Annotated in this window: 45 protein-coding genes and 1 pseudogene (1 of these 46 only partly in view); 27 read left to right on the forward strand and 19 right to left on the reverse strand. The window is 72.6% G+C overall.

Going from position 1 to position 47,654, the window contains the following annotated elements; all coding sequences use genetic code 11:
• Both BC793_RS16735 and BC793_RS16740 read right to left on the reverse strand, forming a co-directional pair.
• Positions 1–786 carry the start of a putative bifunctional diguanylate cyclase/phosphodiesterase gene (locus BC793_RS16735; protein ID WP_158319280.1) on the reverse strand. 1,089 nt of this gene lie to the left of the window's left edge, so 786 of the gene's 1,875 nt are visible here — the first part of the coding sequence; it begins with the start codon at positions 784–786; its stop codon lies off the left edge, out of view.
• A gap of 197 nt (positions 787–983) precedes the next feature.
• Entirely contained in the window at positions 984–1,475 is a 492-nt protein-coding gene (locus BC793_RS16740; protein ID WP_109593516.1) for a cupin domain-containing protein, read from the reverse strand.
• Between the two features lie 112 nt (positions 1,476–1,587).
• Here BC793_RS16740 and BC793_RS51310 point away from each other — a divergent pair, with 112 nt between their 5' ends.
• Positions 1,588–2,421 carry a glycosyltransferase family 2 protein gene (locus BC793_RS51310; protein ID WP_158319281.1) on the forward strand — a complete coding sequence of 278 codons (834 nt, stop codon included), beginning with the start codon at positions 1,588–1,590 and terminating at the stop codon, positions 2,419–2,421.
• A gap of 52 nt (positions 2,422–2,473) precedes the next feature.
• On the opposite strand, the pseudogene BC793_RS51315 reads toward BC793_RS51310, so the two are convergent.
• Positions 2,474–2,992: pseudogene (locus BC793_RS51315) on the reverse strand (DUF998 domain-containing protein); the annotation flags it as partial.
• A 68-nt stretch (positions 2,993–3,060) separates the two neighbouring features.
• On the opposite strand from BC793_RS51315, the gene BC793_RS16755 reads away from it, so the two are divergent.
• Both BC793_RS16755 and BC793_RS16760 read left to right on the forward strand, forming a co-directional pair.
• Positions 3,061–3,780 (forward strand): lysophospholipid acyltransferase family protein, encoded by a 720-nt coding sequence (locus tag BC793_RS16755; protein WP_109593431.1) that lies wholly within the window; start codon positions 3,061–3,063, stop codon positions 3,778–3,780.
• Positions 3,777–4,922, forward strand: coding sequence for a glycosyltransferase (locus BC793_RS16760; RefSeq protein WP_109593432.1), 1,146 nt, complete (start codon positions 3,777–3,779; stop codon positions 4,920–4,922). The genes BC793_RS16755 and BC793_RS16760 overlap by 4 nt, the downstream gene beginning before the upstream one ends.
• Before the next feature lie 15 nt (positions 4,923–4,937).
• Here BC793_RS16760 and BC793_RS16765 read toward each other — a convergent pair whose 3' ends face one another.
• Positions 4,938–5,834, reverse strand: coding sequence for a MerR family transcriptional regulator (locus BC793_RS16765; protein ID WP_109593433.1), 897 nt, complete (start codon positions 5,832–5,834; stop codon positions 4,938–4,940).
• A gap of 119 nt (positions 5,835–5,953) precedes the next feature.
• On the opposite strand from BC793_RS16765, the gene eno reads away from it, so the two are divergent.
• From eno to BC793_RS16780, 3 genes are read left to right on the forward strand one after another with little or no spacing between them, the layout of a single operon-like run.
• Positions 5,954–7,219, forward strand: a complete 1,266-nt coding sequence (eno, locus tag BC793_RS16770) for a phosphopyruvate hydratase (RefSeq protein WP_109593434.1) — start codon at positions 5,954–5,956, stop codon at positions 7,217–7,219.
• A 58-nt stretch (positions 7,220–7,277) separates the two neighbouring features.
• Positions 7,278–7,922 carry a class I SAM-dependent methyltransferase gene (locus BC793_RS16775; RefSeq protein ID WP_239170014.1) on the forward strand — a complete coding sequence of 215 codons (645 nt, stop codon included), beginning with the start codon at positions 7,278–7,280 and terminating at the stop codon, positions 7,920–7,922.
• Positions 7,919–8,632 (forward strand): SDR family NAD(P)-dependent oxidoreductase, encoded by a 714-nt coding sequence (locus BC793_RS16780; RefSeq protein ID WP_109593436.1) that lies wholly within the window; start codon positions 7,919–7,921, stop codon positions 8,630–8,632. Before BC793_RS16775 ends, BC793_RS16780 begins: the two co-directional genes overlap by 4 nt.
• Before the next feature lie 7 nt (positions 8,633–8,639).
• Here the strand turns inward: BC793_RS16780 and BC793_RS16785 are convergent, their stop codons facing one another.
• Positions 8,640–9,125, reverse strand: a complete 486-nt coding sequence (locus BC793_RS16785) for a carboxymuconolactone decarboxylase family protein (protein WP_109593517.1) — start codon at positions 9,123–9,125, stop codon at positions 8,640–8,642.
• 137 nt (positions 9,126–9,262) lie between these two features.
• Between BC793_RS16785 and BC793_RS16790 the strand changes: the two genes are divergently transcribed.
• The gene (locus BC793_RS16790) at positions 9,263–10,078 is read left to right on the forward strand and encodes an SAM-dependent methyltransferase (RefSeq protein ID WP_275416180.1); all 816 of its coding nucleotides are present in this window, start codon (positions 9,263–9,265) and stop codon (positions 10,076–10,078) included.
• 1 nt (position 10,079) lies between these two features.
• On the opposite strand, the gene BC793_RS16795 is transcribed toward BC793_RS16790, so the two are convergent.
• Positions 10,080–10,628 carry a MauE/DoxX family redox-associated membrane protein gene (locus tag BC793_RS16795; protein WP_109593438.1) on the reverse strand — a complete coding sequence of 183 codons (549 nt, stop codon included), beginning with the start codon at positions 10,626–10,628 and terminating at the stop codon, positions 10,080–10,082.
• Between the two features lie 151 nt (positions 10,629–10,779).
• On the opposite strand from BC793_RS16795, the gene BC793_RS16800 reads away from it, so the two are divergent.
• From BC793_RS16800 to BC793_RS16825, 6 genes are all read left to right on the forward strand, one after another.
• Positions 10,780–10,986 carry a hypothetical protein gene (locus BC793_RS16800; protein WP_109593439.1) on the forward strand — a complete coding sequence of 69 codons (207 nt, stop codon included), beginning with the start codon at positions 10,780–10,782 and terminating at the stop codon, positions 10,984–10,986.
• Positions 10,987–11,059: 73 nt separating this feature from the next.
• Entirely contained in the window at positions 11,060–11,590 is a 531-nt protein-coding gene (locus BC793_RS16805) for a TlpA family protein disulfide reductase (protein WP_109593440.1), read from the forward strand.
• Positions 11,587–13,428, forward strand: coding sequence for an ABC transporter ATP-binding protein (locus BC793_RS16810; RefSeq protein ID WP_109593441.1), 1,842 nt, complete (start codon positions 11,587–11,589; stop codon positions 13,426–13,428). Before BC793_RS16805 ends, BC793_RS16810 begins: the two co-directional genes overlap by 4 nt.
• 61 nt (positions 13,429–13,489) lie before the next feature.
• Entirely contained in the window at positions 13,490–13,909 is a 420-nt protein-coding gene (locus BC793_RS16815) for a S26 family signal peptidase (RefSeq protein WP_109593442.1), read from the forward strand.
• 218 nt (positions 13,910–14,127) lie between these two features.
• Entirely contained in the window at positions 14,128–14,787 is a 660-nt protein-coding gene (locus BC793_RS16820; RefSeq protein ID WP_109593443.1) for a lytic polysaccharide monooxygenase auxiliary activity family 9 protein, read from the forward strand.
• A 74-nt stretch (positions 14,788–14,861) separates the two neighbouring features.
• Entirely contained in the window at positions 14,862–15,380 is a 519-nt protein-coding gene (locus BC793_RS16825; protein WP_109593444.1) for a hypothetical protein, read from the forward strand.
• Here the strand turns inward: BC793_RS16825 and BC793_RS16830 are convergent.
• On the reverse strand, positions 15,356–15,901 hold the full coding sequence (locus tag BC793_RS16830) for a VanZ family protein (RefSeq protein ID WP_109593445.1): 546 nt from the start codon (positions 15,899–15,901) through the stop codon (positions 15,356–15,358). The two genes, BC793_RS16825 and BC793_RS16830, sit on opposite strands and share 25 nt — an antisense overlap.
• Positions 15,902–15,989: 88 nt before the next feature.
• On the opposite strand from BC793_RS16830, the gene BC793_RS16835 reads away from it, so the two are divergent.
• A complete protein-coding gene (locus tag BC793_RS16835; protein ID WP_109593446.1) occupies positions 15,990–16,226 on the forward strand; it encodes a DUF4229 domain-containing protein in 237 nt (78 codons plus the stop codon).
• On the opposite strand, the gene BC793_RS16840 is transcribed toward BC793_RS16835, so the two are convergent.
• Positions 16,208–16,636 carry a hypothetical protein gene (locus BC793_RS16840; RefSeq protein WP_146246314.1) on the reverse strand — a complete coding sequence of 143 codons (429 nt, stop codon included), beginning with the start codon at positions 16,634–16,636 and terminating at the stop codon, positions 16,208–16,210. The two genes, BC793_RS16835 and BC793_RS16840, sit on opposite strands and share 19 nt — an antisense overlap.
• 100 nt (positions 16,637–16,736) lie before the next feature.
• Here BC793_RS16840 and BC793_RS16845 point away from each other — a divergent pair, with 100 nt between their 5' ends.
• Positions 16,737–17,732, forward strand: a complete 996-nt coding sequence (locus BC793_RS16845) for a hypothetical protein (RefSeq protein WP_146246315.1) — start codon at positions 16,737–16,739, stop codon at positions 17,730–17,732.
• Here the strand turns inward: BC793_RS16845 and BC793_RS16850 are convergent.
• Together BC793_RS16850 and BC793_RS16855 are read right to left on the reverse strand one after the other, a co-directional pair.
• Positions 17,685–22,511 carry a DUF4011 domain-containing protein gene (locus BC793_RS16850; protein WP_109593449.1) on the reverse strand — a complete coding sequence of 1,609 codons (4,827 nt, stop codon included), beginning with the start codon at positions 22,509–22,511 and terminating at the stop codon, positions 17,685–17,687. The two genes, BC793_RS16845 and BC793_RS16850, sit on opposite strands and share 48 nt — an antisense overlap.
• A 42-nt stretch (positions 22,512–22,553) precedes the next feature.
• Complete coding sequence (locus BC793_RS16855) at positions 22,554–24,371, reverse strand: polysaccharide biosynthesis protein (protein WP_109593450.1); 1,818 nt, start codon at positions 24,369–24,371, stop codon at positions 22,554–22,556.
• Positions 24,372–24,483: 112 nt separating this feature from the next.
• On the opposite strand from BC793_RS16855, the gene BC793_RS16860 reads away from it, so the two are divergent.
• From BC793_RS16860 to BC793_RS16870, 3 genes are read left to right on the forward strand one after another with little or no spacing between them, the layout of a single operon-like run.
• Positions 24,484–25,863 (forward strand): tyrosine-protein kinase domain-containing protein, encoded by a 1,380-nt coding sequence (locus tag BC793_RS16860; RefSeq protein ID WP_109593518.1) that lies wholly within the window; start codon positions 24,484–24,486, stop codon positions 25,861–25,863.
• 3 nt (positions 25,864–25,866) lie between these two features.
• Positions 25,867–27,156, forward strand: a complete 1,290-nt coding sequence (locus tag BC793_RS16865; RefSeq protein ID WP_109593451.1) for a lipopolysaccharide biosynthesis protein — start codon at positions 25,867–25,869, stop codon at positions 27,154–27,156.
• Entirely contained in the window at positions 27,153–28,346 is a 1,194-nt protein-coding gene (locus BC793_RS16870) for an O-antigen ligase family protein (protein WP_109593452.1), read from the forward strand. The genes BC793_RS16865 and BC793_RS16870 overlap by 4 nt, the downstream gene beginning before the upstream one ends.
• Here the strand turns inward: BC793_RS16870 and BC793_RS16875 are convergent.
• The 5 genes from BC793_RS16875 to BC793_RS16895 all read right to left on the reverse strand — a co-directional run bounded on the left by BC793_RS16875 (position 28,265) and on the right by BC793_RS16895 (position 33,001).
• Positions 28,265–29,533, reverse strand: coding sequence for a glycosyltransferase family 4 protein (locus tag BC793_RS16875; RefSeq protein ID WP_170167243.1), 1,269 nt, complete (start codon positions 29,531–29,533; stop codon positions 28,265–28,267). The genes BC793_RS16870 and BC793_RS16875 overlap by 82 nt on opposite strands.
• 13 nt (positions 29,534–29,546) lie before the next feature.
• On the reverse strand, positions 29,547–30,182 hold the full coding sequence (locus tag BC793_RS16880) for a NeuD/PglB/VioB family sugar acetyltransferase (RefSeq protein ID WP_109593453.1): 636 nt from the start codon (positions 30,180–30,182) through the stop codon (positions 29,547–29,549).
• Positions 30,175–30,819 (reverse strand): sugar transferase, encoded by a 645-nt coding sequence (locus BC793_RS16885; protein ID WP_275416179.1) that lies wholly within the window; start codon positions 30,817–30,819, stop codon positions 30,175–30,177. Before BC793_RS16885 ends, BC793_RS16880 begins: the two co-directional genes overlap by 8 nt.
• The gene (locus tag BC793_RS16890) at positions 30,816–31,970 is read right to left on the reverse strand and encodes a DegT/DnrJ/EryC1/StrS family aminotransferase (protein WP_109593454.1); all 1,155 of its coding nucleotides are present in this window, start codon (positions 31,968–31,970) and stop codon (positions 30,816–30,818) included. Before BC793_RS16890 ends, BC793_RS16885 begins: the two co-directional genes overlap by 4 nt.
• A gap of 98 nt (positions 31,971–32,068) precedes the next feature.
• Complete coding sequence (locus BC793_RS16895; RefSeq protein WP_109593455.1) at positions 32,069–33,001, reverse strand: aminoglycoside phosphotransferase; 933 nt, start codon at positions 32,999–33,001, stop codon at positions 32,069–32,071.
• A gap of 63 nt (positions 33,002–33,064) precedes the next feature.
• Between BC793_RS16895 and BC793_RS16900 the strand changes: the two genes are divergently transcribed.
• Complete coding sequence (locus tag BC793_RS16900) at positions 33,065–33,907, forward strand: TolB-like translocation protein (RefSeq protein ID WP_109593456.1); 843 nt, start codon at positions 33,065–33,067, stop codon at positions 33,905–33,907.
• Here BC793_RS16900 and BC793_RS16905 read toward each other — a convergent pair.
• A complete protein-coding gene (locus BC793_RS16905) occupies positions 33,858–34,250 on the reverse strand; it encodes a VOC family protein (protein WP_109593521.1) in 393 nt (130 codons plus the stop codon). The two genes, BC793_RS16900 and BC793_RS16905, sit on opposite strands and share 50 nt — an antisense overlap.
• A gap of 32 nt (positions 34,251–34,282) precedes the next feature.
• On the opposite strand from BC793_RS16905, the gene pepN reads away from it, so the two are divergent.
• The 5 genes from pepN to BC793_RS16930 all read left to right on the forward strand — a co-directional run bounded on the left by pepN (position 34,283) and on the right by BC793_RS16930 (position 42,398).
• Positions 34,283–36,646, forward strand: a complete 2,364-nt coding sequence (gene pepN / locus BC793_RS16910; protein WP_109593457.1) for an aminopeptidase N — start codon at positions 34,283–34,285, stop codon at positions 36,644–36,646.
• Between the two features lie 97 nt (positions 36,647–36,743).
• Entirely contained in the window at positions 36,744–38,108 is a 1,365-nt protein-coding gene (locus BC793_RS16915) for a BNR repeat-containing protein (RefSeq protein ID WP_109593458.1), read from the forward strand.
• Positions 38,109–38,323: 215 nt separating this feature from the next.
• Positions 38,324–40,555, forward strand: coding sequence for a beta-L-arabinofuranosidase domain-containing protein (locus BC793_RS16920; protein WP_109593459.1), 2,232 nt, complete (start codon positions 38,324–38,326; stop codon positions 40,553–40,555).
• 134 nt (positions 40,556–40,689) lie between these two features.
• Positions 40,690–41,352: a response regulator transcription factor gene (locus BC793_RS16925; RefSeq protein WP_109593460.1), complete on the forward strand. Its 663-nt coding sequence runs from the start codon at positions 40,690–40,692 to the stop codon at positions 41,350–41,352.
• On the forward strand, positions 41,349–42,398 hold the full coding sequence (locus BC793_RS16930; RefSeq protein ID WP_109593461.1) for a sensor histidine kinase: 1,050 nt from the start codon (positions 41,349–41,351) through the stop codon (positions 42,396–42,398). The genes BC793_RS16925 and BC793_RS16930 overlap by 4 nt, the downstream gene beginning before the upstream one ends.
• A gap of 6 nt (positions 42,399–42,404) precedes the next feature.
• Here BC793_RS16930 and BC793_RS16935 read toward each other — a convergent pair whose 3' ends face one another.
• The 3 genes from BC793_RS16935 to BC793_RS16945 are packed head-to-tail and all read right to left on the reverse strand — an operon-like array spanning position 42,405 to position 45,528.
• Complete coding sequence (locus BC793_RS16935; protein ID WP_109593462.1) at positions 42,405–43,127, reverse strand: ABC transporter permease; 723 nt, start codon at positions 43,125–43,127, stop codon at positions 42,405–42,407.
• Positions 43,124–44,608 (reverse strand): ABC transporter permease subunit, encoded by a 1,485-nt coding sequence (locus BC793_RS16940; protein WP_109593463.1) that lies wholly within the window; start codon positions 44,606–44,608, stop codon positions 43,124–43,126. Before BC793_RS16940 ends, BC793_RS16935 begins: the two co-directional genes overlap by 4 nt.
• Complete coding sequence (locus BC793_RS16945; protein ID WP_109593464.1) at positions 44,605–45,528, reverse strand: ABC transporter ATP-binding protein; 924 nt, start codon at positions 45,526–45,528, stop codon at positions 44,605–44,607. Before BC793_RS16945 ends, BC793_RS16940 begins: the two co-directional genes overlap by 4 nt.
• A gap of 329 nt (positions 45,529–45,857) precedes the next feature.
• Here BC793_RS16945 and BC793_RS16950 point away from each other — a divergent pair, with 329 nt between their 5' ends.
• From BC793_RS16950 to BC793_RS50605, 3 genes are all read left to right on the forward strand, one after another.
• Positions 45,858–46,484, forward strand: a complete 627-nt coding sequence (locus tag BC793_RS16950; protein WP_109593465.1) for a DUF4360 domain-containing protein — start codon at positions 45,858–45,860, stop codon at positions 46,482–46,484.
• A 99-nt stretch (positions 46,485–46,583) separates the two neighbouring features.
• Complete coding sequence (locus BC793_RS49615) at positions 46,584–46,754, forward strand: hypothetical protein (RefSeq protein WP_158319282.1); 171 nt, start codon at positions 46,584–46,586, stop codon at positions 46,752–46,754.
• Positions 46,751–47,158 (forward strand): hypothetical protein, encoded by a 408-nt coding sequence (locus tag BC793_RS50605; protein ID WP_158319283.1) that lies wholly within the window; start codon positions 46,751–46,753, stop codon positions 47,156–47,158. Before BC793_RS49615 ends, BC793_RS50605 begins: the two co-directional genes overlap by 4 nt.
• Positions 47,159–47,654: the final 496 nt, after the last annotated feature.

Genomic DNA, 47,654 nt, shown 5'->3' on the forward strand with positions numbered 1-47,654 from the left:
CAGGCGCCGGCCGACGTGAATGAGCAGCAGGTCACCGATGCGGTGGCCGAGCTGGTCGTTGACGTCGCGGAAGCCGTCCAGGTTGACCACCAGCACGGTGGCCCGCCCGGGCCGCGGCCGGTGCGGCCGCCGCCGGTGACTGGCGTCCTCGGCCAGCGCGCGGCCGGTCCGGGCGGCGAACGCGGTGCGGTTGGGCAGGCCGGTCAACGGGTCGGTGGCGGCCATCGTCTCCACCTGGCGCCGGTGTGCGCGCGACGACCGGATGAGCCCGACCAGCACGATCAGGCTGACCGCGAACGCCAGCCCGTTGCCCCACAGCTGCCGCTGCGACTCGTCCTGGCCGTCGGACTGCTTCTCGGTGTGGTCGGTCAGGTGGTGCCGCTGTTCGGCGAGCACCGTCGCCATGATCCGGGTGGTGACCGGCTCGATCGCGTCCTCCAGACGCGATTCCGCACCGGCGAGGTCGCGCTCGTCGAGCAGATCCAGGTATGCGGTGATGTGCGGCTTCAGGTCGCGGTGCGCCTGAACGATCCCCGCGGTGAGTTCGCGGTCCTCGGTGTCGACACTCGCCATGTGTTCCATGGCCACCTGGGCCTGCCGGTGCACGCCCGGCAACTGGTGGCGTTCCTCGCCGTCGGGTTCGCGCATGGTGGCCTGGATCAGCGCCAGTTCCCAGCTGACCAGGTAGGCGGTCTGCTGGTAGGCGTCGGTGTTGGCGCTGTCCTCCGCCAGTTCCGAGACGATCACCGCCTGCCGCCAGCTACCGAACACCGCGTAGCCGGACATACCTGCCAATACCACGGCAAGTAGGCCCACCAGCCATCGCGAAGCCCCACGCGCCGCAGCCATCATCACCTTCCGGAGTCCACCGTTGCCTACTCATCGGCGGGCTCCGCAACCGCATGACACCTCGCAGGTTGCACCCCGGGTGCGGCTCGGCGCGCCCGTCGGCGAGGCGATCGGGACCCTGGTGACGAAGGGGCCTACGAGGCGCTGAGCCCGAACCGGCGGACGACGTCGGCCAGCCACGGCCGGTCGACGAACTCCAGCCCGTGCTCGGCGGCCAGGGCGGCGCCGCGCTCCGCGTCGGTGTCGCCGGCCTCCACCATGTCGACGACCGCTCGGAAGAACAACTCGAACCCGGCCGGGCTGATCACCTCGATCATCCGGGCCGGCCCGCTGCCGGCGTTCCACATCGCGTGCGCCTCGCCGCGTGGCTTGGTGATGTAGCCGCCCGGACCGAGGACGGCCTCCCGGTCCTCGGAGCGGAACCCGATCAGGCCGCTGATCACGATCGAGTGCTCGTCCTCCCGGGTGTGGACGTGCGGCGGCACCAGGGCGCCCGGCCGGAACTCGTGCTCGACGATCGCGAATGCGCCGCCGGTGTCCTCGCCCCAGACCTTGAAGTCCACGGTGATGTCGCCGAGGTCACCCGAACGGCCCTCACCGGGACCGACGACGCGCAGTCGGCTCACGACCGACCACCTCCTGATCTTCACTGAACGGCCCGGGCGGCCGGGTCAGTCTGGAATTCGCCGGACATCCGGTCAACCGCAATACCGGACGTCGACAGGCGACGATGGAAGCATGCTGATCTCCGTCGTCGTGCCCGTCTACAACGAGGAACACTTCCTGCGGCCGTGCCTCGACGCGATTCTCCGCCAGCACGAGCCGTTCCATCAGGTGATCGTCGTCGACAACGGGTCCGGCGACGGCACGCTGCGGATCCTCGACGAGTACCGGGGCCGGGTGACCGTCCTGCACGAACCGCGCCGGGGTGTCCAGCACGCCCGCAACCGGGGCCTCGACACCGCGACCGGTGACGTGATCGGGCGCATCGACGCCGACACCCGGCTCGCCCCCGGCTGGTCCCGGGCGGTCCGCCGGACCTTCCAGGACCCGGCCGTGCAGGCCGCGACCGGCCCGGTCACCTACTACGACACGGCGCTGGCCCGCCTGATCGACGGCGGTGACGCCCTCTTCCGCCGGGCCTGGGGCCGCGGCCCGCTCGACTGGCTGCTCGGCGCCAACATGGCGATCAGATCAACGGCATGGCATCGGGTACGTCCGCAGCTGTGCGCCGACGAGAACGTCCACGAGGACATCGACCTCGGCATCCACCTGCACGGCTCCGGGGCGGCGCCGGTGTTCGCGGCCGGGATGCGCGCCGGCACCTCGGCCCGCCGCATCGCCAACCGGTTCGCCGACTACAGCGCGTACACCCTGATGACCGAGCGGACCTACCGGCGGCACCCCGGCCTGCCGAAGCCGCACGCCTACGCCCGTGCCTGGCTCACCACCCGGGTTCAGCTTCTGCTGTTTCCCGCGCTGCGCCTGGCGTACGCGCTGGGCCAGCCCCACCCGTGGGCGACGCTGCACGGCGACGGCGGCCGGAAGAACCCGATGCGGCCCGGACGCTGAACACGCCGATCCAGCCGAGCCCGGCGAACAGGGCGATCCGTTCCAGCAGCCCGCTCGGGGTGCCCGGCACGACGCCGGCGGCGTCCAGCAGCACCAGCACGGTCGCCGCGGCGAACAGCACCGTCACGGCTCCCGCGACCAGCCGTGCCGGCCGGCGCGGGCCGAGCCTGGCGACCGCCGCGATCCCGGCGACGGCCAGGGTGACCGAGATCATCTGATGGATCAGCCCGCGGACCGTCTGCTCCACCGGAACGCCCGGCGGAAAACCCAGCCCGGCATCGGTACGCACCACCGCCAGCGCCACCAGGCAGAGCCCACACCACAGCACCATCCCGGCGGCCCACCGGTCGGCCCGCCGATACAGCCCGACCGCAGCCAGGACCAGCCAGAGTCCGCAGGTCGCGAGGTTGACCGTGCCGATCCAGCCGTGCTCGCCGAGGGACAGCTGACTGATCCAGTTGCGCATCGGGTCGTAGCCCGGCCGGAGCAGACCGTCCACTGTGCTGACCACGAGCATCTGCACGGCGGCGAGCGCGCCGAAGGCCGGCAGCACCCGCGTCAGCCCCTCCATGCACCGGACACTACGACGACGCCTCAGGTGGGCTGGCGACGCGTACGGCGTACCGGAAGGATGTCGGCATGTTCTGGGTCTTCTCGGTGTCGTTCTGGGCCTTCATCGTGCTCACCTGCCCGCTCTTCTTCGCCGGCGCGCTGCTGGTGTGGCTGGTGACGCTGCCGTTCGACCGGCGCCGGGTCGCGCTGCACCTGTACTCGTCGGCGTGGGCGTCGTTCTACGTCTACATCTGCCCGCTGTGGCGGCTGCGGGTGCTGCATCGCGACCGGCTGCCCTGGCGCGGCCCGGCGGTGCTGGTCGCCAACCATGCCTCGCTGATCGACATCCTGGTGCTGTTCGCGCTGTTCCGGCCGTTCAAGTTCGTCTCCAAGCAGGAGATCTTCCGGGTGCCGGTGCTCGGCTGGAACATGCGCCTCAACGGGTACGTGCCGCTGGTCCGCGGCAGTGGCGCGTCGGTGCGCCGGATGATGGAACTCTGCGACGCGCACCTGGCGGCCGGCTCCCCGTTGATGATCTTCCCGGAGGGCCGGCGCACCTCCGACGGGTCCCTCCAGGCGTTCAAGAACGGCGCGTTCGACCTGGCGGTGCGCCACGGCGTGCCGGTCTACCCGATCGTCGTGCACGGCACCCGGCGGGCCCTCCCGCGGGAGGGGTTCGTGCTGCGCGAGCACATCAGGGCCCGCGTCGAGGTCCTGCCACCCCTGCTGCCCGCCGACTTCGCCGACGTCGGCGCCCTGCGGGAGGCTACCCGCGAGGCGATCGCCGCCGGGCTCGCCGCACCGTGAGGATCGCCCACTTCTGCGACAGCCACCCCGGCCGCCCGGACGGCGTCACCCGGTCCACCGAGATGACGGTCCGGCTGCTGCGCGAGGCCGGCCACGAGGTCGACCTCTACCGTCCCGGGCCGCTGCTGCGCCCCGGCGTCCGGTCGGTGCCGGTGCCGTGGCGCGAGCTCCGGGTCGGGCTGCCGTTCACACCCCGGCCCGCCGACATCGTCCACGCCCAGACCACCGGCCCGATCGGGATGACCGGGTTCCGCGCCGCCGCCGACTGGCGGGTGCCCCTGGTCGTCACCTGGCACACCGACCTGCTGGCGTACGCCGACGTGTTCCCCGAGATCCCGCTCGGCGCCGCCTGGTGCGCCCTGCGCCTGCGGCTGGGCTGGTCTCCGCGGGAGTTCCTGGAACTGACGCGGCCCGGCCGTGTCCGCCGCCGGCGGCTGGAAGCCCTCGGCACGGCCATGTTCGCGCGGATGTCGGTGGCTATCGCCCCGTCGGACAAGACGGCCGCCGGGTTCGCCGCCTTCGGGCCGGCCGCCGAGATCCGCGTGCTGCCGACGCCGGTCGCCCCGGTCGCGCCCCGCCCGGCCCGCGACTGCGGTGCCGTCGTGCTCTCGGTCGGCCGGGGCACCGCCGAGAAGAACCCAGAACTGCTGCTACAGGCGTTCGCCAGGGTGCACGCCGTTCGCCCGGAGGCCCGGCTGGTACTGGTCGGTGTCCGGCAGCGGCGCCGGCACCTGCACCGCCGGATCGCCGCCCTGGGCCTCGACGGCAGCGTCCGGATCCATCCGCCGGTGCCGCACCCCGAGGTCGCCGGGTTCTACCGGTCCGCCGACGTGCTCGCGTTCACCTCCACCACCGACACCCAGAGCCTGGTCCTGGCCGAGGCGGAAGCGGCCGGGCTGCCGGTGGTGGCCGCCGACCACGGCCTCGCGATCCGGCCCGGCGACACCCGGGCCGGGCGCTTCACCTGCGACCCGGCACCGGACGCGCTCGCCGCGGCCCTGCTGCGGATGCTCGACGACGACACGTTGCGGGCCACCACGATCCGCGACGGCATGGCGGCCGCGGCGGCGTACACCCCGGAGGTCTTCCTCCACCGCCTGCTGGCGATCTACGACCTCGCCTCGTCGATCCGGACCGGGTGAGGGCGCCGGCCCGGTCTAGGACAACGAGCCCACGGTGCGCCGCTGGGTGAGCCACCGCATCACGTCGAGGGCGTGGGAGACCGGGTCGGGGATCGGGTGGAAGACGTGCTCCACCACGTCGTCGGTGACGATCAGGGTCAGGCGCTCGTAGACGGTCAGGCCACCACCGGCGTGGGCGGGCAGCCCGGCGGCGGCGGCCAGGGTCAGCTTCGGGTCCGGGATCAGCGGGTACGGCAGCCGCAGCCGGTACGCCAGTTCGCGCTGGTAGCCGGTCGACTGGGCGGACAGGCCGTACACCCGGGCGGCGCCCGCGGCCAGGATCTCCGCATGATGGTCACGCAGCCAGTTGTCCCGCCCGGTACCCCGCGCGCCGTGGATCTCCAGCAGACCGCGGGGCAGGTCGACGCCGGGCCGCCCGGTCAGCGGGTAGACGAAGATGACGCTGCGTCCCGGGCCCAGCGCGTGCAGGCGGATCGGCCGCCCGTCGGTGCCGTAGAACTCCAGTTCCGGCAGCGGGCCACCGACGAGATCAGCCGGCCGGCCACCGGTGGCGGGTGCACCGGTGACGAGCCGGCGGGCGGCCGTGTCGATGCGGGCGTCCAGGGCCTCCCGCTGGGCGGTGAGTTCACCGATGCGGGCCTGAAGACTGCTGACCGTGCTGCGGAACGTCGCCACCGCTGCCGCGCACACGTCGTCGTCGTCGGCCAGCGACTCCACGAACGGGCGGGTCTCCTCGACGCTCAGCCCCAGCGCCGTCAGCTCACGGATCCGGGCGACCTGCCGCTCGGCGATCGGGTCGTAGTCGCGGTAACCGTTGCCGAGCCGCCGCGGCACGACCAGCCCGGTCTCCTCGTAGTACCGCAACGCCCGGATCGTCGTCCCGGTCCGTCGAGCCAGTTCCCCCACGCGCATGCGCCGACCCTAAACCCGTACCCCGGGGTACAGGTCAACGCGATTCTCCTCGCGATGACAACCCGGCGGCCCGGAGGCCAGTCTGGTCCGGCAGTGACCACGTGAGCAGGGAGTGTGTGATGACGACCATCAGCCGGGTGATCGGGCGGCAGATCCTCGACAGCCGAGGCGAGCCGAGCGTCGAGGTCGACGTGGTGCTCGCCGACGGCTCGTCCGGCCGGGCCGCCGTGCCGTCCGGGGCGTCGACCGGCGCCAACGAGGCGGTCGAGTTACGCGACGGCGACCCGCACCGGTTCCACGGCCGGGGCGTCAGCCGCGCCGTCGCCGCGGTCAACCGCGAGATCGCCGAGGCGGTGACCGGCCTGCACGCCGAGGACCAGGCGCTGATCGACACCACGATGATCGACCTGGACGGCACGAAGGACAAGGGCCGCCTCGGCGCCAACGCGATCCTCGGCGTGTCGCTGGCGACGGCCAAGGCGGCCGCCCAGGCGCACCGGCAACCGCTCTACCGCTACCTCGGCGGCGCCGGTGCCCGGCTGCTGCCGATGCCGATGATGAACATCGTCAACGGCGGCGCGCACGCCGACAACCCGCTCGACTTCCAGGAGTTCATGATCGCCCCGGTCGGGGCGCCGACCTTCTTCGAGGCGGTACGGATGGGCGCCGAGGTGTTCCACACCCTGCGCCGGCAACTGGCCGCGGCCGGGCACAGCACCAACGTCGGCGACGAGGGCGGGTTCGCGCCGGCCTTCACCGACGCCGACGAGGCCCTGCGGTTCGTGGTGCGCGCCATCGAGGACACCGGTTACCGGCCCGGTACCGACGTCACCGTCTGCCTGGACCCGGCCAGTTCCGAGTTCTTCCACGACGGCGCCTACGTCTACGCCGGTGAGAAACTCACCCGGACCGTCGACGAGCACATCGCCTACCTGCTGGACCTGGCCGGCCGCTACCCGGTCACCTCGATCGAGGACCCGATGGCCGAGGACGACTTCGCCGGCTGGAAGAAGCTCACCGCACAGGCCGGCGACCGGCTCCAGCTCGTCGGCGACGACGTGTTCTGCACCGACGCGGACCGCCTGGCGAGCGGCATCGAGGGCGGCTACGCCAACGCCGTCCTGGTGAAGGTCAACCAGATCGGCACCCTCACCGAGACCCTGCGTACGGTCGACACCGCCCACCGCGCCGGCTACCGGGTGGTGATGTCGCACCGCTCCGGCGAGACCGAGGACACCACCATCGCCGACCTGGCCGTCGCCACCGGCTGCGGGCAGATCAAGACCGGTTCGCTGTCGCGCAGCGACCGCACCGCCAAGTACAACCAGCTGATCCGCATCGAGGAGGAACTGGGCCGGTCGGCCCGCTACGCCGGCGTCCGGTAGGGGCGACGGGCCGCCGGCGGTGCGCACGGTTCGTAGGATCGGTGGCAGGGAGGCGACGGTGGAGGCATCCGAAGGCGCCATGAAGGCTCGTCAGGTCTGGGACCGGGCCGCACCGGACTACGACCGGCAGATCGCGTTCCTGGAGAGGTTCTGGTTCAGCGGCGGGCGCGAGTGGCTCGGCACCCGTGCGGAGGGCCGTGTGCTCGACGTCGGCGTCGGCACCGGCCGGAACCTGCCGTACCTTGCGGCGGCGCCGGTGGTCTCCGGTGTCGACGTCAGCCCGGCCATGCTGGCGATCGCCCGGCAGCGGGCCGCCGATCTGGGCCGCCCCGCCGACCTGCGCGAAGCCGACGCGGCCCGGTTGCCGTTCGCCGACGGTTCGTTCGACACCGTGGTCAGCGCACTGTCGTTGTGCGCGATCGCCGACCCGCGCGCGGCGATCGCCGAGATGTGGCGGGTGCTGGCGCCGGGCGGCAGGCTGCTGCTGTTCGATCACGTCGCCAGCACCTGGCCGCCGGTCTACGCGGTGCAGTGGCTGATCGAGCGCTTCTCCATCCCGGGCGCCGGCGAACACTTCACCCGCCGCCAGCTGCCCCTGGTCCGGGCGGCCGGCTTCGAGGTCGTCACGACCGTGCGCCGCAAGGCCGGCACCATCGAACTGGTGCATGCGATCCGGCCGCCACAGGGCATGCTGGGGGCATGACCAGGATATTCATCACCGGCTCGGCGGACGGGCTCGGACGGGCCGCCGCCGAGACGCTGCTCGGCGAGGGACACGACGTCGTCGTCCACGCCCGCGACGAGAACCGGCTGGCCGCGGCCAAGGACCTGGTCGGCCGCGGGGCGTCCGCGGTCGCCGGCGACCTGTCCGATCCGGCGGAGACCCGGGAGGTGGCCGCGCAGGTCAACCGGATCGGTGACGTGGACGTGGTGATCCACAACGCGGGCGTCTACACCGGGTCGGCGATCATGCCGGTCAACGTCGTCGCGCCGTACCTGCTGACCGCCCTCATCGAGGGCCCGCGCCGCCTGGTGTATCTGAGCAGCGGCATGCACCGCAGCGGCCGCCCCGACGCGAGCCGGCTGAGGTCGGGCACCTATGCCGACAGCAAACTGTTCGTCACCACCCTCGCCGTCGCGGTCTCCCGGATCCGGCCCGGGGTGGCCGGCAACGCCGTCGACCCCGGCTGGGTGCCCACCCGGATGGGCGGGCCGGGTGCCCCCGACGATCTCCGTCTGGGGCACCTCACCCAGGAGTGGCTGGCCACCAGTGACGACCCGGAGGCGCTGACCGGCGGCGGGTACTGGCACCACCGGCAGCGCCGGGACCCGCACCCGGCCACCCGCGAGCGTCACTTCCAGGACACCCTGCTGGCCGCCCTGGCCGACCTCACCGGCACCCCGCTGTCCTGATCCGCGCCTACCGCAGATATCCCTTCTCGGCGAGGACGTGGGCGTGCCGGTCGTAGTCGGCCGGATCGGCCGGCGTCAGGGTGCCGAGCCCGTCGACATAGCGGTTGAACATGCTGAACGCCGCCGCGATGAGCACGGTGTCGTGGATGATCCGGTCGTCGGCGCCGGCCGCGCGGGCCAGGTCGACGTCGCCGGCGGTCACCGAGCGGCCGTCGGTGCGGACCCGGTCGGCGATGGCCAGCAACGCGTCCATCAGCGGATCGGGGTCGGGTGTGCCGAGCCGGCGGGCCACGGCGCCGTGGGTCTCGGCGCAGAAGGTGCATTCGTTACGGCGTGACACGTACGCCGCTATGGTCTCGCGTTGTGCGGGGGAGAGCGGTGACGGGCCCCGCAGCAGGGTCTCGGCGAGGTGGTTGAGCGGTTCGGCGGTCTGCGGGTAGCCGGCCAGCAGACCGGCGATCCCGGGCAGCGGCGGCAGATCGATGTGCGGCACACCACACGTCATCACGTGCCGCAGCCGGCGTCCTCCTACGAACGGCCGTCTCCCGCCGCCGTTTGTCCGGAATGGATCTCGGCGGGTGGATCTCGTACAATCGGCCGCCTCGTGACACGGAAGACGGGGAGACCTCGGTGAACGCCGACAGATCGGACCTCGCGTCCCGCATCGACATGACCAAGCCGCATCCCGCGCGCCGCTACGACTACTGGCTCGGTGGCAAGGACAACTTCCAGGCCGACCGGGACGCGGCCGAGGCGATCGCCGCGGTGTTCCCGCACATCCGGACCGCGGCCCGGGAGAACCGGGCCTTCATGCAGCGTGCGGTGCGGTTCCTGGCCGCCGAGGCGGGCATCCGGCAGTTCCTGGACATCGGCACCGGGCTGCCGACCGCCGACAACGTGCACGACGTCGCGCAGCGGATCGCCCCCGAATCGCGGATCGTCTACGTCGACAACGATCCGCTGGTGCTCGTGCACGCCCGTGCGCTGCTGGCGAGTTCTCCGGAGGGCGCCACCGCCTACATCGACGCCGACGCCCGGACCCCGGAGAAGGTCCTCGCCGATCCGGCGCTGCGCGAGACCCTCGACTTCACGAAGCCGATCGCGTTGCTGATGGTGGCGCTCCTGCACTTCATCGAGGAGCACGAGGACCCGTATGCCGTGGTCCGGCAGCTGGTCGCCGCGCTGCCGCCCGGCAGCTACCTGGTGCTGTCCCATGCGACGTTCGACCCGCTCGACGCCGAGACGATCGCCGCCATGGACGCGGTGAACAAGAACATCAAGCCGGTGTTCAGCCCCCGTCCGCTGGCCGACGTCACCCGTTTCTTCGAGGGGCTCGACCTGCTGGAGCCGGGGATCGTCTCGGTCTCCGACTGGCGCCCGCAGGCCGGCCCCCGCCCCACCCCGGCCGAGGCCACCGGCTACGGGGCGGTCGCCCGGATCGGCTGACTCACCGCCGCGGACCGGCCGCCGGCTGTTCCGCCCGGAACAGGTCGACGATGTCGTCGAGCATGATCACGACCAGGGCGGCGACCGCCGCGGCCCCGGCCGTGATCGCCGCGGCGCCCGGGTCGGTGCCGATGCCCGGTGCCCGGATCGCGGCGGTCAGGCCGGCCGCCGCGATCACCGCGAGCACACCGTTGCGGTAGAGGTGATGCCGGCCGAACGGCGCCGCCGACACCCCGAAACACCGGCAGGACGCGGCGGTGCCGGCGGCGAGCACCCGTGCGATCCCGGCCGAGAAGACGGCCAGCAGCAGCACGGCGACCACGAACCCGGCCGCCGTCGCGCCCGGCACCAGCAGCAGCACCGGAATCGCCAGCTCGGCGGCGACCACCGCGGCCGCGACCGGTCCGGCCAGCGACTCCGGCAGCAGGCGCATGTCGGTGACCGAGGACCGGAACGCGGCGAAGGCGCCGCGGCTGCGCAGCTTCGTGAACACCGAGACCGCGAACACCAGGCCGATCAGCACCCGCGCGCCGACCAACGTATGACTCACCTTCGAACCTCCCCGTAGACCCCCGTGGGACCCACCGTACCCGGCACCGGAAGGCCAGGTTCATCGATGAACGGGGCGGCGCGGACCGGTCCACTGTGGGTAGTCTCGGCCCGCCGAGATCATCTCGGGACCGTGAACGAAGGAGTAACACATGCGACAGAAGCTGGGCGCGATCGCCGACCGCATGCTGGCCACGTTCCTTCCGCAGGAGCGTGCCGGTGCCTGCCCGTGCCGGCCAGGCGAGGGCTACTACCAGTACCGGTGTGTCAGCCACCTGCAGCAGCGCCGCTGGTGTGTCGACAAGTGCAACTGCTCCGCGACCTGCGGCTCCTGGTCGAACACCTTCACCACCTGCTGATACGCCGCTCCTGCCGTGGGCGGTGCGGGGTCCGCCAGGGCCGCGTACCGCCCCGGGCCCGGAAAGGAACCACATGTTCTACCTGACCGCCGCCGTCACCGTGGCCCTCGCCGCCACCGCGCTGAACCTTCTGCTCACCTTCGGGGTGATCCGCAAACTGCGGGTGCACGACGCCAAGCTGGCCGGGCGCGGCGCCGTCGTCCAGGACGCGACCCTTGCGGCCGGCACCGCGGTCCCGCCGGTGACCGCGACGACCCTCGAGGGCGGCACCGTGTCGAGCGTGCGCTCCGGCGCCTCCCAGCTCGTCGGCTTCTTCTCGGTCGGCTGCGGCGCCTGCGACGAGCGGATCCCCGAGTTCATCGCCTACCAGCAGCGCACCGGCGTGGCCGCGTTCGCCGTGGTGGTCACCGACGCCGACGACAGCGGGCCGTACGTGGCGCGCCTGTCCACCCACGTCGACGTCGTCGTCGAGCGGGAGCGGGGGCCGCTGGCCACCGCGTTCGGGGTGACCAGCTTCCCGGCGCTGTGCCTGGTCGACAGCGCCGGCGTGGTCGTCGCCGGTGGCAACGCCTTCCCGGAACTTCCCGAGTTCGTTCCGGCGTGACCGGCCCGACTGCGGTTCCGGCCCGCCGGATCCCCGGGCACCTGTGGGCGGCGGTCCGTATCGGCGCGCACGCCGCACCCGGTGTCCTGGCCGGATATGTCGTGGTCACGGTCGCGGCCGGGGTCGGCCCGGTGGTGGCGGCCACGCTGCTGCGTACCGTGATCGACGGGTTGGCCGGCGGCCGGGAAGCCGCCGCGCTGCTCGCGCCCGCCCTGCTGCTCGCCTGCCTGGGGTTGATGCTGGGTGTGGTCCCGGCCGTCCGCGGCTACCTGTACGGCCGGATGCTGCGCGCCGTCGGCGTGCGCGCCATGGACCGGCTCTACCAGGCGATGAGCCGGATCATCGGGATCGGCGTGATGGAGAACCCGGAGTTCCGGGACCGGCTGCGGATGGCGCAGCAGTCCGGCCGGTCCGGGCCCGGCCAGCTGGTCGACGACGCCCTGGGTTCCGTCGAGTCGGCGATCATGATGTCCGGGTTCGTGGGTGTGCTGTTCGCGCTGAACCCGTGGCTGGCCCTGCTCGCCCTGGCGGCGGCCGGCCCGGCACTGGCCGCCCAACTGTGGCTGAACCGCCGCAACGCCCGGATGCTGTGGCGGGTCAGCGGCCGCGCCCGGCGCGAGGCGCACTACGCCGAGCTGCTGACCAGTCTGTCCGCGGCCAAGGAACTGCGGATGCTCGGGCTGGGCGGGCTGTTCCGTACCCGGATGCTGCGCGAGATGACCGGCGCCAACGCCGAGCAGGCCCGGCAGGACGGCCGCGAACTGTGGGTCCGCGCGCTGCTCGCCGCCCTGACTGCGGTGATCGCCGGCGCCGGGCTGATCTGGGCGGTCCGCCAGGCCGCCGCGGGCCGGCTGTCCATCGGCGACATCTCTCTGCTGGTCGCGGCCGTCGCGGGCGTGCAGTCGGCGGGCAGCGGGCTGGTCGACCGGTTCGCCTCGGCCCATGAGAACGCCCTGCTGTTTGATCACTATCGGACACTCGTGGACGCCGAGCCGGATCTTCCGGTCCCGGCGAACCCGTTGCCGGCCGGGCCGCTCCAGCGGGGCATCGAGTTGCGTGACGTCTGGTTCCGGTACGGCCCCGACAAGCCGTGGGTGCTGCGGGGCGTCGATCTGACCATCCCGCACGGGCGCACGACCGCGCTCGTCGGCCTCAACGGCGCCGGCAAGAGCACCCTGGTCAAGCTGCTGTGCCGGTTCTACGACCCGACCCGGGGCAGCGTCACCTGGGACGGGCAGGACCTGCGCGACCTGGATCCGGTCGAGGTCCGCGACCGGATCGGCGTGGTCTTCCAGGACTTCATGGCCTACGAGTTCACCGCCGCGGAGAACATCGGCGTCGGCGACCTGTCGGCCATGCAGGACCGGGAACGGCTGACGGCGGCCGCCGAGCGCGCCGGCATCCACCAGGCACTCGCGGCCCTGCCCAGCGGTTACGACACGATGCTGACCAACGCCTGGTACGACGACGCCGACCGGGAGGACGAGCAGACCGGCGTCCTGCTGTCCGGCGGCCAGTGGCAGCGGGTGGCGCTGGCCCGCGCCTTCCTGCGCGACCGGCGTGACCTGCTCATCCTCGACGAGCCGACGGCCGGGCTCGACCCGGAGGCCGAATACGAGCTGCACCGGGGACTGCGCCGGCACCGGCAGGACCGGACCAGCGTGCTGATCTCGCACCGGCTCGGCACCATCCGCGACGCCGACGAGATCGTCGTGCTTGCCGACGGCGTCGTCCGGGAACGCGGCAGCCACGACGACCTGATGGCGGCCGACGCCGGGTACGCCCGCCTGTTCCGGATGCAGGCCGACGGTTACGCCGCCACCGGCGAGCGCGGATGACCGGTCCGCTCCCGGTCGCCGGGGGAGTGCGCCGTCCGCCGTCCGCCGCCGGGGGCCGCGGATGATCTGGTTGCTGACGGCCGCCGGGCTGCTGGGATGCGGGCTGATCGGGATCGTCCGGCTGCGCCGGCGGTGGCTGCTGGTGACGGTCGAGGGCGTCAGCATGGAGCCGACCTACCGGCCCGGTGACCGGCTGCTGGCCCGGCGGGTCGCCCTGGCCGGGGTCCGCCGGGGTGCGGTGGTCGTCGTCGCGGCGCCGCCCGGGGCGGCACCCACCGACCCGCCGTTCATGGTGAAGCGCGCCGCTGCGCTGCCCGGCGATCCGGTGCCGGCCGGCATCCCGGTGCCCGACGCGGCGGTCCCGCCCGGCCGCCTGGTGGTCCTGGGCGACAACGCCGACCGCAGCGCCGACTCCCGCACGATGGGCTATCTGCTCGCCGCCGACGTCGTCGGGGTCATCATCCGCCGCATCTCCAACTGATCAAAATCGGAAAATCAGGCGAGGGTACGGGCATCGCGCCCCGCTTCCCCGCAAGAGGCCTCCCCGCGCCGAGCCGTGGCGGGCGACCCCCATCGGCGGGGCCCGAGTGTGCCACTTCGATCGACATCAGTTGATATTTCGGAAACCTCGATGTAATGCTTGCGGGAGCGCTCCCATTTCCCCGCCACATCCCCAGGAAGCCGAAGAAAGGATGAACCGTGCCCCCACACGAGTCCCGCCGATCACGCCGGCCGGTCCAGGCGGCAGTAGTCGCGCTCGCCCTGATCCTCAGTGTTCTGCCGTGGACCGGGTCCGCCCAGGCCCACGGTACGATCATCAACCCCCAGTCCCGCGCCTACCAGTGCTGGAAGACCTGGGGCAGTCAGCACACCAACCCGGCCATGCAGACCCAGGACCCGATGTGCTGGCAGGCGTTCCAGGCCAACCCCGACACCATGTGGAACTGGATGAGCGCCCTGCGTGACGGTCTCGGTGCGCAGTTCCAGCCGAAGACCCCGGACGGTCAGCTGTGCAGCAACGGGCTCGCCCGTAACAACAGCCTGAACCGGCCCGGCGCCTGGAAGACGACCGGCAACCTGTCCAGCAACTTCACCGTCCAGCTGTACGACCAGGCCAGCCACGGCGCCGACTACTTCCGCGTCTACGTGAGCAAGCAGGGGTTCAACCCGGCCACCCAGACCCTCGGCTGGGGCAACCTCGACTTCATCACGCAGACCGGCCGGTTCGCGCCGGCGCAGAACATCTCGTTCAACGTCAACACCTCGGGTTACTCCGGGCAGCACATCCTGTTCGTCATCTGGCAGGCCTCGCACCTGGACCAGGCCTACATGTGGTGCAGCGACGTCAACTTCGTCTGATCCGTTGATCCGTACCTCCGGCCCGGGTGGCGAAGCCCGGGCCGGAGGCCCACCGCAGCGAGGTGAGAACAACGATGCACCGCTATGCGTGGGCGGCTGCCGTACTGCTCGCGGTGTCGGCCGGCGCGGTCGCCCTGAGGATCACTGAAGACCCGCCGGATCTGCAGCAACAGTTGACGTCCCGGATGCGGACCACGCTGGAGGAGGCCGACCCGGCCACCCACCAGCACGCCGGCCACGCCCTCCCGCAGTCGCAGGCGATGGTCTGCGGCGTCCGGGTGTACGGCTACGAACCCGCCGACGTGACCGCGCTCGCCGACGTCCGGACCGTCTACGGGTTTCACATGTGCGGCGTCGCCGAACCGCTGAAGCCGTGGGACGTGGCGGTCAAACTGGCCGGCCCGGTGATCCTGACGATGGCCACCGACCCGCCCGGCATCGACGTGGTCGAGGCGAGCGAGGACGTCAAGTTCGTCGACCGGCTGCAGCAGATGTTCCCGGAGCCGTACGCGCGGCTCGCCATGACCGAGGCACTGTCCGAGGCGGAGATGACCGACCTGCGTGGTCGTTACGACGCCGCGGCCGGCCTCTGACCCGCCCACCAGGGACGTGACGCCAGCGCCGCCAGCCCGGCCCCGGCGGCGTTGAGCAGCACGTCGTCCACCGACGTGACCCGGTCCAGCCGCAGGACGTACTGCGCGGCCTCGACCAGCGCCGACCCGGCCGCCGCGACCGCCACCCCCCGCGGCACCGACGCCAGCACCGCGAACCGGATCGGCCCGAAGAACCCCAGCGCCGCGAAGACCAGCAGGTTCCCGACGATCTGCACGACGATCGTCAGCGGCCCGGCGGCGAGCACGGTGAGCAGATCCCGCAACGGCACCAGGCTCACCCGGCCGCCGTCCCCGGGCAGCAGGATCATCCAGATCCACGGCACCGTCCCGTAGACGATCCCCACCTCGGCCAGCGACCGCCGCCACGCCCGCGGCACCCCGGCCGCCCGGCGCCGCCGCGCCGACAGCCACACGATCAGCGCCGCCACCGGCGATAGGAACACCGTGACGAGCACGACCCCGGTGATCGTGCCGAACCATTCGTGCGGGCCCCCGAGCATCAGCGCACTCTACGAGACGCCCCGGGCGGACCACGCGCCCACCCGGAGCGGCGCGGCCCGGCGACGGCGGCACCCGTACCCTGGGCGCATGCGTCCCGTTCTTCGTCTTCTCGGGCTTCGGCTCCTGTACTTCCTGCTGGTCTTCGGGGTGCTCACCGTCGCACCGCTCGGGCTCGACCTGGTCCTGCGCGTCGGCATCGCGTTCCTGGTCAGCATGGTGCTGTCGTTCTTCCTGCTGCGCCGTGAGCGGCTGGAGGTCACCGAGCGGGTGGTCACCTCGGTCGACGCGCGCCGGGAGCGGCGCCGTCAGTCCGACGCGGGATAGTTGCCGGAGACGATGATCATCACCTGCAGCTGGATCGTGCCGCCGAAGTAGTCGCCCGGGTCGGCCTTCGACGCGGCGAGCCGCCGCCACAGCGCGTCGAGCCACGGCTGCGCGCCCGGATCGGTCATCGCGCTGACCGCGAGCGGCGCCCAGAACGCGGTGTCCCCCTCGCTGCGGTACGCGGTGCCGTCCAGGGTGTAGCCGGAGCCGACCCGGGCCGGATCGTCGCCGGTCACCGAGCGGAACCAGCGGGTCGTCCGGCGGGCGGCGGCGGTCGACACGGCGTCGCCGGAGAGCAGCGCGTCGAGGCCGAGCCGCCACGGCGTACGGCAGGCGTTGAACCCGTGGTCACCGTCGTGCGCGGTCTCCAGCACCCGGCCGGTGACCGGCCGGACCGGCCACCGGATCACGGCGGCCACCCTACGTCGGGCCCGGCCCGATGTGGACACTCTCCGGCGGACCGGGAGTGCGCCCCCTGGCCGGCCGGGTGTTCTGCCAGAATCGATCACCATGACAGCGGGGAATGTGCGGCGGCCGGGTCGGTACTGGGTCTTCACCGCCATCGTGATACCGCTGAACCCGCTGGCCTGGTTCCTGGTCCAGCGCTTCCAGGCCTGTGCCGCCGCGAACCCCGGCGCCGAGGAACTGGGGTACGACGGGCCGTGCGCCTCCGCCTACGGCCTGTTCGGCCTGGCCGGTCTCGCGCTGCTGCCGCTGACGGCCACGATCGTGGTCGCGTTCTTCATCGGCATCACCGAGGGCCGGCGCCGGTCTCCCTTCGCCAGCGGCCGGCGGGTCTGCGCGGTGATCGTGGGCGTGTGCTCACCGCCGACACTGCTGGTGTACGCGCTCGGCTACGGACTCGGGCGGGCCCTGCCCGCCCCGCAGGCCCTGGTGGCCCACCAGGTCGGCTGGGAGACCGCGGTGAACGCCTACGCGGCGCTCAGCCGTGGGCTGCCCCCGCAGCAGGTCCTCGCCGGTGGTTTCGTCAGCCCGGAACCGGTCTATCTGGACACCGTGATGGGCTACGCCCGCTACTACGGCATGAACGTCACTTTCCAGCCCGGCTTCACGGTCGCGTTCGGGTCGCCCGCGTTCGTCGCCGGCGCGGCGATCGGCAATCTGGTCGGCAACAGTGTCGGCCGGTCCCGGGCCGCGGCGATGGCACGGGCGCAGTGGCGCGAGCACCGGACGACCCGGGTGATCGTCACCGCCACCACCACCTGGTGCTGTGTCGACGGCCGCTGGCTGCGTTTCGACCATGCGGCGGTGATGGAGTACTACCTGGAGGGCGCCACCTGCGTGATGACGTTCCCGGACACCGAGCCGTTGATGCTGATCGGCCCGCCGGCGGCGGTGCACGCCGTGCTCTTCGCCTACCTGCGGGGCGGGCCGGGCTGGCAGTACCAGCCGTTCCTGCATCAGCTCGCGGCCGCGGCCGCCCACCCCGTCCCGTCGTCAGGACCGGACGGTCGGGCGGCTGCCGGCGGACCGTTTCACCGGTAGCGCCTCGACCGGGCCGGTCCGCACCGTACGGGCCCGCGCCGCCTGTTCCAGCGCCGTCCTGAGCCGCGTCTCCTCACCGGCCCGGTCGCGGTACCAGGCCAGTGCCCACGCCCGGTGCAGTCGCCAGCCCAGGTCGGACAGCACCTGGTCGTTGAGCCGGTCCCGGTCCCGGGCCGCCGGGCAGTCCCGGTAGCCGGGGCCGTCGCAGCGCACGCCGAGCAGGTAGTCGCCCTCCGGGTCGCCGGGGTGCCGGATCGCGATGTCGACCCGTCCACCGGCCGTACCCAGCCCGGTCCGTGCCGGATATCCCCAGGCCCGGACGGTCTCCAGGACCGAGGTGACGAAGTCGCCGGCCTCGTCGAGCGGATCCGCGCCGGTGGTGCCGGCGTCGTGTTCCACGTAGTCCAGATAGGCGGCGAGCTGGCGGATCCCCTCGTTCTCCGATTCGGGTACGTCGCGGGAGAGGATCGAGGTCACGATCTCCACCCGGTGCCGGGCCCGGGTGATCGCCACGTTCAGCCGCCGCCAGCCGTTGGGCCGGTTGAGGGCACCGAAGTTCGCGCTGATCCGGCCGTTCTCGTCGTAGCCGTAGCCGATCGAGAAGATCATCACGTCGCGTTCGTCGCCCTGCACCGATTCCAGGCTCTTGACGAAGAAGCCGTGCAGCCGGTCGTCGGCGACCGCCCGTTCCAGGGCGGGGTGCCCGGCCGCGATCTTCTCCAGGGCCCGTTCGATCGCCTCGGCCTGGGTCACCGAGAACGTGACCACCCCCAGGGTGTGCCGCGGCCGGGTGGTGAAGTGGTGCACGATGCGTTCGGCGACCCGTTCCGCCTCGACCGGGTTGTCCCGGCCGGTGGCCCGCCGGTAGACGCCCGCGACCGGGAAGAGTTCGACGCCGGTGTCCGGCCCGCCGATCGACGGCGCCGGGAAGGTGCTCAGCCGCCCCTGGTAGAAGGCGTCGTTGGCGAACGCGACGAGCGCCTGGTGGCGGCTGCGATAGTGCCAGGTCAGGCCCATGCCGGGAAACGCGCCGCAGGCTTTGGCCAGCTCCAGCACGGACTGGTAGTCGAGCACCTCGCTGTCCTGGCCGACCGCCGAGAACGACCTGTCGAAGAACGACGTCGGCGGCAGCTGGCGGTCGTCACCCGCGGTGATCAACGACCGGCCGCGGTAGATGCAGTTGACCGCCTCGGCCGGGGTGACCTGTGAGGCCTCGTCGAAGATCACGGCGTCGAAGTCGATGTCCGGGGGCAGTGACTGGCTCACCGTCAGCGGGGACGCCAGGACGCACGGGCGCAGGGCGAGCACCGTGTCGCGGGCGTGGGCGATCAGGTCGCGTACCGGGAGTTGCCGGTCGGCCTTCATCGCCTCGCGCCGCAGCAGGCCCGCACCGGTGCTGTCGGCCGGCGGGCGCTGTGCCTCGACCGCGGTGATGATGTCGCGGGCCGCGACCAGCGCCAGTTTCTCGTCGGCCTGCCGGAACTCGGCGACCAGCCGGTCCCGGTCGTCGGCGCGCCAGGGCCGCAGCCGGCTGTCGGCGCGGACCACCGCGTCCACCCAGCCGTGCAGCAGCGCCCGTTCCAGGACCGCGGGCACCTGGGTGCCGTCCAGGCCCTGGTCGGCGCAGAACTCGACGGCCGCGTCCAGTCCGTGGAAGGCGAGTACGTCGCGGGCGTCGAGGCTGGCGAACCACTCCTCCTGACCGCTGCTGTCGTCGCGGATGTCGCGCAGCAGGGCCGCCGCCCGCCGGTAGTCGTCGAAGCACTCCCGCAGGTCGGCCTGCCGTCCCGGGCCGAATCCGGCGAGCACCAGCTGGCTCGCCCCGGCCCACTCCTGGGCCCGTTCGCCGAGCAGGGGCATCGGCCGCAACTCGCCCAGCGCGGTGACCTGCGCGTCGGTCAGCGGCCCGCCGGCGAACTCCCGGGCGGTCGCGGCCCAGGCGATGGCCGCGGCGAGCGCGGCGGGATCGGTCTCCGGCATCTGGCCGGTACGCCCACCGACCGCCGCCGCGGCCTGTTCCGCCGTGGCCCGCAACTGTGCCAGGCGTACCGTCTCGGCGTGGTCCAGATGCCGCCCGGTCGCCGTGTCGTAGGCCCGGACCGTCTCGGCCGCGGCCCGCAGGGCCGTGCTGTGGTCGTGGAGCCAGGTGATCGCGTCGTCGATCGGCCCGGTCATGAGTTCCGGCCGGGCCGCCGGGTACGGCGGCGGGCGCAGGGTGGCCTGCCAGCGCTGGAGTGCGTCGCGTGCCTCGGTGACCACCTGGATCGGCACGGTGTCGGGCGCCGGCGAGCAGAGGTAGGCCAGGACCGGCTCCATCGCCGTGGGCGGAGCGGCCGCGATCGCCGCGGTGGCCACCGCGATCGCGTCGTCGAGGGCGGCGAAGTCGGTGCCGCGGCCCTGCCAGTACCGGCCGAGCGCGGTCGCGTACGCGTGTTCGGCCGCCGCCAGGTCCTGGAGCGCCCGCTTCCAGGCGACCGCCACCCCGATCCGGGAGATCGCATCGCCGAGGTGTGCGGTCGGCAGCACGAACCCGGCCACCTGGCGCCGGTCGCGCCGGTACGCCGCCAGCAGTTTCCGGAACCCCCGGTGCACGTGGGTGAACCGTTCGGCCAACTCCTCGACCGGTTGCGCCAGGATCGCCTCGGAGAAGTACGGCCGGGCCTGGATCTCCGCGCCGACCAGCACCTCCAGGGCCCGGCGCAGCACGCTCGCCCCGTTCTGCACCGCGGCCAGCGCGCCGGGCCCGAACCAGAACCGTTCCGGCTTGTGCGGACGGGCGCCCAGTTCGACGATCGCGGCGACGCGCGCGATGTCGCGGCTGGTGGTCGCCGACGGCAGCCCGAGCCGGGCGGTGACCCGGTCGACGGCGCGACGGTGTTTTTCCAGCTGTTCGGCGGCCCGGGTGAACGACAGGGCCAGTTCGTCGGCGTCGGCCGAGGTCAGCGGCCCGAGGTCGACCGGCGCGGGCAGTGCCTCCAGGGACGGTACGTCCGGCAGGGCGGCGGGGGAGGGCAGCGCGGTCCAGGGCACTCCGGCGCGCTGCCGGACGGCCTCGGCGGCCTGGGCGGCGGTGGCCAGTGCGTCGCCGCGCCGGCCGGCGGCCTCCCGGATCGGTTCGAGGTCGGCGGCGGTGAGCCAGGAGTCGGCGACCCGGTCCGGCCGGGTGCCGGCGTGGTCGGCCAGGCGGGCCAGGGTGGCCGCGTCGGACGGCCGGTGCAGCCCGAACGCGGTGGCGGCGTTCTCGGCGGTGCGGGCGGTCCGGGCCAGCGCGGCCAGGGCCTTCTCGGCACGGCTCAGCGCGGGGTCGAGCGGCTCCCGGATGATCACGTCGCGCCAGAGCAGGGCGTCGCCGTCGGCGATCGCCCGCCACGAGCGGGACAGCTGGTCGGTGGCCTCGCGGATGCGGTGCACGGCGTCCGGGGTGAGCGTGCCGGGGACGATCGTGGGCACCGGGGCGGCCGGCACCCGGAACAGCGCGGCGCACCGGCCGATGATCTCGTGCAGGCTCGCGCCCAGCGGCCGGCGGATCTCGTTCATCGCGAACGCGTACGCCGTCAGCCGTTCGCGGCGTTCCCGCAGCCCGGCGCGGTCGAGCGCCGGCCCGTCCGCGGGGGGCTCCGGGGTCTCGTCGACCGCCGCGGCCAGCAGGGTCGCGACCTCCCGGCGGCCGGCCTTCTGGCCGTGCAGTTCCAGCAGGTACCGGTCGAGGCCGGCCTCGGCGAGCCGGTTGCGGACCACGTCGAGGGCGGCCACCTTCTCGGAGACGAACAGGACCCGTTTCCCGGCGTGCAGCAGCGCCCCGATCATGTTGGCGACGGTCTGCGACTTGCCGGTGCCGGGCGGGCCGTCCATCACGAAGCTGTGCCCGGCCAGCGCCGCGGCGACGCAGGCCCGTTGCGACGAGTCGGCGTCCAGCACCAGGGGTACGTCCTCGGGCGGCGCGAGCCGGTCGGTGTCCTCCGGGCGGATCGGCGTGAACCGGAACCGGTCGGTCTGGCGCCGGTGGTCGGTGGTGGCCAGGGCGCGGATCACCGGGTGGGCCAGGATGCGTTCCTCGTTGTCCGCCAGGTCCCGGTAGATCGCCTCCTTGTGGAAGGTGAGGCAGGTCAGGATCACCGCCCGCTCGATGTGCCATCCGTTGCGGCGGGCCACCGTGTCGGTGAACTCCTCCCAGAACCGGGACACGTTCAGCTCGGCACCGGGCTCCGGGGCCGGCACGGCGATCCCGGACTGCCGCAGCCGCAGGACGAGGGCCGGGTTGAGCACCGGCTCGGCGTCGCGCAGCCGCAGGCCGGGGTACTGCCCCTGCTCACCGGCGACCAGTTCGGCCGGGAGCAGCAGCAGCGGGCTGGCGTAGCTGGTGGTCTCGCTCTCGGCGTCCTCGTCGTCGCTGGCCAGCCGCCAGTGCAGCAGGCCGAACGCGAGGTGCAGGACGGCGACGCCGCGGTCGAGGTGTTCCTGGTGGGCGCGCCGCATCATCCGCCGCAGCAGGGGCCCGAGGGTGCGTTCGGGCAGTTCGGTGCGGAACGTGGCGGGGTCCTGGTCGCCGCCGCCGGGGCCGGTCAGCATGCCGGTCGTCCCGCGGGTCAGCGTGGTGACCAGCTGGTCGGCCTCCGGCGCGGTGATCTCGACGAGATCGGCGTTGCCGCCGGTGAAGTTGATCAGGCGGTTGTTGTCGCCGAGGTCGATCAGGCTGTCGCGCCAGGCCCGCAGTGCCGCGTGCACGCCGGCCCGTGCGGGCCTCGGCTCGGGCCGGTCATCGTCCGCACGGGGTCCCATGCCCCCGATTGCAGCAGTACGAGACCCTTTCGCGCGGGAGAATCAGATTCTTCGTGTTTGTCGGATTTCCTCGGGTGCGGCGGCCGTCGGCTCCGGCAGTGTGCAGGTCTCGGCCAGGGCCGCGATCAGGACCGGGGGGTCGGCGCCGGAGGGGAGCGGGATCAGGCGGTTGGGGTCCAGGGGTGGCACCTCGACGTGGGAGATCAGCGGATGGAAGGGCCGCCGGTCGGTCTCGCCGGTGCCGAACAGCGACTCGGCGATCTTCTCGCCGTCGCGCAGCCCGGTGTACACGATCGGGACCGAGGCGCGGGACAGGGCGACCATCTGACGGGCCACCTCGGCGATCCGGACCGGGTCACCCATCTCCAGGACCAGGGCCTCACCGGCGGTGCCGATCGCCGCGGCCTGGATCACCAGGTGGACGGCCTCCTGGGTGGTCATGAAGTAGCGCGTCACGTCCGGATGGGTCACCGTGACCGGGCCGCCCCCGGCGATCTGGGTGCTGAACGTGGTGAACACCGATCCCCGGCTGCCCAGCACGTTGCCGAAGCGGACGCTCAGGAACGTCCCCTCGCTGTGCCGGGCGGTCCAGGCCGTGAGCCGTTCGGTGATCCGCTTCGAGTAGCCGAGCACGCTGGACGGGTCCGCCGCCTTGTCGGTCGAGATGTTGACGAACCGCTCGACCGACCCGGCCGCCTCCAGGACGTTGAGCGTCCCGAGAACGTTGGTCTTCATCGCCTCGGCCGGGTAGCGCTGCAACAGGGCCAGGTGCTTGAGAGCCGCCGCGTGGAAGACCACCTGCGGGCGGCGGGACCGGAAGATCTCCCGCATCCGTGCGGCGTCGCGGACGTCGGCCAGGATCACCGACGGGTCGTCGAGGCGGGCCTGGGAGTCGATCGACAGCTGGACGGCGAGCAGTGACGTCTCGTCCCGGTCCAGCATCATCAGCTCGGCCGGCTGGAAGTGGTGGATCTGCCGGCACAGCTCCGATCCGATCGAGCCGCCGGCCCCGGTCACCAGGACCCGTTTGCCGGTCAGGCAGCCGCCGATCGCGGTCAGGTCGGTGTCGATCTGGTGGCGGCCCAGCAGGTCGGTGACCTGCACCTCGCGGATGTCGCCGACCCGCACCGGCTGGTCCATCAGCTCGCTGACCGACGGGACCACCTTGAACGCCGCGCCCGCCGCGAGCGTGCGGTCGCGGATCTCGCGGACCAGGCCGGCGTCCGCGTTGGCCACCGCGAAGATCAGCAGCTCGGCACGGGTGCCGGCGAGTGCGCGGGCGATGGCCTCCCGGTCGCCCAGCACCGGGACGCCGTGCAGGCGCAGGAGCCGCTTGTCCGGGTCGTCGTCGATCAGGCCGGCCGGGACGTAGCGGCCCTTCGGGTCGTGCAGCATCGAGTGGATCAGCACGGCCGCCGCCGACCCGGCACCGAACAGCACGACGGGGGCGGCGGTGCGGCGGTCCGGTCGCAGGCGGTGGGTCTGCTGGAGGCGGCGCAGGTAGCGGGCGCCCATCATCAGGACCAGGCTGATGGCGCCGCCGAGGGCGGGGACGCCGACCGGCACCGGGGGGCGGGACAGCAGCATGCCGGCGATGGTCAGGATGAACGCCACCGCCAGGGTGGTGGTGGCGACCCCGTGCACCTCGTCGAAACTGGCGATGCGGTAGCGGCCCCGGTACAGCCGGCGGGTGTGGCCGATGGTGGCCTGCAGTGCCACGGCCAGGGCGATGGTGGCCACGGCGCCGGCCAGCTGGCGGCGGCCCGGGGCGAAGTCGAAGCGGGCGTAGACGGCCGCCAGCAGACCGGCTCCCCATGCGGCGCCGTCCACGAGTAGCGGCAGCAGGCGAGCGCCTCTCATGTGCGGCAGCGTAGCAAGAAGTGAATTAGGATAAAAACCAACTTTTCCGATTCAGGTGGATCGCACGATTCGTCGCCCTATCGTGGCGGTTAGCCGCGGAATGGGGGTCTCGGTGGGCCTGCGGGAGTACCTCCGTGTCGCCAGACGCAACCGGTGGCTGCTGGCCGCCTCGCTGGTCCTGTCGCTCGGCGTGGCCCTGCTCGTCAACCTCTACACCACGCCGGTGTACGCCGCCCGGGTCACGTTCTTCTTCTCCACTCCCGGTGGCGGGGCCGGTGACATGCCCGGCGCCTCCATGTTCAGCGGCAGCCGCCTGTCCACCTACGCCGAGCTGCTCACCAGCGACGAGGTCGCCGAGCCGCTCGCGTGGACGCCCGGTGTCGACCTGGACCTGGAGGAGATCCGTGAGTCCATCACCGCTGAGGTCGTCCCGGACACGGTGATCATGAAAGTCGCCGTGGAGGACCGCGACCGCAACCGGACGCTGCTGCTGCTCACCCGGCTCAGCAGCCGCTTCGCCGCCGCGGTGCAGGAGCTGGAGCGGCCGGATCCGGCCGAGCCGTCGTCGGTGAGGGTCACGATCGTCTCCGGCCCGGCGCTGGACGAGGACCCGGTCTCCCCGAACCCCCTCAACAACTTCGCCCTCGCCATGGTCGCCGGCCTGGTGGTCGGCGCGGTCGGCGCGGTCGGCCGGGAGGTGGCCGACAACACCGTCCGCAACGCCGAGGCGCTCCAGGTCCTCACGTCCGCGCCGGTGCTGGCCCGGGTGCCGATGGACCCGGCCGGCCCGTTCGTCTCCCCGAGCGCCTCGCCCCGCACCGAGGCGCTGCGCGAGATCCGTACCCGGGTGCAGTGCGCGGCCGCCACCGGTTCGGTGAAGACCCTCGCGGTGACCAGCGCCGTCCCCGGCGAGGGCCGGTCGGCGACCGCCTGCGGGCTGGCCCTGCTGTTCGCCGAGGCCGGGCAGCGGGTACTGCTCGTCGACGTCGAGCTGCGCCACCCCCGCCTGGCCGCCTTCCTCGGCCGGGAGGACGCGGCCGGGCTGAGCACCGTCCTGGACGGCACGGCGGCGCTGGAGCAGGTGCTGCAGCCCTGGGGCGCCGGGCTGTGGCTGCTGGCCGGCGGCCGGACCCCACCGAACCCGAGCGAGCTGCTCAGCTCACCCCGGATGACGGAGCTGGTCGACGAGGTACGCCGGAGATTCGACGTGGTGATCTTCGACTGCCCGCCGCTGCTCCCGGTCACCGACGCCGCCGTCGTGGCCGCCCGCGCCGACGGCACCCTGCTCGTGGTGCGCGCCCGCCGCACGACGTCGGCGCAGGTCACCGACGCGGTGCGGGCGCTGCACGCGGTCAACGCGACACTGCTCGGCTGCGTGCTCAACATGGTGGCCGGCAAGGGCCCGGACGCCATCCCCACCTACGACACGTACCTGTCCGGCCCGAAGCCGCAGCCGCGCGGCCGGGGCGGCTGGACGATGCAGGTCGCGTGACCCATGCCCGCCCGTGAACGCCTGCGCCTGCGGACACTGCTGCGCAGCGTGCCCGCCGCCGTGCGGCGCGACTACGTCAGCACCCTGGCCGTCCAGTGGTTCGTGCTCGGCGTCGGCCTGCTGCTGTTCCACCTGGTCGCCCGCCGCGGCAGCGTGCACGGATTCGCCTACTACCAGATCGCCCGCGGCATGGTGAGCACGTTCCAGCCGGTCCTGCTCCTCGGGCTCGGCGTCGGCCTGCACCGGTACCTGCCCCGCACCGAGCACACCACCCGCCGCCTCGCCCGGCACGCGCTGTCGGTCGAGGCGGTGCTGGTCACCGTCGTCGGGCTGGCCGGTGTCGCCGCCGGGGACACGATCGCCGCGCTGCTCGGGCTGCCCGGCGGGCGGTCCGCGACGACCGCCGCCCTGATCATGCTGGCCGGCAACTGCCTGTGCACGGTCTCGCTCGCGGCCCTGCGCGGCAACCAGCAGGTGGTCGACGCGAACCTGGTCACCGGACTCGGCTTCGGCCTGATCCCGCTGTGCGCGTTCGCCGCCGCGGACCGGATCGAGGACTTCCTGATCATGCAGGGCACCGGGACCGCCGTGGTCGGCGTGTGGGCGGCCTGGGTCGTGCGGCGGCAGCCGGCCACCGCCGAGAAGACCCCGGAACCCGACGTCCGGACCCTGATCTCGTACGGCGTACGCCGCATGCCCGGCGAATTCGCCCTGCCCGCCCTCTACACCTTCCCGACCTTCGCCGTGGCCGTGCTGATGCCCGGTAGCGCCGAGGCCGGGTACGTCGGGTTCACCACCTCGGCGGTCACCCTGATCTGCTCGGTGTTCGCCATGCTGACCCCGGTGCTGATGCCCCGGCTGAGCCGGCTGTTCCACCGGGCCGGCGAGGACGGCGCCGTGCGGCAGCTGCTGACCGTCCTGCCGCTGATGGCCGGGGTGCTCGCCGCGATCCCCACCGGCCTGATCCTGCTGTTCGCCCCGGTGATGGTGCGCGGGTTCCTCGGCCCCGAGTTCGCCGGAGCCGTCCCGGTGCTGCGCCTCGGTGTGCTCGCCGCGATTCCGCTCGCGATGTTCTACGCGGCCCGCCCGACGATGGACACGCTGCTGGACGCCAAGTTCATGAGCCGGCTGCTGCTCGCGTGCCTCGCCCTGGAATTCGTGGCCACCGCCATCGCCGTGTCGTTCGTCGCCGCACCGCACGCGGCGGTGCTGGGACTGGTGACCGCCGCCACCGCCCTCGGCCTGGACGCGGTCGGGCTCGCCGCCTACGCCGTGCGGCAACCCCGGCGATGACCGTCCGGCCCGAACCCCGCCCCGGTCTGGTCGTCCTGATCGCGTTCGTCGTCACGCTGTCCGGCCGCTTCACCCTGGAACGCGTCGGCCTGGACGTCCCGGTCGTCAACGACGTACGCGTACCCCTGTTCCTGATCCTGGTCCTGGCCCTGGTCCTGGAGGCCCATCACGTCGGCTCGCACCCGGTCGAGGGCGGTCACGCCCTGCTCGGCATCCTGGCGCTGCTGGGCTATCAGGCGCTGTCGGTGCTCTGGGTGCCGGCCGGGGCGGTCACCGGCCCGGCGCTCGGTGACCTGCTCGCCATCACCGGGCTGCTGATCGTCTACTTCAACCTGGCCGCCTGGGACCGCGACCGGGTGACCGCGACGACGCTGAAACTGTTCCACCTCGCCGCCTGGGTCTACTTCCTGGCCGCCGCGTCCGGCCGCGGCCACCACGTGAACGGCCGGTGGGCGGCGCTCGGCGGCGGCCCCAACGTGTTCATCCGCATCATGATCCTCGGCATGATCACCTCGCTCTACCTGTACCTGCGCAGCGGCGAGAAACTGATCTGGCTGGTACCGATCCCGGCGTTCCTGTTCGGCGCGATCGCCTCCGGCTCCCGGGGCGGCATCGTCGCGCTCGGCGTCACCATCGCCGTCGCCCTGCTCGCCATCCGGCCCCGCATCGACGTCGACCGGATCGCGAAACCGCTCGCCCTGGTCGCGGTTCTCGGCACCATCCTGGTGATCACGGCCGGCCCGTCGATCGCCGGATACGTCCAGTCCCGGTTCGTCGAGGCGACCCTCGGGCAGGGGTACGCGTCGTCGCGTGACGTGCTGTTCCAGATGGCGCTGCGGATCTTCCTGCAGCGGCCGATCCTCGGCACCGGCCTGAACGGCTTCCACACCGTCACCGACCTCGGCTTCGGCGAGCGGTACGTGCACAACCTGCCGCTGTCGATCGCGGCCGAGGGCGGGTTCGTCGGCCTGGTGCTGCTGCTGGTGGCGTGGCTGGGCCTGTGGCACGCCTACGCCGCGGTCCCGGTGCGCGAGCGCAGCCTGGAGGCCCGGATCGCCGCCTACTGCGGCATCTTCATCGGCGCCACCAGCCTGTTCTCCGGTGACTACTACGACGCCCGGCTGATGTGGATCCTGCTGCTGCTGGCCGCGGTCCGCCCCGCGCGCGCACCGGTCCGGCTGCCGAGCTGACTCTCGGCCAGCACCCGCTCGAAGTCCTCGAACAGCAGGTCCCGGTCGAAACGGTCGCGCGCCAGGGCGTACGCCGCCGCCCGTGCCGCCCGGCAGGCCTCGCGGTCGCCCAGGAACCCGGCCACCGCGGCGGCCGCGGCCGCGGTGTCGGCCGGCGGCAGGACCAGGCCGGCACCGGTCTCGGTGATCAGGTCGGCGACCCACCCCCCGTGGTTCACCGCGACCGGCCGGCCCGCGGCGAACGCGTCGAACACCTTGTTCGGCGAGTTGGCGCCCAGCTCGGGAACGTCGACGAACACCGACGCCGCCAGGTCGCACGCCCCGAAGAACGCCACCACCCCGGCCTTGCTGACCGGGTCCAGCAGGAACAGATTGCGGTCGAGCACACCGAGTTCGACGGCCAGGTCCCGGACGCCGTCGCGCATCCGGCCGTCGCCGATGACGGCGACCCGCACCTCGGGGTCGATGTCGGCGAGCTGGGCCGCCATCCGGACCAGGTAGTCCACGCCGTTGGCCAGCCCGAGGGTGCCCGCGTAGAGGACCAGCGGCCGGTCGCCGAGCCACGGTGTCTCCCGGCGCAGCACTGCCCCCGCCCGGTCGGCGCCGGCGAACAGTTCCCGGTCGGAGCTGTTCGGCACCACGGTCACCGGGACGTCCGGGAACCGGCGCCGGATACTGGCCGCCATCCCCGGGGACAGCGCGATGACCTGCTCCGAGCGGTGGTACGCCCACGCCTCCAGCCGACCGGCGGCCCAGCGGCTCACCGGCGAGGTCAGCGCGCCCAACGCGATCGGCAGTTCCGGCCACACGTCGCGGACCTCCAGCACCATCGGCACCCGGCGGCGCAGCGCCGCCCAGACGCCGGGGATCGCCACCGTCAGCGGCGTGCTGGTCGCCAGTACCAGATCGTGCCGCAGCCGCCCGGCCACCAGCGCCGACCGGCCGACGAAACCGAGGAACGACCGCAGCCGGCGCCGGTACGACATCGCGTTGCTGTACGGCACCGGCAGCCAGTGCACCACGATCCCGGCCTCCCGGGTGACCCGTGGCCGGTCCGCGTCCGGGTCGCCGGTGATCATGTGCACCTCGTGGCCCCGCTCGACCAGCCGCCGCGCGAACTCGTACGACCGCGTGCCCCCGGACATCGCCGGCGTCTTGAAATACTGATGGATGTACGTGATCCGCACGGAGCCGCCCTCCCTACCTGGCCGGTACGCCCTTGACGATCCGCCCGGCCTCGACGTCGCGGACCACGCAGGCGCCCGCCCCGACCGTCGCGCCGGCACCCACCGACCGGCCCTGCAGCACCGACGCGGTGGTGCCGATCAGCACCGCCCGGCCCAGCGCGCAGTCACCGGAGACCGCCGCGAGCGGATTGACCTGGACGAAGTCCGCCAGCACCGAGTCGTGGCCGACGGTCGCGTTCTGATTGAGATGCACGTGCCGGCCCAGGGTGACGTTCGTGGTGACCCGCGCCCCGGCGAACACCACCACACCGCCGGCCACGTGGTTGTCCAGTCCCACCGTCGCCGCCGGATGCACGACGGTGGCCGCCGGCCGGCCGAGCGGGTCCAGCCGGGCGGCGACCGCGGCGCGCACCCGCGGATCGCCGATCCCGATGACGAAGTGCGCGTCCAGGTCCGCCAGCAGGTCGTTCGGCCCCAGCCAGGCCGCGCCCAGCCGGTCGAGGGCGCGCAGGTTCGGCTCCGACGGGGTGTCGTCGAGAAAGCCCAGCACCTTCCACGGATCGCCGCCGCCGCCGTTGACCGCCGCGAAGATCCCGAAGACCTCCCGCCCGTGACCCCCACATCCCACGATGACCACCGGTTCAGGCACCGCCCACCTCCGTACCGGGTCGCGGTGAACCGGTGAACTGCGGCATCGTCACCGAGCCCGGCGCCGCGACACCGACCCGCCGCAACAGCACCAGTACGGTCCGGGCGCAGATCCGCGCGTTCAGGCCCAGCGAGCGGTGATCGACGTACCAGGTGTCCAGGGCCAGCCGGTCCTCCCAGCTCAGCAGGTTGCGCCCACTCACCTGGGCGAGGCCGGTGACCCCCGGCCGGACCAGATGCCGGCGGGCCTGTTCCGGGGTGTAGAGGTCGAGGTAGTGCATGAGCAGCGGCCGCGGCCCGACCAGGCTCATCTCGCCGCGCAGCACGTTCCAGAACGTCGGGAGCTCGTCCAGGCTGGTCGCCCGCAGCGCCCGGCCCAGGCCGGTCATCCGGTCGGCGTCGCTGATCAGCCCGCGTTCCTCGTCGACGTCGCGCATGGTGCGGAACTTGACCAGGGTGAACGGGCGCCCGTGCCGGCCCGGCCGCTGCTGGCGGAACAGCACCGGCCGGCCGAGCCGGGCGGCGACCAGCACGGCGACCCCGGCCATCACCGGCGCGGTGGCCACCAGCACGCCACCGGCGACGACGACGTCGATCGCCCGCTGCACCACGTCGGTGACGCGGGCCGGCTCCCTCACCGCCGGCCGTCCAGGAACCCGGTGAGGCCGTCGACGACCCGGCCGACCTGGTCGTCGTCGAGGGCCGAACCACCCGGCAGGACGAGACCGTTCGCGAACAGCCGCTCGGCGGCGCCGGTCAGCGCCGACCGGGCCCCCGCGAACAGCGGTTGCAGGTGCATCGGCTTGAAGAGGGGCCGGGTCTCCACCTGTCGCGCCCGCAGATGGACCGCCAGCTCGCGGGCCCGCCAGCCGGTCCGCTCCGGGTCGGCGACGATGCCGGTCAGCCAGCAGTTGCCGGCCGGGTCGTCGCCGGCCAGCAGGCGCACACCGTCGACCGGGGCGAAGATCTCCCGGTACGCGGCGCGCACGGCCCGGCGGCGTTCGATCATCGCGTCCAGGCGGCACAACTGGGCCCGGCCCAGCGCGGCCAGCACGTTGCTCAGTCGGTAGTTGTAGCCGACCTCGGCGTGCTCGTAGTGCTCCGCGGGCAGCCGCGCCTGCCCGGCCAGATACCGTGCCCGGTCGGCCAGCCCGGTGTCGGCGGTGACCAGCATGCCACCACCGGACGTCGTCATGATCTTGTTGCCGTTGAACGAGAACGCCGCCGCCCGCCCGAACGATCCGGCGGGCCGGCCGTCCCGCGCGGCCCCGAGTGATTCCGCGGCGTCCTCGACCACCGGCACGCCGTACCGCTCGCACACCGGCAGGATCCGGCGGTAGTCGGCGCAGGATCCGTAGAGGTCGACGGTGACCACCGCCCGTACCCGTGCACCCTCGGCGTCCAGGGTGGCGAGCAGGCCGGACAGCAGCTCCGCGTCGAGGTTGCCGGTGGCCGGGTCGCAGTCGGCGAACACCGGTACCGCGCCGGTGTACAGCACGGCGTTCGCGGTGGCCGCGAACGTCAGCGTCGGTACGACGACCACGTCACCGGGGCCGGCGCCGACACCCTCCAGAGCCAGATGCAGCGCGGCGGTCCCGGAGTTCACCGCGACCGCGTGCGGCACCCCGGCCCGCTGCGCGATCTCCTCCTCGAACCGGTCGAGATCCGGCCCGGCCGGAGCCACCCAGCCCGAGCGGAGCGCCGCCAGGACGTACTCCTGCTCCAGCTCACCGACGTCGGGACCGGACAGCAGAACGGCCCGAGGCTGCTCCGTACCGACCAGCGCCATCCTCGTACTCCTTCGTACGCCTGCCGTCTCTGTTCGGCAGACGCGCGCTCGCCCTGAGCCGGACCGGGTCGGGAGGGGAACGCCGTACCGGCGGGGTGTCAGCCCAACCGGCGCGCCAGCCAGGAGGCGCAGGCCCGGCCCTGTGCCCGCTGCAACGCGCGCAGGCCGGCAGCGTGCGGCGGCTCGGGGCGGTGACCGGCGTTGAACCAGTAGCCGGTCAGCCCAGCGAGCAGCACGTTCACCTCGTGGGTGGGCGCACCGGCCCATACCGAGGCGGTGAGGATCTGCTCGGGGTCGAGCCCGTCACGGACCAGGTCCGGCATCAGCAGGACCAGGTCGGCCCAACCCGGCGCGGTCCAGCGGTGCGTCCAGTCGAGCAGCCGCAGCCGCCCGTCCCGGCCGTACGCCAGGTTGTCCCGGCGTACGTCCCCGTGGTGCAGGTGGCCGCCGCCGGCCAGCACGGGCCAGTCGGCCTCCAGTCCGGCGAGCCGCAGCGGGTCGAGCCCGGACCACAGTGGCGTCGCGTCGAGGTGGCCGACCTCGATCGTCGGGTTCCCGGTCCGCCCGGCCAGGGCGGTGAGGGTGCCGATCCGGTCGCGGAAGGCGTGGGCGAACGGCTCGGTCTCCGGGAGGCGACACGGATGCGTGCCGGCGGCGAGACGAGACACCAGATCGAGTACGCCCGGCACGTCCCGCCGCGACCACCGCCCGACGTGCCCGCCCGGCAGGCACTCCCACACGACGATCCGCCACCCGCCGACGGTCAGCGCCGCCAGCACGGGCGGTGCCAGTGACCGGTCGGTCAGGGCGGCGTCACAGTCGACGGCGTTGCGCAGCCCTTCGTGCAGCTCCGGGTCGCCGCTCGCCTTCACGAACACGTCGCGTCCGTCGACGAGTGCGATGATGGAGGCGACCGTCGGCGTCCACCCGGCGGGAGCCGGCGTCTCGCGGGCCACCCCGGATCCCAGGGCGTCGCCGAGAGCGGCGATGATGCCCTCCGGAGCATCCGCGAGCCGGGGCCGTGGTGACATGTGCGGGAAGCTATCAACCGGGCACCACGTGAGGCGGTGCCGCGCGTGGGAGGGGACCCGCTGATGCCGTGCCGCATCTTCACCTACGACATCGTCACCGGCGAGCGGTCACTGGTGCACACCAGCACGTCGGTGCACTTCGAGGCGCCCAACTGGACCGCCGCGGACATGCTGATCGTCAACGGCGACGGTCTGCTGTGGGCCCTGCCGGCCGACGGCACCGGCGAGCCGCGGCGGATCCCACTGCACGGGATCCCCGAGATCAACAACGACCACGTCCTGGCCCCCGGCCACGAGACGATCTACCTGTCGGCGAACGACGGGCACCTCTACCGGGCCCCGCTGGCCGGCGGTACCGCCCGGCGGATCACCTTCGACGACACCCGGCGGCACTTCCTGCACGGTGTCAGCCCCGACGGCACGCGACTGGCGTACGTCGGGGTCGACCGGCCGGACTGGTCGACGGCGAGCCTGCTGACCGTGGGCGTCGACGGCACCGGCACCACCCGGGTCACGCCGGTGGGCGGTGTGGACGACGGCCCGGAGTACACCCCGGACGGCGCGTGGCTCCACTTCAACACCGAGCGGTTCTCCCCGGGCCATGCCCAGATCGCCCGGATCCGGCCCGACGGCAGCGACCTCCAGCAGCTTACCGACGACGAACGGGTCAACTGGTTCCCGCACTTCGCCCCGGACGGGCGGCACGCGGTCCACCTGAGTTACCCGCCCGGTACCCGCGGCCACCCCGGTGACCTGCCGGTCGAGCTGCGCCTGGTCGAGGGCGACGACTGGCGGTCACCGCGGACGGTCGTGGCCCTGCACGGCGGCCAGGGCACGATCAACGTCAACAGCTGGTCTACCGACTCCCGCCGGTTCGCGTACGTGGACTATCCCGCGACGCGATGATCACCCGGTTGCCGTCCGGGTCGGCGACCGTCGCCATCCGCTCACCCCACGGCTGGTCCACCGGCTCCTCGATCACCTCGGCCCCGCCGGCGCGCAGCCGCTCGACGCCGGCATCGCAGTCCCCGGTGTAGACCCACAGGGTGATCCGGTCGTTGGCCAGCGGTCCGGGCTCCTGCTGCCGGCCGATCCCGAGAGAGGAGCGGCCCAGGTCCAGGGCCACGTAGACCGGCTCGCCCTCGGGCGGGAACCGGTAGGTCACCGCACCGCCCATCAGGTCACGCCAGAAACGCAGCGACCGTTCCAGGTCCGGTGTCGTCAGGATCGGGAACATCTCGTCGAACATCGTCTTCTCCTTCGCCACGCGATAATGTCCGGGTGTCGCTAACCCTTGACGAGGCTCGGGCCCGTGCCGCCGTGTTGTCCGGGATCTCCTACGATCTCGCCCTCGACGTCACCTCGCCGGAGGATTTCCGCAGTCGCACCGTCATCCGGTTCACCACCACCGGCGGCGGCACCTTCCTCGAGCTGCACCGGGCCGGGAAGCTCGACGTCACCCTCGACGGATCGACCATCACCCCGGTGTACGACGGTAGCCGCATCCCGCTCGACGACCTCGCCCCCGGAAGGCACGAGGTCGTCGTCGACGCCCGGCTGCGCTACGTGACCGACGGCGAGGGCCTGCACACCTTCACCGACCCGGCCGACGGCGAGCGTTATGTCGGCGGTTACCTCGGCCTCGACATCACCCAGCGCCTGTTCGCCTGCTTCGACCAGCTCGACCTGAAGGCCCCGATCACCCTGACCGTCGAGGCCGACCCGGCGTGGACGGTGCTGTCCAACGGCCTGGCGACCGGGCCGGGCACGTTCGCGCCGACGCCGCCGATCGCCTGCGACCTGTTCGTCGTCGCGGCGGGCCCGTTCCACTCGGTGCGCTGGGAGCACGCCGGCCTGCCGATGGGCTGGCACGCGCGCCGCTCGCTGGCCGCCGAACTCGACCGCGACGCCGCCGAACTGCGCCGCGTCACCGAGATCTGCTACGACCACTTCGGCCGGATCTTCACCGAGCCGTTCCCGTTCGGCTCCTACGACCAGGTCTTCGTCCCCGAACTCAACTGGGGCGCCCAGGAGAACCCGGGGTGTGTCACCTTCAACGAGTTCCTGCTGCCCCGCGGGCGGGTCACCGACGACGACCGCCGGCGCCGCGCGATGGTGATCGCCCACGAGATGTCGCACATGTGGTTCGGCGACCTGGTGTCCCCGGTGTGGTGGGAGGACGCCTGGCTCAACGAGTCGTTCGCCGACTACATGGGCTTCGAGGTCGCCGAGACCGCCGCCGGATACACCGGGACCAGGGTGTCCTTCGAGGCGGTCCACAAACCCGGTGCCTACGACGCCGACCGGCGCCGGTCCACCCATGCGGTGGCCCCGGCGAGTGAGCAGGTGCCGGACGTCGCGACCGCCACGACCATCTTCGACCAGATCTCGTACGGCAAGGGCAACGCCGCCCTCCGCCAGCTGGTGACGTGGCTGGGGGAGGAGGACTTCCTGGCCGGCGTCAACGCGTACCTGACCGCGCACCGGTTCGGCAACGCCACCCTCGAGGACCTGCTGTCCGCCCTCGACGCCGCCTCCCCGCGCGACGTCCGCGGCTGGGCGGAGGTGTGGCTGCGCCGGCCCGGTCACGACACGATCCGGGTCACCCGCCGTGACGGTGTCCCCGTGCTGACCCGGGACGGTGTCCGGCCGCACCGGTTCACCGTCACGGCGTACACCCCGGACCTGGAACCGGCCGGCTCGCGCCTGATCGACCTCGGCGACGAACCGCTGGCCCTGCCGGACTGGTCCGGCCTGATCGTGGTACCCAACGCCCACGGCGAGACCTTCGCCCGCCTCGACCTGGACCCGCGGTCGCTCGACGCCCTGACCGGCGGCCTGACCGGCGTACCGGACCCGCTGGTGCGGGCCGTGCTGTGGCCGGCGCTGCTCGATCGTGATCCGCTGCGGCTGCTCGCCGGACAGCTTCCGCACGAGCCGTCGCCGACGCTGATCACCGCCGCCCTCGCCCGCACCCGTGACCATCTGATCCGCCGCCGGCTGCCGGCCGCCGACGTGCCGGGTGCCCTCGCGGTGATCGCCGCGGCCTGCGCTCCCGCCGCCGGCCAGGACGAACAACGGGCGGTCGCCCTCACCGGCGGCCTGGCCTGGTCGACCACCGACACCGATCTGCTGCGGCGCTGGCTGGCCGCCGACGCCACCGACCACGGCCTCACCCTGGACCCGCACGTCCGCTGGGCGCTGCTGCACCGCCTCGCCGAACTGGGCGGCATCGAGGCCCCGCAGATCGAGGCCGAACAACAGCGCGACGGCACCGCCGACGGTGTGCTCGGCGCCCTGACCGTCCTGGCCGCCCGTCCGACCGCGTCGGCGAAGGCACAGGCGTGGGCGGCGATGACCGAGGATCCCGGCATCTCGGGGCGCCGCTTCCGGGCGCTGGCCGCCGGGTTCTGGTCGCCGTCGCAGCGGGAGCTGGTCGCCCCGTACATCCCGGCCTACGTCGCCGCCGCACCCACCCTGGCCGGGCGGGGGTCGGCGTTCGCCGCCGAGGTCGGCCGCGCCTTCCCGGCCCTGGCTCTGACAGACGACGAACACGATCGGGTACGCGACGCGCTGCGCTCCGACGTCCCGACCGTCCTGAAGCGCCACTGGAACGACGAACTCGACGACCGCACCGGCCACTGACCGCGGACCACCGCACGGCGCGCATTGACGGGCGTGCAGCCGCGTCCTAACGTCACCGGCACCGTTCCTCCTCCTCCACATCCCCCTGTGAGGATCCATGAAACGATTCATCCCCCGGATCGTCGCCGTCCTGGCGGTCGTGCTCGTCGCGGTGCCGGCCCACGCCGCCGCGCCGGCCGTCGTGCACGGCTCGACCACCGTCCTGACCACCAGCGGCCGGACCGCCCTGACCTACACCGGCTACATGAACGGCGAGTCCTTCCAGCAGGACGGCATCGTCACCTTCAACGGCTGGCAGTACGCCGCCTTCTGGGACCAGAGCGGATACGTCAATCTGTCCCGCCGCCAGGTGCCGTCCGGGCCGTGGTCGAACCTGCGGCTCACCGACTACGTCACCACCTCGACCGACTCGCACAACACCATCAGCATCGGGATCGCCCCGTCGGACGGCACCATCCACCTGGCCTTCGACACGCATTCCTCGCAGTTGCGCTACCGCAGGTCGGTCGCCGGACTGGCCACCTCGCCGGCCGGCGCCGCCTGGTCCACCGGCAGTTTCGGGACCGTGCAGACCCGGCTGACCGGCACGGGCATGGACGTCGTCACCTATCCGCAGTTCTTCGCCCACCCGGACGGCACGCTGCAGCTGGCGATCCGCACCGGCTACAGCGGCACAGGAGACGAGGTGCTCTACGAGTACCGGCCGGGCGTCTGGACGTACGTCGGGGAGTTCATCGACGGCACCACCGCCGGCAACAACGCCTACCTGTTCGGCATCGAGTACGACAACGCCGACCCCGCCACCCCGCTGCTGCATGTCACGTGGACGGTCCGGGAGACCTCCAACGCCAGTACCAACCACGACCTGTTCTACGCCTACAGCCGGGACAAGGGGCGTACCTGGCGCAACAACGCCGGCTCGGTGGTCGCGACCACCGGCTCCAGCCCGTTGCGGTCGGACGCCGCGGGCCTCAGGGTGTGGGGCATCGGCCAGAACCGTGGACTGATCAATCAGGAGTCGCAGGTCGTCGACGCGGCCGGGGTCGTGCACGTGCTCGCCTCGCACCTGCCCGCGTCGGCCGCCGACAACGGCGATTTCACGGCGGCCCGGGAGAAGGCCGTGCTGGTGCACTACCGGCGGGACAAGGCGAGCAAGGTGTGGCGGCAGACGTACACGCCGTTCCTGGAGCGGTCGGCCCGCGGTGACATCGCCGTCGACTCCCGCGACAACCTGTACGTGGTGAGCGGTGACTCCAGCACCCGCAAGCTGCACATCCAGACGGCCTCGAAGGCCTCCGGCTGGACCGACTGGGTGATCCGCTACACGTCTCCGGCGATCTACTACAGCGACCCGCTGATCGACCACCAGCGGCTCAAGGGGCAGAACGTCCTGAGCTTCTTCGCGCCCCGCTACGGCGGGAGTCAGATCGACGTGCAGGACTGGACGGTGACCGGCGGCTAGAGCGATCACATCCAATGCTGACGATGAGCCGAAGGAGCGGCAACCGGAAACGGGTTGCCGCTCCTTCGTTTCACCTGCGGGAAATCGTTATCCCTCATGACTGCGGAAGGTCGGGCGGTGAAGGCTTGACACATGCTTTGTTATCGATAACATTTTGCGCGTAACACAGGCGTAACTCCCCGTTCCCTCCCGCCTGACCCACAGGAGACACCCCCATGCTCCCTGTCACCCGTCGCAGCATCCTCGGCGCCGCAGCCGGCGGAGCCGTCCTCTCGATGGTGCCCACCGCCGGCCCCGCCGCCGCCGCCGAGACCGGCGTCTCGGCCTACGCGTTCCCGCTCGGCCAGGTGCGCCTGACCGCCGGCCGGCTCATGGACAACCAGACCCGCACGCTCAACTACCTGCGGTTCGTCGACGTCAACCGGCTGCTGTACGTCTTCCGCGCCAACCACGGCCAGTCCACCGGCGGCGCCGCGGCCAACGGTGGCTGGGACGCGCCGAGCTTCCCGTTCCGCAGCCACGTGCAGGGCCACTTCCTGACCGCGTGGGCGCAGGCGTGGGCCGTCCTCGGGGACACCGTCTGCCGGGACAAGGCCACCTACATGGTCGCCGAACTGGCGAAGTGCCAGGCGTCGAACGGGTACCTGTCCGGGTTCCCGGAGTCCGACATCACCGCGGTCCACAACCGCACGCTCAGCAACGGCAACGTGCCGTACTACTGCATCCACAAGACGCTGGCCGGCCTGCTGGACGTGTGGCGCCTGATCGGCAGCACCCAGGCCCGCGACGTGGTGCTCAGGCTGGCGGCGTGGGTCGACACCCGTACCGCCGCGTTGTCGGCCTCGCAGATGCAGGCCATGCTGCAGACCGAGTTCGGTGGCATGAACGCCGTCCTCACCGACCTGTACCAGCAGACCGGCGACGCACGTTGGCTGACCGTCGCCCGCCGTTTCGACCACGCGGCCGTCTTCGACCCGCTCGCGGCCGGCACCGACAGCCTCAACGGCCTGCACGCCAACACGCAGGTACCGAAGTGGATCGGCGCGGCCCGCGAGTACAAGGCCACCGGCACCACCCGCTACCGCGACATCGCCCGCAACGCCTGGAACCTCACGGTCGGCGCGCACACGTACGCGATCGGCGGCAACAGCCAGGCCGAGCACTTCCGGCCGCCCAACGCCATCGCCGGGTACCTGACCAACGACACCTGCGAGCACTGCAACACCGTCAACATGCTGCGCCTGACCAACGAGCTGTGGGTGACCGAACCGGACCGGGCCGCCTACTTCGACTACTACGAGCAGGCCCTGCTCAACCACGTGCTCGGCGCGCAGAACCGGAACGACGACCACGGTCACGTCACCTACTTCACGCCGCTGCGCCCGGGCGGCCGCCGCGGCGTCGGCCCGGCCTGGGGCGGTGGCACCTGGAGCACCGATTACGGCACCTTCTGGTGCTGCCAGGGCACCGGGGTCGAGGTCAACACCCGGCTCGCCGAGTCGATCTACTTCTACAACGGAACCACCCTGACCGTGAACCTGTTCGCGCCGTCGGTTCTCAACTGGACCCAGCGCGGCATCACCGTCACCCAGACCACCACGTTCCCGGCAGGCGACACGTCGACGCTGCGGCTGACCGGGACGATGAGCGGCTCGTGGAGCATCCGGGTCCGGATCCCGTCGTGGACCAGCGGCGCGAGCATCACCGTCAACGGCACCGCGGTCACCACCAGTGCGCCGGGCAGCTACACCACGATCACCCGCACCTGGGCGGCCGGCGACACGATCGTCGTGCGCCTGCCGATGCGGATCGTGCTGCGGTCGGCCAACGACAACCCCGGACTGCAGGCCATCACGTACGGGCCGACCGTGCTGGCCGGCAACTACGGCGACACGGCGCTCACCTCGCCGCCGTCACTGACGGTCTCGTCGGTCACCCGGACCACCGCCACGGCCAACGGCGCGGCCGTCAACCTGGTCCCGTTCTACGACGCGCACGGCGTCAACTACAACGTCTACTGGCTGACCACGCCCACGTACAAGCTGGTCAACAATGCCACCGGCCTGGTCCTCGGCGTCAAGGACATGTCGGTGGCCAACGGCGGCCTCGCCGTGACGTGGGGTGACACCGGCACGCTGGACCAGCGGTGGACGCGCATCACCGACGGCACCGCGGTCCGGTTCCGCAACGTCAACAGCGGCCGGGTCCTCGGCGTGCAGGACATGTCGACCGCCGACAACGCCGTGGTCATGCAGTGGGACGACAACGGGACGGCCGACCACCGCTGGACCCTCGTGGACCAGGGCAACGGCGTCTACAAGATCCGCAACGTGAACAGCGGCAAGCTGCTCGCGGTCCTGAACGGCGGCCCGGCGTGGGGCGTCCAGGTCGTCCAGGAGTCCGACAACGGCTCCGCCGACAACCTCTGGCGCCTGACGGCCGTCTGAGAATCCTCGGAGGCCGGGCCCGCGACCGTCGGCCGTGGCCCGGCCCCCGCATTCCGGCGCACCACCACGCCGGCCGGTGGGCGGCGGCCGCGGCTGACACCGCGCCGACACCTGGCGGCTGTCACCATGTCGGGATGCGCGTGCTGGTGGTGGAGGACTTCGAGATCCTGGCCCGGACCATCGGTGTCGGCCTGCGCCGGGCCGGGATGGCCGCCGACGTCGTCGGGGACGGCGACGGCGCGCTGGAGCGGCTGGCCGTCAACCGCTACGACGTGGTCGTCCTCGACCGGGACCTGCCCGGCACCCACGGTGACGACGTGTGCCGGCGCATCGTCGCCGATCATCAGCAGTGCCGGGTGCTGATGCTCACCGCCTCCGGCACGGTCCGCGACCGGGTCGACGGGCTGGGCCTGGGCGCCGACGACTACCTGCCGAAACCGTTCGACTTCGACGAGCTGGTCGCCCGCGTCCGGGCGCTCGGCCGGCGCCCGGCGGTCCTGGTCCCACCGATCCTGGAGTACGGCGATCTGACGCTCGACACCGGCCGCCGCACCGCCGTCCGCGCCGGGCGCCGTCTCGACCTCAGCCCCAAGGAACTGGCCGTGCTGGAGTGCCTGCTGGCCGCCGGCGGACGGGCGGTGCCCGCCGAGGAACTGCTGGAACGGGTGTGGGACGAGGCCGCCGACCCGTTCACCACGGCGGTGAAGACCACGATCCGGCGGCTGCGAACGAAGCTCGGCGATCCACCGGTGGTGCACACCGTGCGTGAGGGCGGCTACCGGATCGGCGAGCCGTGACCCGCCGGCGGCTGACGCTGCGCAGCCAGCTCACTCTGCTCTACGCCGTCCCGTTCACCCTCACCGGCACCGTCCTGGTGACGGTGTCGCTGCTGGCCGGGCGCGAGTCGGTGCCCGCCGGGGCCGGCCCGCCACCGGCACCCGACCCGGCGGGCACCGGGTTTCCGGTGGGGCCCTGGGCGGTGCTGATGGCCGTACTCGTGCTGGTGTCCCTGATCCTCGGCCGACTGGTCGCCGATCGCTTCCTGCGGCCGGTGCGCGCCATCACCGCGACCGCCCGTGACATCTCGGCCAGCGACCTGCACCGGCGGCTCGGCGACATCGGCGGCTCCGACGAGTTCGCCGAGCTGGCGGCCACCCTGGACGACCTGTTCCAGCGCCTGGAGACGGCGTTCGCCGCGCAGCGGCAGTTCATCGCGAACGCGTCGCACGAACTGCGGACCCCGTTGACCGCCGAGCGTGCGCTGCTCCAGGTCGCCCTCGCCGATCCCGGGATCACCGTCGGTTCGCTCCAGGAGGCGTGCCGCGAGGTGCTGCAGCTCGGCGCCGCCCAGGAGCGGCTTCTCGAAGCGCTGTTCGCCCTGGCCAGCGGCGAGCAGGGGGTCGAGGGCCGGCAGCCGTGCGACCTGGCCGACCTGACCCGTGCGGTGCTGCGCTCCCGGCCGTCCACCGGGCTCACCGTCGAGACCCGGCTGGATCCGGCGCCGGTCGCCGCGGACCCGCGACTGGTGCGGAGCCTGATCGCGAACCTGGTCGACAACGCCGTACGCCATAACGTGCCCGGTGGCCGGATCGAGGTGGCGACCGGGGCGGCCGGTGGCGCGGCCCGGCTGGTGGTCCGCAACTCCGGGCCGGTCGTCCCACCGGCCGAGGTGGACCGGCTGTTCGAGCCGTTCCAGCAGCTGCACCGGGAGCGGACCCGGCACGGCGACGGCCACGGGCTGGGCCTCGCGATCGTCCGGGCGATCACCACCGCGCACCATGCCGCGCTGGTGGTGACCGCCCCGGAGGCCGGGGGCCTCGACATCACCGTCACGTTCCCCTGACCGCTCTCAGGCGTCCCGCAGCCGGAACGACACCCCGCCGGCCAGCAACGACCCGGCCGCCCAGAGGGCCAGCACCCCGAGCCCGTCCCACGGCGCGACCGGCTGGTCGGCGACGTCCCGGGTCGCCTGGATCGCCAGGCCCGCACTCATCGGCGCGATCCGCTTCAGGTCCGTGCGGACCTCCGGGTCGGGAACCATCTGGGCGACGACGGTGAACACGTAGAGCAGACCGAGAACGACACCGATGGCGGCGGCCGTGTCCCGCACGGCGAAGGCCACGCCGACGGTGAGCAGACCGATCAGGATCAGATAGAGCACCGAGCCGTACGCCGCCCGCAGCACCGCCTCCCCACCCAGCGCCAGTCCCGGCCGGATCTCGCGGCCCACCAGCAGGCTCACCGCCACCGACACCGCACCGGACACGGCCACCACCCCCGCCACGACGACCGCCTTGGCTGCCGGCACGGTGATCCGGCGGGGTGTCGCCGTCAGCGTCGTGTGGATCATGTCGGTCCGGTACTCACCGCCCACCGTCAGCGCCGCGATGATCGCCACGACCGCCTGGCCGAGCTGTACCCCGGTCAGGCTGTACTCGGCCAGGTCGCCGGTGCGCACCGAAGCGATCGTCGCCGCCCCACCGGCGACGGTCACCACCACGACCGCCGTCAGCAGCCAGAGATTTCCCGGAGCGGTACGGAACTTCGTCCACTCCGCACGCAGGGCGTTCACGCGTCCCGCCGGCGCAGCAGTACGGCCGCCCCGGCCAGTGCGGCCGCCGCCCACAGGCACAGCACCCCGAACCCCGCCCACCACGGCAGCGGAAAGTACCCGTTCGCCGGCGTGTACAGGTTCTCCACCTGGTGGTACTGCTTCGCGCTCTGCTGCACCGCGAACGCCGCCGCCGGCGTGACCCGCAGCAGCCACTGTGCCGCGGCCGCCGGCAGCACGGTCATCGCCAGCAGATAGGGGAGCACGGTCAGCCCGACCACCGCGCTGATCGCCACGGCGCTGCGCCGCAGCATCGTGCCGATCCCGAGAGCCAGCACGGCCGCGACCGCGAGCAGTGCCGCCGTCCCGGCGATCACCCGGACCTCGGTGAGCAGGGTGGCCGGCAGCACGTACACCCCGTTGCCGACCAGCAGCCGCCGGCCGGCCACGACCACGGCGGCGGCGCTGACCAGCCCCACCCCGAACGTCACCGCGGCGAGCACCGCGGCCTTGCCCAGCAGCACCCGGCCCCGGGCCGGGGTGGCCGTGAGAGTCGTACGGATCAGGCCCCGCCGGTACTCACCGGTCATGAACGCCGCCCCGACGACCACCACCAGCACCAGCCCGGCGAACGTGCCGAGCAGCGTCTGCGTGATCGACACCCCGAGCCCGGCCGCCCCCACTACGACCGGCCCGATGTCACCCGAACCGGTCAGCGTGACACCCGTTCCGTCGGGCCGATGACTTCCGTCGGCGCCGATGCCCTCACCGGTCCACCCGTCGGCGCCGCCGCTGATGCCGTCGAACGTCGCCGTCACGAGCGTCGGCCCGCTGGAACTGCCGGCGAGCCCGGTCGCCTCGACGAACTGCGGCGACGTGGCGAACAGGCCGATCTCCACGGTCGCCGGCAGTCCGGCCAGTTCCACCGACGCGACCGTGTTCCAGTGCACGCCGTCCGCGGACTCGGCACCGGTGACCACGTCCCCGGCCCGGGTCAGCCGCAGCCAGCGCGGCGCCGGCGCACCGGCGGTACCCGGCTGCCCGGCCCGGTCGTGGACGAAGTTGTGCTGCATCCGCACTCCGTGGCCGCCGGTGACCATCACCGCCGCGTACGCCGACCCGCGGCGCGTACCGTCCTTGATGATCAGACCGGCCTTCGCCCACGGCGCCAGGCCGTCACGCATGTCCTCGCCGGCGGCCGGGCCGGCGGCGCGCCCGCCGCCGTCGTCGCGGTCGCCCTCGTCCGCCGGGATGTCCGGCACCCGCCCGGTCATCGCCGTCAGCCGGGCGGTGATGCCGCCGTCGCCGGTGAGCGGCCGGTGCAGCAGGTAGAAGCTGTCGCGCACCTCCTCGCCCTCCGGTCCGACCGGCTGCCGGCAGGTCTGCTCCGTGCAGGTCCCGGACATCGGCGACAACCCGAGGCCGAGGATCACCCCACCCGCGACGATCATCGCGATGACAAAACCGCGGACGGTACGGAACTTCGTCCACTCGGTCCTCATCGCGCCGTCTCCGACGCCCGGAACTCGACGGCCTCGCGGGTCAGTTCCAGGTAGGCGTCCTCCAGCGACGCCCGGTGCACCGCCACCTCGGAGAACGGCACCGCCCGCGCGCTCAGTGCCGCGATCACCCGGTCCGACGCCAGCCCCGACACGGTCACCGTGTCGTGGCCGGCGTCGGTCACCGTGCCGCCCGCGGCCCGCAGCACGTCGGCCGCCCCGCTCCCGCCGGTGCGCACCGTGACCCGGCCACCGGACGCCGACCGCAGCAGCTCGGCCACCGCCATGTCGGCGATCACCCGGCCCCGGCCCACGATCACCACCTGGTTCGCGCAGTCCTGCAGCTCGCTCATCAGATGGCTGGACACCAGCACGGCCCGCCCCTGCCCGGCCAGGGACCGCAGGAAGCCGCGCATCCAGATGATGCCCTCCGGGTCCATGCCGTTGAACGGTTCGTCCAGCATCAGCGTCGGCGGGTCGCCGAGCAGGGCCGCGGCGATTCCCAGCCGCTGCCGCATGCCGAGCGAGAACCCGCCGGCCGCCCGGCGGGCCACCTGCCGCAACCCGGCCTGTTCGAGGACCTCGTCGACCCGGGCCGCGCCCAGTCCCTGCGACCGGGCGATCCACAGCAGGTGGTTGCGGGCGGACCGGCTCGGTTGCAGTGCCGCTGCGTCCAGCAGCGGGCCGAGGTGGCACAGCGGCCGCCGCAGGGCCCGATAGGGGCGCCCGCCGACCAGGGCCGTCCCGGCGTCCGGCCGGTCCAGTCCCAGGATCACCCGCATGGTGGTGGACTTGCCGGCCCCGTTCGGCCCGATGAACCCGGTGATCTGCCCCGCCCGGACGCCGAACGACATCCCGTCCAGCGCCTGCGCCGACCCGAAGCGTTTCCGCAACCCGTCGACGACGATCGTCGTCTCACTCATGTTCCGGTCCTCGACTCTCTCGATGGATTCAGTGCCGGAATCCGTTGTAGAGGGCGACCGGTGTCAGCCCGGTGTCAGAGCCGCGCGGCCCCGGCACGCCGGCCGTGGGCCCCGCCGGTGTGACCGCTGGTCACGACGATGATCTGTTCCGGTCCGTGCGGACCCGTCACTGCCCCGCCGCGCCGACGATCCGATCCGGGGCGTGCGGCCATCCGGGTATCCCCCGCACGGCCGAAAAGCCGCGATGACCGCGGTGGACGAGCACGGCGGAACGTACGTTACGTATATGGGCCTATCCGGTCACCCACCGTAAGAATCTGAGGGTCGCCATGCTGCACACCGTCGCCACCGGAACCGCGCTGCTCGTCTCCCTGGCCGCCACCGCGGCCGTACCGTCGTCGTCCTCGGCGTCCGCGCCGACACCCCGCCGGGTCGCCGTCGAGATCGTCTCCGCCAACGGCTCCGGCTGCCCCGCCGGCAGCACCCGCGTGTCGGCATCGCCCGGCGGCAAGTCCTTCAAGATCGCCTACAACGAGTTCACCGCCTCGACCGGCCCCGGCGCGGCGGTCCTCGACTTCCGCAAGAACTGCCAGCTCGCCCTCGACGTCTCCCTCCCCAAAGGCTGGACCTGGGCGATCTCCCGGGTCGTCGGCACCGGCTCGGCGAACCTGCGCGACGGCGCGACCGGCATGCAGGCCGCCTCCTACTACTGGAGCGGCCACAGCGCCACCGGCGGCCGGATCGTCAACAGGTTCACCGGCCCGGTCAGCGGCGGCTGGCAGCGCAGCAACAGGATCGCCAAGAAGCGGCTGGAGTACCTGCCGTGCGGCGAGCGGCGCCACCTCAACGTCAACTTCGAGTTGAGAGTGCAGGCCGGCTCCTCCACCGGCACCAACTGGCTGGCCATGGACTCCACCAGCAGCTCCGACTTCCACGTCGTCTGGAAGAGGTGCTGACCCGATCCGTGCGCGACGTCCGCCCGGCCGTCGACGGTGACCCGGTCTGCGTCGTCGTCGCGCTGGTCGCCCCGGCTGCTGACGTCGTACCCTGACGGCATGAGCAACCCCGACACCGACGGCAGGCCGTTCGTCGACGTGCTCGCCGAGAACGGCCGGCCCGTCAGCACCGAGGGCCTCGACCGGGCCCGCCGATCCCTGGCCGACGCCCGGGCCCGCCGCGACCCGAACGCCCGGGCCGCCCTGATCGAGCGCCTCCGCGCCGCGTGACCGATCGGCCCGGCCCCCGCACCGTCGCCCTGATCCTCGACACCAGCGCCATCGCCGGCTTCGCCCGCGGCAGCCTCGCCGTCGGCGAACTCCTGGCCGAGATCGACATCGAGGGCGGCCGTGTGCTCGTCCCGCTGCCCTGCCTGGTCGAGGCGGCCGCCCTGATCACCGAGGACGAACTCGGCTGGCTGGACATCCTGCTCGGCCACGCCGCCGCCCAGCTGGTCGTCGACGACCCGGCCGACTGGCGGATGGTCGCCGGCCTGCACCGGGTCGTCGGCAGCTACCCGCACGCGCTGGCCGCCTGGCTGGCCCTGGAGTACGGCGCCGACGTGATGACCCGCAACCCGCACCTGTACGCGGCCCTCGGCGGCGGCGGCATAACGCTGCCCTTCGACGACTGACGCCGGCCGCGCCGCCGGTGTCGCGGCCCCTCCACGCCGGCCCGGCCGGGGCGCGGATCGCCCGGGCCGAACCAGTAGCCGACCGTCGGGGCCTGGGCGGGCGCCCATCGCCGTCGGCGGCGACCAATGCGACGTCCCCGGCGCCGCGGCGACCCCGGCCGCCCCTGTCATCTGTTGCGCGCAAGCGGACTCCTCACGGGTGGTGACGAGCTACCGAGAGCCGAGCGCGCGTTGTCTGCGGCACGAGAGATGACATGCATCGGCCGTCGCGGTCGGTGAGTTGAGTCGAGGTTTCACTCTTCAGGGGACTTGACGCCCGGGGAAAGCGGAGGCCTCCTCAGCTCAGACGCAGGTTTCCCTGCGCTGGACATCGATGGTCACGGAGCTTGAGGAGGTCCCGAATGTCGATCGTAGGCGGGTTGGACATCCACCGGAAGCAGCTGACATTCGACTGGGTCGACGACCAAAACGGAAAGTGGGAACGCGGCCGGATCGC

Origin of the sequence: Actinoplanes xinjiangensis, assembly GCF_003148685.1 — a bacterium.
In the GTDB taxonomy this organism is placed as follows: Bacteria; Actinomycetota; Actinomycetes; order Mycobacteriales; family Micromonosporaceae; genus Actinoplanes; species Actinoplanes xinjiangensis.

Bases quoted from the DNA above. Each gene is read 5' to 3' on its own strand.
- BC793_RS51310 (WP_158319281.1), top strand. From the start codon at position 1,588: ATGCTGATCTCCGTCGTCGTGCCCGTCTACAACGAGGAACACTTCCTG.
- BC793_RS16755 (WP_109593431.1), top strand. From the start codon at position 3,061: ATGTTCTGGGTCTTCTCGGTGTCGTTCTGGGCCTTCATCGTGCTCACC.
- BC793_RS16765 (WP_109593433.1), bottom strand. From the start codon at position 5,834: ATGCGCGTGGGGGAACTGGCTCGACGGACCGGGACGACGATCCGGGCG.
- eno (WP_109593434.1), top strand. From the start codon at position 5,954: ATGACGACCATCAGCCGGGTGATCGGGCGGCAGATCCTCGACAGCCGA.
- BC793_RS16780 (WP_109593436.1), top strand. From the start codon at position 7,919: ATGACCAGGATATTCATCACCGGCTCGGCGGACGGGCTCGGACGGGCC.
- BC793_RS16800 (WP_109593439.1), top strand. From the start codon at position 10,780: ATGCGACAGAAGCTGGGCGCGATCGCCGACCGCATGCTGGCCACGTTC.
- BC793_RS16805 (WP_109593440.1), top strand. From the start codon at position 11,060: ATGTTCTACCTGACCGCCGCCGTCACCGTGGCCCTCGCCGCCACCGCG.
- BC793_RS16815 (WP_109593442.1), top strand. From the start codon at position 13,490: ATGATCTGGTTGCTGACGGCCGCCGGGCTGCTGGGATGCGGGCTGATC.
- BC793_RS16825 (WP_109593444.1), top strand. From the start codon at position 14,862: ATGCACCGCTATGCGTGGGCGGCTGCCGTACTGCTCGCGGTGTCGGCC.
- BC793_RS16830 (WP_109593445.1), bottom strand. From the start codon at position 15,901: ATGCTCGGGGGCCCGCACGAATGGTTCGGCACGATCACCGGGGTCGTG.
- BC793_RS16835 (WP_109593446.1), top strand. From the start codon at position 15,990: ATGCGTCCCGTTCTTCGTCTTCTCGGGCTTCGGCTCCTGTACTTCCTG.
- BC793_RS16845 (WP_146246315.1), top strand. From the start codon at position 16,737: ATGACAGCGGGGAATGTGCGGCGGCCGGGTCGGTACTGGGTCTTCACC.
- BC793_RS16850 (WP_109593449.1), bottom strand. From the start codon at position 22,511: ATGGGACCCCGTGCGGACGATGACCGGCCCGAGCCGAGGCCCGCACGG.
- BC793_RS16855 (WP_109593450.1), bottom strand. From the start codon at position 24,371: ATGAGAGGCGCTCGCCTGCTGCCGCTACTCGTGGACGGCGCCGCATGG.
- BC793_RS16865 (WP_109593451.1), top strand. From the start codon at position 25,867: ATGCCCGCCCGTGAACGCCTGCGCCTGCGGACACTGCTGCGCAGCGTG.
- BC793_RS16870 (WP_109593452.1), top strand. From the start codon at position 27,153: ATGACCGTCCGGCCCGAACCCCGCCCCGGTCTGGTCGTCCTGATCGCG.
- BC793_RS16890 (WP_109593454.1), bottom strand. From the start codon at position 31,970: ATGGCGCTGGTCGGTACGGAGCAGCCTCGGGCCGTTCTGCTGTCCGGT.
- BC793_RS16895 (WP_109593455.1), bottom strand. From the start codon at position 33,001: ATGTCACCACGGCCCCGGCTCGCGGATGCTCCGGAGGGCATCATCGCC.
- BC793_RS16900 (WP_109593456.1), top strand. From the start codon at position 33,065: ATGCCGTGCCGCATCTTCACCTACGACATCGTCACCGGCGAGCGGTCA.
- BC793_RS16905 (WP_109593521.1), bottom strand. From the start codon at position 34,250: ATGTTCGACGAGATGTTCCCGATCCTGACGACACCGGACCTGGAACGG.
- BC793_RS16915 (WP_109593458.1), top strand. From the start codon at position 36,744: ATGAAACGATTCATCCCCCGGATCGTCGCCGTCCTGGCGGTCGTGCTC.
- BC793_RS16920 (WP_109593459.1), top strand. From the start codon at position 38,324: ATGCTCCCTGTCACCCGTCGCAGCATCCTCGGCGCCGCAGCCGGCGGA.
- BC793_RS16925 (WP_109593460.1), top strand. From the start codon at position 40,690: ATGCGCGTGCTGGTGGTGGAGGACTTCGAGATCCTGGCCCGGACCATC.
- BC793_RS16940 (WP_109593463.1), bottom strand. From the start codon at position 44,608: ATGAGGACCGAGTGGACGAAGTTCCGTACCGTCCGCGGTTTTGTCATC.
- BC793_RS16945 (WP_109593464.1), bottom strand. From the start codon at position 45,528: ATGAGTGAGACGACGATCGTCGTCGACGGGTTGCGGAAACGCTTCGGG.
- BC793_RS16950 (WP_109593465.1), top strand. From the start codon at position 45,858: ATGCTGCACACCGTCGCCACCGGAACCGCGCTGCTCGTCTCCCTGGCC.
- BC793_RS49615 (WP_158319282.1), top strand. From the start codon at position 46,584: ATGAGCAACCCCGACACCGACGGCAGGCCGTTCGTCGACGTGCTCGCC.